The organism is Citrobacter europaeus (genome assembly GCF_037482245.1).
Taxonomy (GTDB): Bacteria; Pseudomonadota; Gammaproteobacteria; order Enterobacterales; family Enterobacteriaceae; genus Citrobacter; species Citrobacter europaeus.
The window spans coordinates 1,498,842-1,556,512 of the sequence record NZ_CP148084.1 but is presented as its reverse complement, the minus strand read 5'-3'; the positions used below and the strand labels follow the sequence as shown (position 1 = coordinate 1,556,512).

The 57,671-nt window shown below is 51.4% G+C and carries 50 protein-coding genes and 7 tRNA genes (2 of these 57 cut by a window edge); 26 read left to right on the top strand and 31 right to left on the bottom strand.

Going from position 1 to position 57,671, the window contains the following annotated elements; all coding sequences use genetic code 11:
* The 3 genes from fadJ to WHR59_RS07105 form a co-directional block, all read right to left on the bottom strand.
* Window positions 1-1,633, bottom strand: partial view of a fatty acid oxidation complex subunit alpha FadJ gene (fadJ, locus tag WHR59_RS07115; protein WP_338843760.1) — the 5' portion only. 515 nt of this gene lie to the left of the window's left edge; the window shows 1,633 of its 2,148 coding nt (coding positions 1-1,633); the start codon lies at window positions 1,631-1,633; the stop codon falls past the left edge of the window.
* On the bottom strand, window positions 1,633-2,943 hold the full coding sequence (gene fadI, locus WHR59_RS07110; protein WP_043017084.1) for an acetyl-CoA C-acyltransferase FadI: 1,311 nt from the start codon (window positions 2,941-2,943) through the stop codon (window positions 1,633-1,635). Before fadI ends, fadJ begins: the two co-directional genes overlap by 1 nt.
* 176 nt (window positions 2,944-3,119) lie before the next feature.
* Window positions 3,120-3,404, bottom strand: coding sequence for a YfcZ/YiiS family protein (locus WHR59_RS07105; RefSeq protein WP_003028186.1), 285 nt, complete (start codon window positions 3,402-3,404; stop codon window positions 3,120-3,122).
* Between the two features lie 371 nt (window positions 3,405-3,775).
* On the opposite strand from WHR59_RS07105, the gene fadL reads away from it, so the two are divergent.
* Window positions 3,776-5,056 (top strand): long-chain fatty acid transporter FadL, encoded by a 1,281-nt coding sequence (gene fadL / locus WHR59_RS07100; protein ID WP_043017085.1) that lies wholly within the window; start codon window positions 3,776-3,778, stop codon window positions 5,054-5,056.
* Between the two features lie 59 nt (window positions 5,057-5,115).
* Here the strand turns inward: fadL and mlaA are convergent, their stop codons facing one another.
* Window positions 5,116-5,871, bottom strand: coding sequence for a phospholipid-binding lipoprotein MlaA (gene mlaA, locus WHR59_RS07095; protein ID WP_043017086.1), 756 nt, complete (start codon window positions 5,869-5,871; stop codon window positions 5,116-5,118).
* Window positions 5,872-6,159: 288 nt separating this feature from the next.
* Here mlaA and WHR59_RS07090 point away from each other — a divergent pair, with 288 nt between their 5' ends.
* Both WHR59_RS07090 and WHR59_RS07085 read left to right on the top strand, forming a co-directional pair.
* Entirely contained in the window at window positions 6,160-7,101 is a 942-nt protein-coding gene (locus WHR59_RS07090; RefSeq protein WP_043017087.1) for a formate/nitrite transporter family protein, read from the top strand.
* Window positions 7,102-7,176: 75 nt separating this feature from the next.
* Window positions 7,177-7,248: transfer RNA gene (locus WHR59_RS07085), tRNA-Arg, on the top strand.
* 51 nt (window positions 7,249-7,299) lie between these two features.
* Here the strand turns inward: WHR59_RS07085 and WHR59_RS07080 are convergent.
* Both WHR59_RS07080 and WHR59_RS07075 read right to left on the bottom strand, forming a co-directional pair.
* The gene (locus WHR59_RS07080) at window positions 7,300-7,929 is read right to left on the bottom strand and encodes a DNA-binding protein (protein WP_075145864.1); all 630 of its coding nucleotides are present in this window, start codon (window positions 7,927-7,929) and stop codon (window positions 7,300-7,302) included.
* 173 nt (window positions 7,930-8,102) lie between these two features.
* The gene (locus tag WHR59_RS07075; RefSeq protein WP_047409736.1) at window positions 8,103-10,001 is read right to left on the bottom strand and encodes a methyl-accepting chemotaxis protein; all 1,899 of its coding nucleotides are present in this window, start codon (window positions 9,999-10,001) and stop codon (window positions 8,103-8,105) included.
* Between the two features lie 375 nt (window positions 10,002-10,376).
* Between WHR59_RS07075 and WHR59_RS07070 the strand changes: the two genes are divergently transcribed.
* Complete coding sequence (locus WHR59_RS07070) at window positions 10,377-10,916, top strand: DUF2058 domain-containing protein (protein ID WP_043017090.1); 540 nt, start codon at window positions 10,377-10,379, stop codon at window positions 10,914-10,916.
* A 104-nt stretch (window positions 10,917-11,020) separates the two neighbouring features.
* Here the strand turns inward: WHR59_RS07070 and pgtA are convergent, their stop codons facing one another.
* The 3 genes from pgtA to pgtC are packed head-to-tail and all read right to left on the bottom strand — an operon-like array spanning window position 11,021 to window position 15,463.
* Window positions 11,021-12,268: a two-component system response regulator PgtA gene (gene pgtA / locus WHR59_RS07065; RefSeq protein WP_047409734.1), complete on the bottom strand. Its 1,248-nt coding sequence runs from the start codon at window positions 12,266-12,268 to the stop codon at window positions 11,021-11,023.
* Window positions 12,258-14,252: a two-component system sensor histidine kinase PgtB gene (gene pgtB, locus WHR59_RS07060; protein ID WP_179947226.1), complete on the bottom strand. Its 1,995-nt coding sequence runs from the start codon at window positions 14,250-14,252 to the stop codon at window positions 12,258-12,260. Before pgtB ends, pgtA begins: the two co-directional genes overlap by 11 nt.
* An 11-nt stretch (window positions 14,253-14,263) precedes the next feature.
* Window positions 14,264-15,463 carry a phosphoglycerate transport regulator PgtC gene (gene pgtC, locus WHR59_RS07055; RefSeq protein ID WP_105179668.1) on the bottom strand — a complete coding sequence of 400 codons (1,200 nt, stop codon included), beginning with the start codon at window positions 15,461-15,463 and terminating at the stop codon, window positions 14,264-14,266.
* A gap of 416 nt (window positions 15,464-15,879) precedes the next feature.
* Between pgtC and pgtP the strand changes: the two genes are divergently transcribed.
* Window positions 15,880-17,271, top strand: a complete 1,392-nt coding sequence (gene pgtP / locus WHR59_RS07050; RefSeq protein ID WP_043017094.1) for a phosphoglycerate transporter PgtP — start codon at window positions 15,880-15,882, stop codon at window positions 17,269-17,271.
* Window positions 17,272-17,378: 107 nt separating this feature from the next.
* Here the strand turns inward: pgtP and WHR59_RS07045 are convergent, their stop codons facing one another.
* On the bottom strand, window positions 17,379-17,621 hold the full coding sequence (locus WHR59_RS07045) for a YfdY family protein (RefSeq protein ID WP_043017095.1): 243 nt from the start codon (window positions 17,619-17,621) through the stop codon (window positions 17,379-17,381).
* Window positions 17,622-18,060: 439 nt separating this feature from the next.
* Between WHR59_RS07045 and lpxP the strand changes: the two genes are divergently transcribed.
* Window positions 18,061-18,981 (top strand): kdo(2)-lipid IV(A) palmitoleoyltransferase, encoded by a 921-nt coding sequence (gene lpxP, locus WHR59_RS07040; RefSeq protein ID WP_043017096.1) that lies wholly within the window; start codon window positions 18,061-18,063, stop codon window positions 18,979-18,981.
* Window positions 18,982-19,022: 41 nt separating this feature from the next.
* Here the strand turns inward: lpxP and WHR59_RS07035 are convergent, their stop codons facing one another.
* A complete protein-coding gene (locus WHR59_RS07035) occupies window positions 19,023-19,637 on the bottom strand; it encodes a lysozyme inhibitor LprI family protein (RefSeq protein ID WP_181634447.1) in 615 nt (204 codons plus the stop codon).
* 343 nt (window positions 19,638-19,980) lie between these two features.
* Between WHR59_RS07035 and ypdK the strand changes: the two genes are divergently transcribed.
* Window positions 19,981-20,052, top strand: a complete 72-nt coding sequence (gene ypdK / locus WHR59_RS07030; RefSeq protein ID WP_010723117.1) for a membrane protein YpdK — start codon at window positions 19,981-19,983, stop codon at window positions 20,050-20,052.
* Window positions 20,053-20,117: 65 nt separating this feature from the next.
* On the opposite strand, the gene alaC is transcribed toward ypdK, so the two are convergent.
* Window positions 20,118-21,356, bottom strand: coding sequence for an alanine transaminase (gene alaC / locus WHR59_RS07025; RefSeq protein ID WP_181634446.1), 1,239 nt, complete (start codon window positions 21,354-21,356; stop codon window positions 20,118-20,120).
* 387 nt (window positions 21,357-21,743) lie between these two features.
* Here alaC and WHR59_RS07020 point away from each other — a divergent pair, with 387 nt between their 5' ends.
* From WHR59_RS07020 to WHR59_RS07010, 3 genes are read left to right on the top strand one after another with little or no spacing between them, the layout of a single operon-like run.
* The gene (locus WHR59_RS07020) at window positions 21,744-23,441 is read left to right on the top strand and encodes a sensor histidine kinase (protein ID WP_087051437.1); all 1,698 of its coding nucleotides are present in this window, start codon (window positions 21,744-21,746) and stop codon (window positions 23,439-23,441) included.
* Window positions 23,442-23,455: 14 nt separating this feature from the next.
* On the top strand, window positions 23,456-24,190 hold the full coding sequence (gene ypdB, locus WHR59_RS07015; RefSeq protein WP_043017099.1) for a two-component system response regulator YpdB: 735 nt from the start codon (window positions 23,456-23,458) through the stop codon (window positions 24,188-24,190).
* Between the two features lie 15 nt (window positions 24,191-24,205).
* A complete protein-coding gene (locus WHR59_RS07010) occupies window positions 24,206-25,069 on the top strand; it encodes an AraC family transcriptional regulator (protein WP_087052476.1) in 864 nt (287 codons plus the stop codon).
* A gap of 399 nt (window positions 25,070-25,468) precedes the next feature.
* Here WHR59_RS07010 and ptsP read toward each other — a convergent pair whose 3' ends face one another.
* The 6 genes from ptsP to glk form a co-directional block, all read right to left on the bottom strand.
* On the bottom strand, window positions 25,469-27,964 hold the full coding sequence (ptsP, locus tag WHR59_RS07005) for a phosphoenolpyruvate--protein phosphotransferase (protein WP_043017102.1): 2,496 nt from the start codon (window positions 27,962-27,964) through the stop codon (window positions 25,469-25,471).
* A gap of 23 nt (window positions 27,965-27,987) precedes the next feature.
* Window positions 27,988-29,028, bottom strand: a complete 1,041-nt coding sequence (gene ypdE / locus WHR59_RS07000) for an aminopeptidase (protein ID WP_338843758.1) — start codon at window positions 29,026-29,028, stop codon at window positions 27,988-27,990.
* The gene (gene ypdF, locus WHR59_RS06995) at window positions 29,028-30,113 is read right to left on the bottom strand and encodes an aminopeptidase (RefSeq protein WP_043017104.1); all 1,086 of its coding nucleotides are present in this window, start codon (window positions 30,111-30,113) and stop codon (window positions 29,028-29,030) included. The genes ypdE and ypdF overlap by 1 nt, the downstream gene beginning before the upstream one ends.
* Window positions 30,114-30,130: 17 nt before the next feature.
* Window positions 30,131-31,378 (bottom strand): PTS fructose transporter subunit IIC, encoded by a 1,248-nt coding sequence (locus WHR59_RS06990; RefSeq protein WP_043017105.1) that lies wholly within the window; start codon window positions 31,376-31,378, stop codon window positions 30,131-30,133.
* Between the two features lie 20 nt (window positions 31,379-31,398).
* Window positions 31,399-31,725 carry a PTS fructose transporter subunit IIB gene (locus WHR59_RS06985; protein ID WP_003028254.1) on the bottom strand — a complete coding sequence of 109 codons (327 nt, stop codon included), beginning with the start codon at window positions 31,723-31,725 and terminating at the stop codon, window positions 31,399-31,401.
* A gap of 218 nt (window positions 31,726-31,943) precedes the next feature.
* On the bottom strand, window positions 31,944-32,909 hold the full coding sequence (glk, locus tag WHR59_RS06980; RefSeq protein WP_043017106.1) for a glucokinase: 966 nt from the start codon (window positions 32,907-32,909) through the stop codon (window positions 31,944-31,946).
* Between the two features lie 204 nt (window positions 32,910-33,113).
* Here glk and WHR59_RS06975 point away from each other — a divergent pair, with 204 nt between their 5' ends.
* Window positions 33,114-34,349 (top strand): ion channel protein, encoded by a 1,236-nt coding sequence (locus tag WHR59_RS06975; protein WP_080626267.1) that lies wholly within the window; start codon window positions 33,114-33,116, stop codon window positions 34,347-34,349.
* Here WHR59_RS06975 and WHR59_RS06970 read toward each other — a convergent pair whose 3' ends face one another.
* Window positions 34,350-36,002, bottom strand: coding sequence for an alpha-keto acid decarboxylase family protein (locus tag WHR59_RS06970; protein WP_100194632.1), 1,653 nt, complete (start codon window positions 36,000-36,002; stop codon window positions 34,350-34,352). It abuts the gene before it with no gap.
* A 181-nt stretch (window positions 36,003-36,183) separates the two neighbouring features.
* Between WHR59_RS06970 and mgrA the strand changes: the two genes are divergently transcribed.
* The 6 genes from mgrA (at window position 36,184) to WHR59_RS06940 (ending at window position 42,752) form a co-directional block, all read left to right on the top strand.
* Window positions 36,184-37,173 (top strand): L-glyceraldehyde 3-phosphate reductase, encoded by a 990-nt coding sequence (mgrA, locus tag WHR59_RS06965; protein ID WP_181231213.1) that lies wholly within the window; start codon window positions 36,184-36,186, stop codon window positions 37,171-37,173.
* A 137-nt stretch (window positions 37,174-37,310) separates the two neighbouring features.
* Window positions 37,311-37,637, top strand: a complete 327-nt coding sequence (gene ypeC, locus WHR59_RS06960) for a DUF2502 domain-containing protein YpeC (RefSeq protein ID WP_003834889.1) — start codon at window positions 37,311-37,313, stop codon at window positions 37,635-37,637.
* Between the two features lie 294 nt (window positions 37,638-37,931).
* Entirely contained in the window at window positions 37,932-39,140 is a 1,209-nt protein-coding gene (locus WHR59_RS06955) for a PfkB family carbohydrate kinase (RefSeq protein ID WP_080626265.1), read from the top strand.
* Between the two features lie 43 nt (window positions 39,141-39,183).
* Window positions 39,184-40,146, top strand: coding sequence for a sugar ABC transporter substrate-binding protein (locus tag WHR59_RS06950; RefSeq protein ID WP_047409679.1), 963 nt, complete (start codon window positions 39,184-39,186; stop codon window positions 40,144-40,146).
* A gap of 73 nt (window positions 40,147-40,219) precedes the next feature.
* Window positions 40,220-41,746: a sugar ABC transporter ATP-binding protein gene (locus WHR59_RS06945; protein ID WP_047409676.1), complete on the top strand. Its 1,527-nt coding sequence runs from the start codon at window positions 40,220-40,222 to the stop codon at window positions 41,744-41,746.
* A 13-nt stretch (window positions 41,747-41,759) separates the two neighbouring features.
* A complete protein-coding gene (locus tag WHR59_RS06940; protein ID WP_087051275.1) occupies window positions 41,760-42,752 on the top strand; it encodes an ABC transporter permease in 993 nt (330 codons plus the stop codon).
* Window positions 42,753-42,804: 52 nt separating this feature from the next.
* On the opposite strand, the gene WHR59_RS06935 is transcribed toward WHR59_RS06940, so the two are convergent.
* Together WHR59_RS06935 and WHR59_RS24460 are read right to left on the bottom strand one after the other, a co-directional pair.
* Window positions 42,805-44,043, bottom strand: coding sequence for an Nramp family divalent metal transporter (locus tag WHR59_RS06935; protein WP_043017113.1), 1,239 nt, complete (start codon window positions 44,041-44,043; stop codon window positions 42,805-42,807).
* Window positions 44,040-44,114 (bottom strand): hypothetical protein, encoded by a 75-nt coding sequence (locus tag WHR59_RS24460; protein WP_418219455.1) that lies wholly within the window; start codon window positions 44,112-44,114, stop codon window positions 44,040-44,042. The genes WHR59_RS06935 and WHR59_RS24460 overlap by 4 nt, the downstream gene beginning before the upstream one ends.
* 273 nt (window positions 44,115-44,387) lie before the next feature.
* Between WHR59_RS24460 and nupC the strand changes: the two genes are divergently transcribed.
* On the top strand, window positions 44,388-45,590 hold the full coding sequence (gene nupC, locus WHR59_RS06930; protein ID WP_042306965.1) for a nucleoside permease NupC: 1,203 nt from the start codon (window positions 44,388-44,390) through the stop codon (window positions 45,588-45,590).
* A gap of 143 nt (window positions 45,591-45,733) precedes the next feature.
* Here nupC and WHR59_RS06925 read toward each other — a convergent pair.
* Both WHR59_RS06925 and WHR59_RS06920 read right to left on the bottom strand, forming a co-directional pair.
* A tRNA-Ala gene (locus WHR59_RS06925) sits at window positions 45,734-45,809 on the bottom strand.
* Window positions 45,810-45,851: 42 nt separating this feature from the next.
* Window positions 45,852-45,927: transfer RNA gene (locus tag WHR59_RS06920), tRNA-Ala, on the bottom strand.
* Between the two features lie 221 nt (window positions 45,928-46,148).
* On the opposite strand from WHR59_RS06920, the gene WHR59_RS06915 reads away from it, so the two are divergent.
* Window positions 46,149-46,511 carry a YfeC-like transcriptional regulator gene (locus WHR59_RS06915; protein WP_006683575.1) on the top strand — a complete coding sequence of 121 codons (363 nt, stop codon included), beginning with the start codon at window positions 46,149-46,151 and terminating at the stop codon, window positions 46,509-46,511.
* Window position 46,512: 1 nt separating this feature from the next.
* Window positions 46,513-46,905: a MerR family transcriptional regulator gene (locus tag WHR59_RS06910; RefSeq protein ID WP_043017115.1), complete on the top strand. Its 393-nt coding sequence runs from the start codon at window positions 46,513-46,515 to the stop codon at window positions 46,903-46,905.
* A gap of 56 nt (window positions 46,906-46,961) precedes the next feature.
* On the opposite strand, the gene gltX is transcribed toward WHR59_RS06910, so the two are convergent.
* Entirely contained in the window at window positions 46,962-48,377 is a 1,416-nt protein-coding gene (gene gltX / locus WHR59_RS06905) for a glutamate--tRNA ligase (RefSeq protein WP_043017116.1), read from the bottom strand.
* A 258-nt stretch (window positions 48,378-48,635) separates the two neighbouring features.
* Between gltX and WHR59_RS06900 the strand changes: the two genes are divergently transcribed.
* The 4 genes from WHR59_RS06900 (at window position 48,636) to WHR59_RS06885 (ending at window position 49,036) form a co-directional block, all read left to right on the top strand.
* Window positions 48,636-48,711: transfer RNA gene (locus WHR59_RS06900), tRNA-Val, on the top strand.
* Between the two features lie 46 nt (window positions 48,712-48,757).
* Window positions 48,758-48,833 (top strand) — tRNA-Val (locus tag WHR59_RS06895).
* 47 nt (window positions 48,834-48,880) lie between these two features.
* A tRNA-Val gene (locus tag WHR59_RS06890) sits at window positions 48,881-48,956 on the top strand.
* 4 nt (window positions 48,957-48,960) lie between these two features.
* A tRNA-Lys gene (locus tag WHR59_RS06885) sits at window positions 48,961-49,036 on the top strand.
* 149 nt (window positions 49,037-49,185) lie between these two features.
* Here the strand turns inward: WHR59_RS06885 and WHR59_RS06880 are convergent.
* The 3 genes from WHR59_RS06880 to xapA form a co-directional block, all read right to left on the bottom strand.
* Window positions 49,186-50,070, bottom strand: a complete 885-nt coding sequence (locus WHR59_RS06880; RefSeq protein WP_043017117.1) for a LysR family transcriptional regulator — start codon at window positions 50,068-50,070, stop codon at window positions 49,186-49,188.
* A gap of 98 nt (window positions 50,071-50,168) precedes the next feature.
* Window positions 50,169-51,425, bottom strand: a complete 1,257-nt coding sequence (locus WHR59_RS06875; protein ID WP_043017118.1) for a nucleoside permease — start codon at window positions 51,423-51,425, stop codon at window positions 50,169-50,171.
* 57 nt (window positions 51,426-51,482) lie between these two features.
* Window positions 51,483-52,316, bottom strand: a complete 834-nt coding sequence (xapA, locus tag WHR59_RS06870) for a xanthosine phosphorylase (protein WP_172863228.1) — start codon at window positions 52,314-52,316, stop codon at window positions 51,483-51,485.
* Window positions 52,317-52,607: 291 nt separating this feature from the next.
* Here xapA and WHR59_RS06865 point away from each other — a divergent pair, with 291 nt between their 5' ends.
* Window positions 52,608-52,949, top strand: coding sequence for a FlxA-like family protein (locus tag WHR59_RS06865; protein ID WP_100194636.1), 342 nt, complete (start codon window positions 52,608-52,610; stop codon window positions 52,947-52,949).
* On the opposite strand, the gene WHR59_RS06860 is transcribed toward WHR59_RS06865, so the two are convergent.
* Window positions 52,940-53,866, bottom strand: coding sequence for a LysR family transcriptional regulator (locus WHR59_RS06860; RefSeq protein ID WP_043017121.1), 927 nt, complete (start codon window positions 53,864-53,866; stop codon window positions 52,940-52,942). The two genes, WHR59_RS06865 and WHR59_RS06860, sit on opposite strands and share 10 nt — an antisense overlap.
* An 89-nt stretch (window positions 53,867-53,955) precedes the next feature.
* Between WHR59_RS06860 and WHR59_RS06855 the strand changes: the two genes are divergently transcribed.
* Complete coding sequence (locus tag WHR59_RS06855) at window positions 53,956-54,954, top strand: bile acid:sodium symporter family protein (protein WP_043017122.1); 999 nt, start codon at window positions 53,956-53,958, stop codon at window positions 54,952-54,954.
* On the opposite strand, the gene WHR59_RS06850 is transcribed toward WHR59_RS06855, so the two are convergent.
* The 3 genes from WHR59_RS06850 to zipA form a co-directional block, all read right to left on the bottom strand.
* Complete coding sequence (locus WHR59_RS06850) at window positions 54,951-55,169, bottom strand: DUF3820 family protein (RefSeq protein ID WP_003038102.1); 219 nt, start codon at window positions 55,167-55,169, stop codon at window positions 54,951-54,953. The two genes, WHR59_RS06855 and WHR59_RS06850, sit on opposite strands and share 4 nt — an antisense overlap.
* A gap of 1 nt (window position 55,170) precedes the next feature.
* Entirely contained in the window at window positions 55,171-57,186 is a 2,016-nt protein-coding gene (gene ligA / locus WHR59_RS06845; protein ID WP_087050901.1) for an NAD-dependent DNA ligase LigA, read from the bottom strand.
* 71 nt (window positions 57,187-57,257) lie between these two features.
* Window positions 57,258-57,671 carry the end of a cell division protein ZipA gene (gene zipA, locus WHR59_RS06840; RefSeq protein ID WP_338843755.1) on the bottom strand. It continues 600 nt past the right edge of the window, so the window shows 414 of its 1,014 coding nt (coding positions 601-1,014); the start codon falls outside the window, past its right edge; it ends in the stop codon at window positions 57,258-57,260.

Genomic DNA, 57,671 nt, shown 5'->3' with positions numbered 1-57,671 from the left:
TGCCCGTATCAATTCCGACCTCATCCAAAAGTTGGATTGGCCCGACCGGAAAACCAAACTTAACCAGCGCGGCGTCAATGGTTTCAACCCGCTCGCCTTCGGTTAGCATACGTATAGCTTCGTTGATGTAAGGCGCTAAAATGCGGTTAACATAAAATCCAGCCTTATCCCTGACCACTATCGGTGTTTTACCCTGTTTTTTCGCCAACTTAACGGTTGTCGCAATCGTCTGCTCAGAGGTCGTGGCATGCGGGATAACCTCGACCAGCGGCATCTTTTCCACCGGGCTAAAGAAGTGTAAACCAATGACTTGTTCAGGCCTGGCAGCGTTCGCTGCAATATCGCCAATCGGCAAAGAAGAGGTGTTTGAGGCAAAAATGGTATGAGATGCGCAATTCTGCTCAACTTCTGCCACCATCTGTTGTTTTAAGGCCAGATCTTCAAAAACGGCTTCAATAATCAGGTCGCGATGCGCAAAGCCACGGTAGTCGGTTGATCCCGAAATCAGCGCCAGCTGTTTATCACGCTCGCTGCCTTTGATATGACGGCGGCGAACCTTCGTTTCAAGCTGTTCCCAGCTGTACTTCAGCGCGTGGTTGATTCCCTTAGCGTTTATGTCTTTGATACGCACCGGTACGCCGCCTTTACAGGCCGTCACGTAAGCAATACCGCCGCCCATCAGACCACCGCCCAAAATGCCTACGCTGTTAAGCGGGCCGGGTTTCGCATCACTTCCCGGATCCTTTTTCACATCGGTGTTGGCAAAAAAGATGTGCCGCAGCGCCTGAGACTGAGATGTCATCGCCAGTTCACCAAACGCGCGGGCTTCTGCGTCGTAACCGCTGCTGCTACCTTGCGCCAGACCGGTTTCGATGACCTCAAGGATACGTTCTGTTGCAGGGTAGTTACCTTGCGTTTTTTGCGCCGTCTTTTTACTGGCCATGCGGAATAACAGCGCCCGCCCCAGCGGCCCCGCTAACACACGCTCTCGCACCGGCAGAGTTCGATGAGCGGAACTGTCCTTTTTAGCCAGTTCCACGGCGGCTTCCAGTAAAATGGTATGCGGTACAACTTCGTCCACTAAGCCAACTTTCAGCGCCTGTTTTGCGCGTAATTGTTTTCCGGAGAGGATCATATCCAGCGCGGTACTAACGCCAATCAGACGGGGCAGCCGCTGCGTACCGCCGGAGCCAGGCAGCAGACCAAGCTGCACTTCGGGCAAACCCAGTACGGTTTTAGCATCATCGGTACAAATACGGTTATGGCACGCCAGCGCCATTTCCAGGCCACCGCCGAGGCATGCGCCATGAATCGCGGCGATAACCGGGATCGGCAAGGCATTAATTTCCGCCATAATCTGTTGCCCCTGACGGGCCAGCGTTTCGGCTTCCTGTGCGCTGCGACAGCTACCGATCATGTTGATATCCGCCCCGGCGATGAAGTTATCGGGTTTAGCCGAAATGAACACTACGCCACGCAATGCTTTGTTATCGCGAATTTGTTTCAGAATGGCCCGCACCTGAGAAGCAAACTCCGCCTTCAGGGTATTCATTTTTTCTCCGGGTACATCAATGGTGACAACAGCAACGTTATCCAGACGTACGTTTAGCGTAAAAGCCGATGTCATTTCCATTATTCCGCCTCCAGAACCATTGCCGCACCCAAACCACCTGCCGCACAGGCTGTCACTAAACCAAAACCGCCGCCACGACGTCGTAACTCATGGAGGGTTTGGGTGATCATCCGCGCGCCGGTCGCCGCAAAAGGATGTCCATAGGCAATCGATCCGCCCAGCACGTTAAATTTGCTGTCATCAACCTCGCCAGTGGCATGCGCCCTGCCCAGCACGTCGCGGGCGAAACGTTCGCTGCCCAGCAGTTGAAGATTCGCCAGCGTTTGTGCGGCAAAGGCTTCATGCATATCGATCAGGGTTAAATCTGCCATCGTCAGACCCGCTCTTTCCAGAGCAAGCGGCGTTGACCACGCCGGTCCCAGCAGCATGTCCTGCCAGACATCAATGGCGGTAAAGGCAAAACTACGCAAGTATCCCAGCGGCACCAGTCCCAGCTCTTTCGCACGCGACTCCGTCATCATAATCACGGCGGCTGCGCCGTCAGTTAGCGGGGTACTGTTCGCCGCGGTCACTGTGCCATGCTTGCGGTCAAAGGCCGGACGCAATTTTGCGTAATCGGCCAGCGTAGAGTTGCCGCGAATATTGTTATCTTCTGCAAAAGGATCCTTAAACGGCGGTGCGTAGGTCGTCATCACCTCATCTGCCAGTTTTCCTTCAGCCCACGCCTGAGCGGCACGCTGATGAGAACGATGCGCCAGGGCATCCTGTTGTTCTCGCGTAATACCATAAGTTTTGGCCATTTGCTCGGCCGTATCCCCCATGCGTAAACCGGTAGAATACTCAGCGACGGCTGGCGGCACAGGCATCAGGTCACGTAAGCGCAGTCGGGAGAAAAGTTTAAGACGCTGACCGGTGGTCCGGGCCTTATTGACATCCACCAGCACCCGCGCCAGCTTTTTGCTGACGCCAATCGGCAGAACTGACGACGAGTCCGCACCGCCGGCAATTCCTGCGCGAATCGTCCCCGCCATCAGGCTTTCCGCGACATTCGCCACTGCCTGAAAGCTGGTGGCACAGGCCCGGCTTACGCTGTAGGCATCCGTGTGCACATTCATCCCGGTCCCCAGCACAATTTCACGAGCAATATTTGGGGCTTCAGGCATTTGCACCACCTGGCCAAAAACCAGTTGTTCAATCACATCTGCGGGTATTTCGCTGCGCGCCAACAGTTCGCCAACAACCATTTTCCCCAAATCTACGGCGGGAATGCCATGAAACGCGGTTGCCTGACGGGCAAATGGCGTACGCAATCCGCTTACGATGGCGATGCGATCGCCCTGGCGGGTAACCAGCGGTAAAGCCTGACTCATAACACTCCCCTGTAAAAAATAAAAATAAGTGGTCTGACCTGATCACAGTCTTAACCAATTTTTTACATTTAGCCAAGCGGAGAGAAAAGAAAGTGGGAGCTAAGACACAGTGAATAATCACTGACAGTTACGAAAAAGCCCTTGCTACCTGGCAGCAAGGGCATTTTTTGAAGGGATTAACGCAGGCCCAACTGGAAAATCAGCGTTTCAGCTTCACAGGCAAAAACAAAGTCGATATCCAGACGCACACCTTCAGACACTTCAGTAAAGGTCGAGGTGATTTGGCAAGGCTCAGATTCCACGCCACGCGCCTTTTCAGTCAGAGCAGCCAGCGTTTCTTCTGCCTCTGCGCGATTCGCGAACACACGGCTGTATGACGCGGTGCAATCGGAGTTGTCCATGATGGTGCCAACATCCATACAGCAGCAAACCGGGGTTTCATCAGCACTGCATTTACTCATTGTAGATTTCCTCTGTATTCGCACCTGAGGTGCCAGATAAACGATGGGGATATTTTACGCTCCCATTATTCGCCTCTCCAGTCGTTAATTGTATGAAATGAGATAAGTGACCGAAATCACACTTAAAAATGATCTAAAACAAAAATCACCCAAACAGGTGAGTGCGCATACCCGCAATTTTGCCAGCTGGATCGCGTTTCCGAGATCAGAATTGAAAATATTTATAAACATACTTGCAACATTTCAGCTGGTCCGACCTATACTCTCGGCACTGGTCTGATTTCTAAGTCGTACCTCAGACCCTACACTTCGCGCTCCTGTTACGGTATGTAACATTGTTTGTATAAAAATAAATCAATGAGGTTATGGTCATGAGCCAGAAAACCCTGTTTACAAAGTCTGCTCTCGCAGTCGCAGTGGCAATTATCTCCACACAGGCCTGGTCTGCAGGCTTTCAGTTAAACGAATTTTCTTCCTCTGGCCTTGGCCGGGCATATTCGGGTGAAGGCGCTATTGCAGATGATGCAGGTAACGCCAGTCGTAACCCGGCACTGATTATGATGTTCGACCGCCCTACTTTTTCTGCGGGTGCGGTGTATATCGATCCAGACGTTAATATTTCCGGTAGATCGCCATACACCGGACGCAGCACCGATGCGGACAACATCGCCCCTACGGCGTGGGTTCCCAATGCTCACTTCGTGATGCCTATTAACGACCAGTTTGGTTGGGGTGCTTCTGTCACGTCAAACTATGGCCTGGCAACCGAATTTAACGACAGCTACATCGTCGGCGAATACGGCGGTAAAACCGACCTTAAAACGGTCAACCTGAACCTGAGCGGAGCCTATCGACTGAATGATAGCTGGAGCTTTGGTGTTGGTTTTAATGCCGTTTACGCCGATGCAAAAATTGAACGTTATTCCGGCGAACAAACTGCTGCATTGCCGAAAGTGGACCAGAAAATTGCCAGCCTGAAGGGTGATGAATGGGGCTACGGGTGGAACGCCGGTATTTTGTATGAGCTGGATAAAAATAACCGTTATGGCTTAACGTACCGCTCTGAAGTCAAAATCGACTTTGATGGCGATTATAAAAGTGGTATCCGTACTCAGGCCAACGCGTTACCTGGCGCAGGCACGGCGTTCCCGTGGGGAACAACCAATGCCACAGTCCCAGGTTCTCTGACGCTTAACCTGCCGGAAATGTGGGAACTGTCGGGCTACAACCGTGTAGACCCGCAGTGGGCGATTCACTACAGCATCGCATACACCAGCTGGAGCCAGTTCCAGGAGCTGAAAGCAACCGGCACCAACGGACAGACGCTGTTCTATAAAGAAGAAGGCTTCAAGGATTCTTACCGCATCGCGCTGGGTACCACTTATTACATGGATAAAAGCTGGACCTTCCGCACCGGTATCGCCTATGACGATAGCCCGGTTCCTGCGAGCAAGCGTTCCATCTCCATTCCTGACCAGGACCGCCTGTGGCTGAGTGCGGGTACGACTTACGCATTCAATGATGATGCGTCCATCGACGTTGGCGTCTCTTATATGCACGGTCAGAAAGTGACCGTCAAAGAAGGCCCGTATACTTTCGACTCTGAAGGTAAAGCCTGGTTGTTCGGTACCAACTTCAACTACGCATTCTGATTTTCTTCAGATATAAAAAAGGTGGGCTTTTTAGCTCACCTTTTTATTTTCATCAGTCCTTACTCGGAATCGATCTCTTTCAAATCGTCCTGAATGTCTTTCGCGTTCGGGTTTTCTTCTGGTTTGAGTTTCCCACCGTTCGCAATAAAGTCATGACGCTGGAAGTAAGCCTCACGCACCATGATGTAAGGATCGGAGGACTGACGCAGCAGACCGTCGGAATCGAGCAGCTGCGCGCGGGTTTCAATCCCTTCAACCGTCCATTTGCCTATCGACAACGGCCATGTCAGCCAGGACAGTACCGGATACAGCGTATCCACCATGTCGCCGCCATCATCACGCAACGTGAAGCTGCCATAGAATGGAAGCTGCATATACGGTCCGTAACCAACGTCATAATGGCCTAACGTACTACCAAAACGGTGCGGTTCAACGCGCTGTAACTTCGGATTAGCCATACCCGCCACGTCAATAAGGCCGCCCATACCTAACAGAGTATTCAGGAAGAAACGGGTAAAGTGCACCATTCCCTGATAAGGGTCACCTTGCAGGAAGTAGTTAACCATGACGGCCGGCTCTTCAAGGTTGCCGGTAAAGTTACTTAAACCATTACGTGCCGGCTGCGGGACATAATCACGCCAGGCTACGGCTACCGGTCGAACAACGTATGGATCTAAAACATTAAAGTTGAAGTTGTACATGGTGCGGTTGAACCCTTCAAATGGATCCGAACGCCCCTGCTGTTCAGTACCGGAGCTCGCACACCCCACCAAAAGTGTGGTTCCCAGCGCAAGCGCCGACAGGCGAAGCTTCATAAGTGTCTCCCTGTGTATTATGGCTATCGCTGATTGCCATCCATGACGGAACGAGGACGTATCCGCCTGTTTAGATGTGAGCGATTGTAACAGCACGTCAAATGATGTCTATATACCCTGTCTTACTGATTTGATCATAGCCTGGTAATACGCACTCCGCGGCGGTTCTATTCTAGCTAACCCGATAAAAACAAACGTTACCATTTTTGCTATCTCAGACTTTCTCCCGCTGATTTTCGGACAAAAGCCGCTACGCTTTAGCAATACGTGCTAATTCGGGATTCGGCTATGAATGACATTGAGAAAGAAAAGATTGATCGGCACAGCGACGAGCTTCAGGTCGAAAGTGATGAAAAGTTAGAGGGTAAAAAGATTGAGGTCGACGAGGACAGGCTCCCCTCCCGCGCCATGGCGATCCATGAACATATCCGCCAGGATGGGGAGAAAGAGATGGAGCGCGACGCGATGGCGCTATTATGGTCAGCCATCGCTGCAGGGCTGTCGATGGGCGCCTCGCTACTGGCTAAAGGGATTTTTCACGTACAACTGGAAGGCGTACCAGGGGGATTTTTACTGGAGAACCTCGGTTATACCTTCGGCTTTATTATTGTCATTATGGCCCGCCAGCAACTCTTTACCGAAAATACCGTCACCGCCGTACTGCCGGTGATGCAAAACCCAACCCTCGGCAATTTTGGCTTGTTGATGCGCCTGTGGAGCGTGGTTCTGCTGGGTAATATTATTGGCACCGGGGTTGCAGCATGGGCGTTTGAGCATATGCCGATTTTTGATGAAGAGACCCGCGATGCTTTCGTCAAAATCGGTATGGACGTGATGAAAAACAGCCCAACAGAGATGTTTTCTAACGCGATTATTTCTGGCTGGTTAATTGCCACGATGGTGTGGATGTTTCCTGCTGCCGGGGCAGCAAAAATTGTGGTCATTATTCTGATGACCTGGCTGATTGCGTTAGGCGATACCACGCACATCGTGGTCGGTTCGGTGGAAATTCTCTATCTGGTCTTTAATGGCACGCTGCACTGGAGTGATTTTTTCTGGCCCTTCGCGCTACCAACGCTCGCCGGAAATATCTGTGGCGGAACATTTATCTTCGCGCTGATGAGCCATGCGCAGATCCGCAATGATATGAGTAACAAACGCAAGGAAGAAGCCAGGTTGCAAGCAAAGCGTGATGAGCAAAAGCAGAAAAACCAGAAAAAACAGGACTAAATGGTGACTGTTTGAGCAGTCGGGCGGCTTGAGACTTACCGTTGTGAGGAAAAAACGCTATACTCGTGCCGCTTCGTCCCCTTAGTTAAATGGATATAACGAGCCCCTCCTAAGGGCTAGTTGCAGGTTCGATTCCTGCAGGGGACACTCTGAAATTAATGCTTCCTGCTTAAATCCAATCATTTACCAGTCAGTTCATCACAGGGCCTGGCGATAAAACGGCACATTCCTCACTGTTGCAGTCAGATTGTCGGACACTATCGTCTGCTCTGTAGCTATCCGCATCCCCGATTTTCTCAGCCTCAGTACGTCAGCAGCTATACGTTGGCTGCCAAACCAGAAAAGCCCGTCCAGAGCCGTGACATCAAGACCAGATTCCAGAGCCAGCTTCAGTCGTTCACGCGGCGCTTTCACCGCTTTAGCAATCTGCTGATATGGCGCTTCGCTTGAACCTGCAGGGCCAATGCGTCGGATACGATGCGACAGACGGTATTGAAATTCATTCGGGATCCCGTCGAGATTCGCTTTCAGGCTGTAAACACAACCAAAGCGTTTGCCGTTAAAGATGACGTTTTTCTGACTAAGCTGCAGCTCTTCACGCACGCTGGCAATCAGCTGTGGAGTACGCAGTAATAACAAGCGGAAAGGCAGCTCAAAACTGGTCACATAGTCTACATTCAATAAAGCAATACGCAGACGTTCTTGCGGCCCCGCCTTCAATTCGCGACATTCAGTAATAACATCAGCCCACTGGCCCCTAAGGCGGGAACTCTCAGTCGCCTCAGTAAAACTGTATTTTTCAGTCTCATAATCAATACGTTCAGTCACACGGAATTCCCTTCTGGCCACATCTCGGTATCGGTTGCTCACTTTACCAGCGACAAGATTGCTATGTCAGGAATTTTTCTTAACCCGCCCAATATTTGCTTCATATCATCACACAAAGATGAAGACAACTGACCGATCCGACGCGTTTACCGGATCGGTACAGCGGCGTCATGTCAGACAACAAAACGATTGACCAGCCCCTTCATGGTGACCGACAGATTGTCCAGCCGCTGGCTGTCGCTCGCGGCCTGAGAAACCAGCGCCGCATTTTGCTGAGTAACCTGCTCCATCGGTCGCAGCGCCAGGTTTATTTGGGTTACCCCTTGCGACTGTTCCGTCGCCACACGCGCGATATCCGCAATATATTGCTTCATACTGGTGGTATTGTCCGCCGCCGCTTCCAGCGCGGTAGCAGACGCCGTGACACGCTCAACGCCCTCACTAATTTTGACCATATTCTGCGCAACCAGCTCGCGGATCTGGTTAGCTTCTTTGGCGCAACGTTGCGAAAGATTCCGCACTTCACTGGCCACAACCGCAAATCCCCGGCCCATCTCTCCCGCCCGCGCTGCTTCCACTGCCGCATTCAGCGCCAGCAAATTGGTCTGAAACGAGATATCATCAATTGAGGTGACAATATTCGATATTTTCTCACTGGAAGCGCGAATATCCCCCATACTCTGGTTCGCCGCACTGGCAACGTTGCTCGCCTGCCGAACTTCTTTTTCCAGCCTGATTGTCAGATGCTCCGCTTCACGGGCATTATCCGCCGTTTGCGTAATCGTCGTTGATAGCTGCTCCATACTGGCCACGGCTTGTACTATTGATGCTGCCTGTTCATCCGTGCGTTGGGCCAGATCCTGATTACCCGCCGTAATACTGCTGCTGGCATCGGACAAAACCACGGAGCCTTGTTTAATCTCCTGTACGATATGCTGAATACTTTCCAGCATGGTGTTATAGGCACGATTAAGTGAGGAAAGCTCATCTTTACCCGGCGTCGCCAGACGTTGAGTCAGATCGCCATTCATACCCGCAATCTTGCGCAGCGTGTCGCTGAATTGGCGATGCATATTGACTGCGATGGCTCCGGCAAAGGTCAATGATGCCAGTAGCGCTAACAAGCTGACGACCATATATATTTGCCAGTTTTTTCGTGCATCCTGTGCAAGTTTTTCCGCATTCGCCAACAGAAGATTCGCCGTCACATTTTCTATCTGCCGCATCACTTCAATACGCTGGGTTTGTACTTTAAACCAGACAGTTGGATCGACATCAAATCCACCGTTGGCGGCATGGCTAAACGCGGTTTCACGAAATGAGAGGGCTTTTGACGCTTCTGCAGATTGTAAGCGATTTTTCAACATGGCCGCCTGTTCCGGCGAGCTCAGGCGCAACGATTGTGCCAGCCAGACGTTCTGTTTACTGACGACATCACTGAGCTGATGTAACTGTCCTTCGGCGAAATGACCGGAGGAAAAAATATTTGATAACAGTGCTCGTTCAATACCTGCTTGTTCTTTCAAATTCAGCAGGTTGTAGTAGGCGGCGAATGCGTTTGCCATTTCGCCAGAATCCGTCAACTGTCCCAACTTGCCGACAAAACTCAGCACATCAGCAATGACGTTGGTGTAAAACTTCACCACATCTGCGGCTGGAAGCCCCAACTGCGTGACATTTTCCCGGATGGTGGCAAGCGAAAGAATGTTTTTCTTAAACGCAGCGACAGAGGTAGCAACATCCCCTTCCGGTAATGCAGTATCGGACAACGAGCGCACGAAAACCTCAATCTCGCGATCGGTCAAAGCCCGTTGTGCATTTAACTCATCTTTGAACGTTTTCCCTGCAGCGCCCAGAAATCCGACACTCATTCCCCGTTCTTTTTGCAGTTCATGCACCACATTTCCGGCACTGCGAGCGAGCGCTGTCAGCTGGGCAATATTCTCCATCTGCCGTTCTGTCTCAATGCGCGTCAATATTCCTGAACCTGCAAACCAACATAACGCCAGTAATAATGGTTGTAGCGCGATTATTAACTTCATTTTCATCGGCATTCGATAAACCCACCACATGCTACTCCCCTCCATTGTCCATATTTTCATTATGGTTATCGGCGTTAAGAGGCTGCACTTTAAATTTTATCAAGAAGCAAGTGGTTGTTTTATAGATTGAATATCTGCCAAAATAACTCTATTTGATTATAACCGACAATACAAACATCTGTAACACAAAGCCTCATTGAATCTTTATCTCATTTTTTCAATTTATTTAGCATATTATTAAAATTTGAGAAATTGGGTAACTATCAAAACGATTCATAAAAAAGAGTCAGCCCCATAACAGTTACAATTGCTGGAGGTAACTGTTGTCACACGGCCATTATCTGGCATCCCGCCGAACGTTGAGGTTATAATCCTTACAACGATTTTTTTGGATTAGAAGCGACAATGACAAAACTTACCCTACAAGAACAGATGCTTAAAGCAGGTCTGGTCAGCAGCAAAAAAATGGCGAAAGTGCAGAGAACGGCGAAGAAATCGCGCGTTCAGGCTCGTGAAGCCAGAGAAGCGGTTGAAGAAAATAAAAAAGCGCAGATCGAGCGTGATAAGCAACTCAGCGAACAACAAAAGCAGGCCGCGTTGTCTAAAGAGTATAAAGCGCAGATCAAGCAACTGATTGAAATGAATAAAATCACCATTACCCGTGGCGATATTGGTTACAACTTTACTGACAATAATCTGATCAAAAAAGTCTATGTTGATAAAGTGACCCAGTCTCAGTTGATCAAGGGCCGTCTGGCCATTGCCCGTCTGACGGCTGAAAGTGGTAGCGAGAGCGAATACGCCATCATTCCGGCAGTCGTCGCCGACAAGATTGCCCAGCGCGATGCAAGCTATATCGTGCTTAATTGCGAACTGAGCCAGGAAGCGAAGGATGAAGACGATCCGTATGCTGATTTTGTCATTCCTGATGATCTGATGTGGTAAGCGAAACATCCCAATAATCACCCGGAATTTCATCGCATATTTCGGTGAACGCTAACGCCGCCACCGAAATACTGTCAACGTCTCCTCCTCCCCGATCCTGGCCACTAAAACTTATAGTGTTCTTTGCTCAACCCGTATTTTCTCATGCGTAAATAGAGTTTTTTACGCGGGATTTGTAAATACTCCGCGACTTCATTAATACGTCCCTGATGGATATTTAGCGCTTCAGTAATGATCTGCCGCTCGTACTCTTCAACCCGACGGTCAAGCGGTGTCGGTTCGGGCAGATGCAGCTGCGGATTCGCTGTTTCAGCCAGTGGAAGCAGACCAACGGCAAAAAGCTCGGCGGCATTCGCCAGTTCACGGACATTGCTTAACCACACACGACGCCGCATGCCTTTCAGTAAATCTCCTTCAACCTCGGGCACGGGATGGTTCAGGCGCAGACAGGCTTTCTGCAGATAATGTCGAAACAGCGGCTCAATATCATCCGGGCGCTGTGACAGAGGCTGGCAGCCGATTTGCGTCATCGCAAAACAGTAGTAGAGTTCGGCCACAATCTGATTGGTTGCCGCCAGTTCCACCAGCGATGTAGCGCCAATACCTATCAGGCGAAACGGACGCCGTTCCTGGCTTTGCAGATGTACCAGATGGTGCTGTTGTTCACGCGTCAGGCACTCAATATGGCTCAGGACCAGCGTTCCCCCTTGCGCTTGAGTAATAAGGTCATTCAGTTGCCCCGCATTCTCTAACGTCAATTCCCCACGGATAAACGGCCCTTCGGTATTACGCCCAAGCTGGTGTAAATAACGAGCGCCAGTCATACGCCCCGTTCCCGGCTCGCCATAAAACCAGACGGCAATGTCCGTTTCAGCCAGGTGCTGGAGGCGCTGGCGATACTGATTGACCCAGTCACTGTAGCCAAGCAGTTCAACCTGGAGCTTTTGCTGGCAATAGTGGCGACGAGCAATCACGGATTTTCTTTGGCGCAGCGCATCTTCTACCAACGACAGCAGTTTGCCGGGATCGATCGGCTTTTGCAGAAAATCCCATGCGCCTTTCTTCACGGCCTCTACCGCCATAGGGACGTCGCCATGTCCGGTGATCAATAGGATCGGCAGCTGATTATCATCCTGATGAAACAACGTCATCAAATCAATTCCATTGCAGCCAGGCATGCACACGTCGCTCAGTACAATTCCCGGCCAGTCGGCCTGCAGCCAGTTTCGGGCGTCATAAGGGTTACTGCATGCGCAGACACGATACCCCTCTTGTTCAAGCAACAGGGTGTAAGCGTCGAGAACATCGGCATCATCATCAATCAGCAGAACAGAATATTCATCACTCAACATCGTTTACATCCGTCAGATTAAATTGCAAAACGACGCAGGCATTATGACCCGGCGTCGAGGCCAGGCGCAGTTCGCCGTCCATTTGCGTCATTAACGATACACAAATCGATAAGCCAATACCGAGACCCACATCCTTACTGGTGGTAAACGGTTTTAACAGTGATGGCAATAACGCCTCTGGCCAGCCGGGACCGTTATCACAGACAAAGACGCACAACTGGCTGCCCTCAGCCTGCCAGTGAACGTCTATGTGCGCGGCAGTCGGACATGCATCCAGTGCATTTGCCAGGACGTTTACCAACACCTGCTGAATACGCACTTCATCACCTGCCACCCACACGCTCCGGTCTGGAAGCGTCAGCGTGCCCTGCTGCGGCTTATGCCGCATAGCCAACAGTTCCCAGGCAGCGCTGAACGTTTGTCGTAGGTCGACCGGATGCAAAGGCGCGCCCGGTTCGGCCCGACGCGCAAACTGACGCAGTGAACGAATAATGGCATCGATGCGGGTAATCAGCCCCTCCGCTTTAGCCAACGTACTTCTGGCCTGAGCGGATTGGTCCTGCTCAATTGCCCTTCCCGCCGTAAACAAGTACATCGACAGCGCATTTAGCGGTTGGTTAATTTCATGCGCCAGCGTGGTCATCGTCTGACCAACCACCGCCAGCTTTGCCGTCTGGATCAGTTCATCCTGCATCGCCCGGAGATCGGACTCAATCTCCTTACGCTCCGTCACTTCTTGCTCCAACTGATTTTTTTGCGCACTCAACTGACCCAGAGTATGGCGCAGCAAGCCTGCAATACGCCCCAGCTCATCGCGCCCATAAACCGGGATAGTAGCATCCGTTCTGCCAAGACCAATTTGCACCACGGCCTGGTTGAGCGCGGTAAAACGCTTCACCAGCCGCGAACGAATGAAGTAGTGGTTAAGCCCCCAGGCAAGAAGTAGCGCGAGCAGCGTAGCCAGCAAAATAAGTCCGCCGCTGACGCGAACAATCTGTTCCAGCCGCTGGTTAAACATCTGCATTTGCTGATGGCTACTTCCCAACTGCGCTTCCAGCAGCGTTCGAAAGCGCCCGAGCGTTGCCTCTCGGGTATGGTTGGCATCAACCAGCGCTTTTTGCGCGGCGACATAATCGCGCATGGTATCGGGCATTTTATTTTTCATCATGCCGATTTCCAGCAGCTCGTCGATAGTTTGCCGCAGGGTTATCGTACTGGGCCAGTCATCGAGGGTACGGATATTTTCATCCGCCGTTTTTTTCAGGTTCTCCAGATAGCGGATGTGATTTTCCACCAACATGCCGTCGTCACTACCCGACTTCAGTTCATTGAGCCTGTCGCGTAAATCATCAACGATCTGATTTTCAATTCTTGCCAGGGTGTAGACCTGCTGCTGCTCGTTTTGCACCTCTCTGGCACGTTTGAGATACAGCGCAGCATCACCATTTTTGGCCTCGATTTGATCCAGCAACGTCCCCTGCTGCCAGGTAAAATCCTGCACCAGCGAATTCAGCTCGGTAGTAAAATCATCATGAAGCCAGTCTATGCGCGCGGAAAGTTCGCTCACTTTTTCACGTACAAGGAACAGGTTGTAGAGCACCCGATCCAGTTCCGCCATCAGCGCCCGGCTGTCTTGCAAAAGCACTGCCAGTTGCTGCTGCTCTGTCGGTTGCAAGCCCCGGCTCAGCACCTCAATCTTATCCAGATGGGAGATTATTTGATTGCGTAGCTGCAACCTTACCGTGGTGTTGGGGGCCAGCAGGAACTCATTCAGTTGATCCACAACCAGGTTGAGATTCCCTTCAATCAAAAAAGCGGAATGCACGCGCGGGAAGTAATCATCAAGCGAATAACGTATCTGCGAGCTTTGCTCATGCCAGGAGTACAAACTGACGCAGCTTACGCTCAGCGTCAGTAATGCGCCGGTAAGGAAAGCGCCCCGCAGGCTGCTGCTGATGCTGAGCTGACGCAGGCGTTGCAGTATCGATCCACCTTTCATTTTAACTCTTCCAGTTTGGAAATCGCCTGACGCTGATTTTTAAGAAACCACAACTGCCACTCCATCATCTGCTGTTCGGCCACGCTTTTATTATCAAATTGCGCAAGCCAGGCCTCATCTTCACTGTTCCTGGCATCTATCGGAACGCTGGTCAGCAGCGCTCTGATTTCGGGTAGTGGGCGTTTCAGGCGCGCTTCGGCACTGTAGAGCGCCCGCCATGCATCTTTCAGTTGCGCGAGTCGAAAACTGATCGCGGTATCAAACATCCGCTGTACCAGCTGTTGTCGCTTAAGGATCAGGCGATAATTAAGCGCTGGCTGGCTCATCAAAATTGCCTGCTGAGCCGCGCGTGGGTTATCAGGCGCGAGCTGAGTAACCGGATATTTTCCCGTGTTCGCATCGGCAAGGATCCGCTGCCCTTCAGGGCTTAACAGATAACGGATAAATCGACGCGCTTCATTGGGGTGCTGGCTGTTCTTAAGAACGGCAACATAAGTAGGCGAAACCGCCGAGCGAGGAAAATAGGTAAAAGCCAGGTGCGGATCGTTTAGCAACAGGTTGGCATAGTTATCAATGACCGGCCCCGCCACGCCCAGACCGCTCTTAATTTTGTCGGCCACACCAAAACTGCGAGATGAAATAGTGACCAGATTACCGGCACTGGCCAACAGCGTCGCCCAGCCCTCTTCCCATCCTTTTTGCTGCAGCAGCGACTCAACCATCAGGTGGTTGGTATCGGAACGCGACGGGCTACTCATTAACAACGCGTTCTGATATTTAGGTTGCGTTAAATCCCCCCAGTCAGCAGGAGGCGACAAATGACGCGCCGCCAGCGCAGAACGGTTAATTAGCAGACCAAAACCAGATATCGCAACGGCCACGGAGGTAGAACGAATCGAGTCAGGCACCAGCCGCTGGCTTTCCGGCAGTACATTATCGAAGGGCGCCAGCTTCTGATGCTCCTGAAGATGCTGCAACAGCATGGGCGACGAGGTCAGAATCAGATCGACGTTTTCCGCATTGGCAGTATCAAGCAGTTGTTCCAGTGAACTGCTGGTCCGGTTTAACGTGCGAATCATCACTGACCCTGGCTCCGTCTGCCAGCGCTGGATAATCCAGGCCGTTGCCCCTGGGGAAAAAGTAGTCGCCATCACCAGTTCTTTCCCCAAAGCCAGACTACTCACCGACAGCGACATAAAACAGAGCAAGATCGCCCAAAAGCGCCCCCGACCCAAAAGTCTGTTTGTGATCCCGTTCATAAATACCAACATGTGCAAAAAATAATATTGAGACAAAACTTACCCGTTTATCACCGCATGGGGAGAAGAATAAGGTTATTCGTACAATAACCAAACGGAAAGTGACGACATCAGTAAAGAATACCCGAAAATGCGGTCTGAATTTGTTAATATCCGCACACACCGAAGATAAAAATTCCCGTAAAAGAATAGATTTTAAAATCCTTTATTTAAAAAGAGTCAAAATCAGCTACGCAACACACAATTTGTGTCAATAGTGACTCATTTCATCAACTTGAGTTTCTCTGCCATCTATTTCACTCTTCACTGCGAAAAATCCTGATATTCACATCAATATAAATTTAGGTGATGATATGTTATCAATATTTAAGGCAGGGCCAGCGGCAAATAAAGTCCCGGCGGAGAAAGTCCAGGCTACTTATAGCCGATACCGCATGCAGGCATTACTCAGCGTATTTCTTGGCTATCTTGCGTACTATATTGTGCGCAATAACTTCACGCTCTCAACTCCATACCTGAAAGAGCATCTGGATCTCAGTGCTACGCAGATTGGCTTACTTAGCAGTTGCATGCTTATTGCCTATGGGATCAGTAAAGGCATAATGAGCAGTCTGGCAGATAAGGCCAGCCCAAAAGTCTTCATGGCATGCGGCCTGATCCTGTGTGCTATCGTCAACGTAGGCCTGGGGTTCAGTACCGGATTCTGGATTTTTGCCGCTCTGGTCGTTTTCAACGGTTTGTTCCAGGGGATGGGCGTCGGCCCTTCATTTATTACCATCGCTAACTGGTTTCCACGTAAAGAGCGTGGACGCGTTGGCGCATTCTGGAATATCTCACATAACGTTGGCGGAGGTATTGTCGCGCCGATTGTTGGTGCCGCCTTTGCCATTTTGGGGAGCGAACACTGGCAAAGCGCCAGCTATATTGTCCCAGCCGGCGTTGCCGTACTGTTTGCTTTTATTGTACTGCTGCTGGGGAAAGGCTCACCGCGTCAGGAAGGCTTACCGGCACTAGAGCAAATGATGCCGGAAGAAAAAGTCGTATTAAATACCCGACACGTTGTCGAAGCGCCAGAAAATATGAGCGCCTTCCAGATCTTCTGCACCTATGTCCTGCGCAATAAGAATGCCTGGTATGTTTCACTGGTAGACGTCTTTGTTTATATGGTGCGTTTTGGCATGATTAGCTGGCTGCCAATTTATTTATTAACCGAAAAACATTTCTCGAAAGAACAAATGAGCGTAGCGTTCCTGTTTTTCGAATGGGCGGCAATTCCATCCACATTACTGGCGGGTTGGCTCACTGATAAACTGTTTAAAGGCCGCCGCATGCCGCTGGCTATGATCTGTATGGCGCTGATTTTCGTCTGCCTGATCGGCTACTGGAAAAGTGAATCGTTAGTGATGGTCACTATTTTTGCCGCCATCGTGGGTTGCCTGATTTATGTTCCGCAGTTCCTCGCGTCCGTTCAGACGATGGAAATTGTCCCCAGTTTCGCGGTAGGTTCTGCGGTCGGGTTACGCGGATTCATGAGCTACATTTTTGGCGCATCCCTGGGAACCAGTCTGTTTGGCGTGATGGTCGACAAAATGGGATGGCATGGTGGATTCTATCTGTTGATGGGTGGGATTGTCTGCTGCATCCTGTTCTGCTACCTCTCTCATCGTGGCGCGCTGGAGCTCGAACAACAGCGAAAAAATGCTCAGCAAGAGGAAGCCTCACTCCAGTTGGCAGATGCCCGGTAATCGACGTAGGTTTCGCAAAAAAGTGCCAGCGATGCTGGCACTTCAATAACTCAGATAAATATAAGTCGCTCTGTGTGATAATGTATTGCTAATAGTAACATTCCTAATTATCGCTTACCGTAGCCCACCATAAAGCGAATAATCAAACCGCATGCAGGGGCAAGAAAAAGGAATAATCCGGTTACCATTTCGTTACCATTGGTCAACCGCATAGTAAAAACGTAAATTAATGCCGTAAGGATGGCCATACCGAGAAAAGCGCTGATTGACGCCGCTGCGCCCATAACCTGCCAAATATAGCAACTGACGCACAAAATGCTCAGTGCAAGAAAGATCCAGAAATAGAACATAGCGATACCTCCTGTCTGCCATAAACTTAACCTAAGTCCTTACACTCCCTTAACTTTATATTCTAAGATAGTTCCTATCTTCATGCAATTTAAGCAACATCTTAGTTACATATGTCATTCGCCTGCGTACTGTTAACTCTTCAACAGACTGTTATTTAATCTGCATAAAAACAACGAATTATATATAGGTTAATTTTTGTTCTTAATCGCCCTAAAAACATTTACGAATATTGAGTAATTATTTCTGGCTGACATTAATCTTCGGGTGTACATTGTGCGTCCGATCATTCATGCCCCCTCGTGGTTTTGTCCTGACTCAGTTTTACACTCTTTACAGGAACCAATGTCGTTCATGGCGGCCTAACGATCAGTGCAGAGTGTAAAGCGACTGACAAAGAATCTTCGCGATACATCTATTTCGTATCAACAACAGGTGCTTATGTTCCCCCAATGTAAATTTTCACGCGCGTTTTTGCATCCGCGCTACTGGCTCACATGGTTTGGTGTTGGTGTGCTCTGGTTACTGATACAACTTCCCTATCCCGTATTGTGTTTTCTTGGCACCCGTACAGGAACGCTTGCTCGTCCATTTTTGAAACGCCGTGAATCTATTGCACGTAAAAATCTCGAACTCTGTTTCCCGAATCTGTCGCAAGATGAAAGAGACAAGCTGGTCGATGAGAACTTTCGTTCACTCGGCATGGGACTGCTTGAAACAGGTATGGCCTGGTTCTGGCCGGACCGCCGGGTGCGTAAATGGTTTGACGTAGAAGGGCTCGACAACCTGAAACGCGCCCAATTGCAAAACCGTGGCGTGATGGTTGTAGGCGTACACTTTATGTCGCTCGAGTTAGGTGGTCGCGTAATGGGGCTTTGCCAACCGATGATGGCAACCTATCGCCCGCACAACAATAAGTTGATGGAGTGGATCCAAACCCGCGGTCGTATGCGCTCTAACAAGGCCATGATCGGCAGAAATAATCTGCGTGGTATTGTCGGTGCCCTGAAAAAAGGCGAGGCCGTATGGTTTGCCCCCGATCAGGACTATGGTCGCAAAGGGAGTTCATTCGCCCCGTTCTTCGCAGTCAAAAACGTTGCGACCACTAACGGCACTTACGTATTGTCACGGTTATCGGGCGCAGCAATGCTGACGGTAACCATGGTGAGAAAAGCAGATAACTCCGGTTACCGCCTGTTCATCACCCCGCAAATGGAAGGTTATCCGACAGATGAAAGCCAGGCTGCAGCGTATATGAACAAAATTATCGAAAAAGAGATCATGCGCGCACCCGAGCAGTATCTCTGGATCCACCGCCGCTTCAAAACTCGCCCGATGGGTGAAGCCTCGTTATATATCTAAAAAGAAAGGCCGTAAGGCCTTTCTTTTTTTCCGCAGTTGAATTACTTAACGCCCCACTTGTTCTGGAGTTCAGTCATTCGCTCATTATAGTTACGGGCAATACAGGCTGGCTTGTCCTGCTCTTTCCAGCACTCATTACGCCCTTTCACCCAGCCGCGCTGCTCTGCTTTGAGCGTCGGGTTATTACCCGATTTCACCAGCGCCTGCTTGTAGGCCCCATTTAGCGCCATATCCATAGCTGAGAGCGCAGGGCTCTGGCAGATAGCCTCTTCGATACTGCCTTTTGCTACCGCAGCGCAGGAAAAAGAAGGCCCGTTGCTGGTCGGTTTTTTTGCCCCGGAAAAGTCAATATTGTCTTCAGGCAGGCATACCCCATGCTTTCGATTCGGCCCGCTCCAGGAAATATCCGGATTCCCGTCATCTTTGCGGGAGATAGAAACGGTATTGTTACCGCTTCTTGCTTCCCAATAGTTTTCATTAAAAGCCTTCACCGTCGCCTTCGTGCCATCAATCCAGACATTGCCTTTACCATCACTATTCACACCACCAATACTTGCGCAACTGAAATTGAATGCCAACGGCGAGGCCGCCATCGACGTCAATGGCGCAAGAACGAGTGCTAACATCATTAATCTGGTCATTTTTAACCTTTTCATTATCTAATTCCGCGAAAAATTAACCGCATTAACATCATGGCGATATGAGAATTCTCCGAGTAAACATTACGTCGCTCAATAGCAATTTATTACCGGCAGAAATTAAACTGTCGCCGAATCACGACACTTGTAAGTTATTAAAATCAAATAAAAAAATGCCTCTTGTCTCGCCTCATTTTTAGGCGTACATTAGCGCCGTCTGGAGCATGAAAGCTCAGAATTCTGAGGTGATGCAGCCAAGCAAACAAGGGGAATTCTCCCTTTCGTTTACGCGTGCATCAGCTCTCTGTCAGGTAAGCATATGTTCATTTAGACGTACCTCAGGTACGCGGAGAGATGAAAAGTGAAATATTTCTTTATGGGCATTTCTTTTATGGTCATCGTTTGGGCCGGTACTTTCGCCCTGATGATCTAAATTAAAAGACGCAGCAAAAAAACAGGAGCCATCAGGCTCCTGTTTGCTTTTGGGGAATCGGGTTGTTAGTCGGTACTTTCAGTAGCCGATTTTGCACCGGCAGGCAGTAAGCCATCGGCGCGAAACATCGCTTTAATACCGCGAATCGCCTGGCGAGTACGGTCGCGGTTTTCAATTAGCGCAAAGCGCACGTGCGTATCGCCATAATCACCAAATCCAATCCCCGGAGAAACGCAGACCTTCGCTTCGTTCAGCAGCTTCTTGGCAAATTCAAGTGACCCCATCCCGGCGTAATGCTCTGGAATTTTCGCCCAAACGTACATCGAGGCTTTTGGCATCTCGACCATCCAACCGGCTTCATGCAGCCCTTTTACCAGTACGTCTCGACGGCGTTTATATTGCTCCGCAATATCCCGTACGCACTGCTGATCGCCTTCCAGCGCGGCGATAGCTGCAACCTGCAACGGCGTAAAGGTTCCGTAATCGTGATAGCTCTTAATTCGTGCCAGCGCGTTGACCAGCGTTTTATTACCCACCATAAAACCGATACGCCAGCCCGCCATGTTGTAGCTTTTCGACAGGGTGAAAAATTCAACCGCAACATCGCGAGCACCCGGTACCTGCATAATCGACGGCGCTTTCCAGCCATCGTAGACAATATCGGCATAGGCCAGGTCATGAACCACCAGCACGTCATAGCGTTTCGCCAGGGCCACGACTTTTTCGAAGAACTCCAGCTCGACGCACTGCGCAGTCGGGTTAGAAGGGAAACCTAAGATCATCATCTTCGGTTTAGGATAGCTTTCGCGAATCGCGCGCTCCAGCTCATTAAAGAAATCGACGCCGTCGACCAGCGGCACTGAACGTACCTGCGCGCCAGCAATCACCGCACCATAAATATGGATCGGATAGCTCGGGTTCGGTACAAGGACGGTATCACCGTGATCCAGCGTAGCCAGCATCAGGTGCGCCAGTCCTTCTTTAGAACCAATCGTCACAATCGCTTCGGATTCCGGATCGATCTCAACGTCATAGCGTTCCTGGTACCAGCGGGAAATCGCCCGACGCAGACGCGGAATGCCGCGCGAGGTGGAATAACCGTGAGTATCCGGGCGCTGCGCCACGGTACACAGTTTTTCAACAATATGAGGAGGCGTGGCCCCATCCGGGTTCCCCATGCTGAAATCGATAATATCTTCGCCGCGCCGACGCGCAGCCATCTTCAGCTCAGCAGTGATGTTAAAAACGTAAGGGGGAAGGCGATCAATACGCGTAAAGCGACGTTCAGGGCGGGAGTCAGCCATAATATCCTCAGATTAACGTTAGCGCCCGGACCGTCCGAGCGACGCTGCCACGATGGTGGCACGTTTAGAAAATAGCCTGAATAATTTCCTTCTGTCGAGAGGCAAAGCAAAATATTTTTAATTGACGAAAAAGAGGAACAACAAGAAAAAATAGGGAAATAACCTTTTTCACAGCCCGCTTAAAATTACCATCATTTAACATTTTGTTGTTAACTACATTACTTTGAACGCGGCACTGACAGGACAGGTATTGTAAATACAACAATCATGCAACAATCCCCTTTTAATATTAAGGTTTTTCCTCATTAGACCCAGGTTGCGGGGGTGCTGGTCATCCAGCCTCAGGTTACCTATCATAGAGGTTTAACCCTTGCGCAAGAGTCACCCGTGCACGAAATATTCAATATGCTGCTGGCGGTATTTGACCGGGCAGCGCTGATGCTGTTCTGTCTGTTTTTCCTGATTCGTATCCGCCTGTTTCGCGAACTGTTGCACAAGTCAGCCCACTCCCCAAAAGAGCTACTCGCCGTTACCGCGATTTTCTCAATGTTTGCCCTGTTCAGTACCTGGTCCGGCGTACCGGTTGAAGGCTCACTGGTTAACGTACGTATTATTGCGGTCATGTCAGGAGGAATTCTGTTCGGTCCGTGGGTCGGCATCATTACGGGCCTCATCGCGGGCACCCATCGCTACCTGATCGACATCGGCGGCGTAACCGCTGTGCCCTGCTTTATCACCAGCATTCTGGCAGGCTGTATTGCCGGGTGGATCAACCGTAAGATCCCCAAAGCGCAGCACTGGCGCGCAGGTATTTTAGGCGGAATGCTGTGCGAATCCCTGACCATGATCCTCGTCGTCGCATGGGCGCCCACCACTGAGCTGGGGCTGGATATTGTCTCGAAAATCGGCATCCCTATGATCCTGGGCAGCGTCTGCATTGGCTTTATCGTCATGCTGGTTCAAAGCGTGGAGGGTGAGAAAGAGGCCAGCGCCGCGAAGCAGGCCAAGCTGGCGCTGGATATCGCCAACAAAACCCTGCCGCTTTTCCGTCAGGTTAACAGCGAGTCGCTCCGCCAGGTGTGCGAAATTATTCGCCATGACATACATGCAGACGCCGTCGCGATTACCAACACCCAGCACGTACTGGCGTACGTTGGCGTGGGTGAACTTAACTACCGCGATAACGATGACTTCGTCAGCCCGACCACCCAGCAGGCGATCAATTACGGAAAAATCATCATTAAAAACAATGATGAAGCGCACCGTACGCCCGAAATACACTCCATGTTGGTGATCCCGCTCTGGGAGAAAGGCGTTGTCACCGGTACGCTAAAAATCTACTACTGCCATGCCCACCAGATAACCTCCTCACTGCAGGAAATGGCGATTGGTCTGTCGCAAATTATCTCGACGCAGCTTGAAGTTTCCAGGGCTGAGCAGCTTCGTGAAATGGCAAATAAGGCAGAACTGCGCGCGCTGCAAAGTAAAATAAATCCCCATTTCCTGTTTAACGCCCTGAATGCGATTTCGTCGTCGGTGCGGCTTAATCCGGACACCGCACGCCAGCTCATTTTTAATTTGTCGCGCTATCTTCGCTATAATATTGAATTAAAAGACGATGAGCAGATAGATATCAAAAAGGAGCTGTATCAAATCAAGGATTACATCGCCATCGAGCAGGCCCGTTTTGGCGACAAGCTGACGGTTATTTATGATATCGACGAAGAGGTAAGCTGTTATATTCCCAGCCTGCTGATTCAGCCGCTGGTAGAGAACGCGATTGTCCATGGGATTCAACCCTGCAAAGGAAAAGGCGTGGTCACTATCAGCGTGGCAGAATGCGGTAACCGGGTAAGGATTGCCGTGCGGGATACGGGCCACGGCATCGATCCAAAAGTCATTGAACGGGTCGAATCCAATGAAATGCCGGGTAACAAAATTGGCCTATTGAATGTGCATCATCGCGTTAAGCTGCTCTACGGCGAGGGCTTACATATCCGCCGTCTGGAGCCAGGCACTGAGATTGCCTTTTACGTGCCTAATCAGCACTCGCCCGCAGCCGCACCGGCCACATTGTTGCTTTAACCAGGAGCGAAGTCGTGAAAGTCATCATTGTTGAAGATGAATTCCTGGCCCAACAGGAACTTAGCTGGCTGATAAAAGAGCACAGCCAGATGGAAATTGTCGGCACATTCGACGACGGCCTGGACGTGCTGAAATATCTCCAGCACAACCGCGTTGACGCCATTTTTCTGGATATCAATATTCCCTCGCTGGATGGCGTGCTGTTGGCGCAAAACATCAGCCAGTTTGCGCACAAGCCTTTTATTGTCTTTATTACCGCGTGGAAAGAGCACGCCGTTGAAGCCTTTGAACTGGAGGCCTTCGACTACATCCTGAAGCCGTATCAGGAATCGCGGATCGTCGGCATGCTGCAAAAGCTGGAAGCCGCCTGGCAACAACAGCAAACGGGAACTTCGCCCATCAGTCCGGTAGCACGCGAAAACGACACGATCAATCTGATCAAAGATGAGCGAATCATCGTGACCCCGATCAACGACATCTACTACGCAGAAGCCCATGAAAAGATGACGTTTGTCTACACCCGACGCGAATCGTACGTGATGCCGATGAACATCACCGAATTTTGCAGCAAATTGCCGGCTTCGCATTTCTTCCGCTGCCACCGCTCGTTCTGCGTGAATCTGAATAAAATTCGCGAGATCGAACCCTGGTTTAACAACACCTACATTTTGCGCTTAAAAGATCTGGAATTTGAAATCCCGGTTAGTCGGAGTAAAGTGAAAGAGTTCAGACAGTTAATGCACTTATAGCGCAGAGAAAGAGCGATGAAAGAACCAGGCCTACCCGCAGACCAACAGTTTTTCGCCGATCTGTTCAGCGGCCTGGTATTAAACCCGCAGCATCTGGGGCGCGTGTGGTTCGCGACCCAACCCACCACATTACCAACCGGAAGTTTATGTATTGACCTTCCGCGCCTCGATATCGTGCTGCGTGGCGAATACAGCAACCTCCTGGAAAAACAGCAGCACAGCCTACCAGAAGGCGACATGCTGTTTATCCCGACGAAAGCGGCAAATCTGCCCGGCAGCGACAAGCCCGTGATGCTGTTGAGCCTGGTGTTTTCTCCGGCCTGGCTGGGACTCTCTTTTTACGATAACCGAACCGCATCGCTGTTACGTCCGCTCCGCCGTATTGAGTTACCCCATCCGCAGCGCGGCGAAGGCGAGGCAATGCTGACCGCATTAACCCATTTAAGCCGCACTCCTCAGGCCCAGGATATCATTCAGCCGCTGGTGCTTAGCCTGCTGCATCTGTGTCGTAGCGTGGTGAATAGCCGCCCTGACACAGAGCGTCCTCGCGCTGAATTTCTCTATCACAGTATGTGTAATTGGGTACAAGATAACTATGCCCAACCGCTGACCCGGGAAAGCGTGGCGCAGTTTTTTAATATCACGCCCAATCACCTGTCAAAAGTGTTTGCCCAGCACGGTACCATGGGGTTTGTCGAGTATCTGCGGTGGGTCAGAATGGCGAAGGCGCGCATCATCTTACAGAAATACCATCTGTCGATTAGCGAAGTCGCACAGCGGTGTGGATATCAGGACAGCGATTATTTCTGCCGCCTGTTCCGACGTCAGTTTGGCCTGACGCCGGGAGAGTACGGCGCGCGCTTTCAGTCAGCGCGTTAAGTGAGACAACACCAACGGTGTTAGTCATATCCGTTTGCCTCGTTGTAAAATAGCGGCCTTTAGCCCAATCCTACTGGCTTACTCAATAAAGTGAATATGCGATGAAAAACAGACGTGCACTCTCCCTGATGTGTTTTCAGATGCTGGAATCAGGTGCGGATCGTCAAACCGTGAAAAGAGCCCTTACCTCCCGCCGAGTTAAAGGTCGTCAGGCGGTGGTTCTGCTCTGCAAGCAAGAGATGAAACTGTTAAGAGCCGGGAAACTACCGGGGCACAACGCGCCGCATTGATGATTTCGCTTTCCAGTAGCCTTTATCCCGCCTGCACCCACAGCGCCACAGCGCCACAGCGCCACAGCGCCACAGCGCCACAGGCAGGATAGCGCTCTTTCAGTGAAGCTTAAAATGTCAGTTCCGCCTCCAGCAGCGCCAGAATGCTCTCGGCATTTTCAGCGGCGAACAACGACTGGCGGAACTGCTTGTTAACGAGCTTACGTGCCAGCTGCGAGAAGACCTTCACGTGGTTAATGCCTTCGTCGGCACCCAGCGTCAGCATGATCACCAGCTCTACTTCGCCCATCTCAGACTGCCAGTCAACGGGCTGTGCAAGCCGGGCAATGCTGATGCTGGAATGGCGGATCCACTGGGATTTCGTGTGTGGGATAGCCACTCCAAAACCAACGGCGGTAGTGACTATCTCTTCGCGCTGCCAGACATCCTCTTCCAGCTCAAACGGATGTTCAGTTCGCCCGTTAACGCCAAGGTTGCCGCACAGAAACTGAATCACCTGCTCTTTGTTGCTCAGAGATTCACCAACAAAGATATTCTCCAGCGCCAGCAGCGGACGTACATCTTTCTGCGGTGCAAACTGGTTGAGCAGATCTTCAATCTCCTGAGCGCTACGGCACTCGCAGGCCTGCAAAGCGAGTTCGCGGCATGCCTGACCGTCCAACTGACGAAGCTGGCTTTTTACCGCCGGAATACGAGGACTGCTCATACTCAGTTCATCGAGCCCTAAACCCAACAGCAACGGTAAATAACGCCCTTCGCCACCCAGTTCGCCGCAAATGCCGACCCATTTTCCGCGCTCGTGCGCCACGCGAACAATTTGCTGCAGCATACGCAGGAACGACGGCGTAATCGGGTTGTACAGCGGCGAAACGCGCGGATTATTACGATCGACGGCATACAGGTACTGGGTCATGTCGTTTGAACCAATACTGAAGAAATCCACCTCATCGCAGAAATGGTCGATGATGTAACACACCGACGGCACTTCAACCATAATCCCCAATGAAATCGTCGGGGCATGGCGTAAACCGTCCGCTTTCAGCGCCGCCAGCGCTTTTTGCAGTTCACTTTTTACCCATAAAATCTGGTCGAGGCTGTGCACCATCGGGATCATCAGTTGTGCGTTACCGAAGGTCGCCGCCCGTAAAATAGCGCGCAGTTGGGTGCGAAACAGTCCGGCAAACTCTGGATAAATCCGCACCGCGCGGTAGCCCAGGAACGGATTCTCTTCCTGCGGAATATTGAGATAGCGGATATTCTTATCACCACCAATATCCATGGTACGAAAGATAACCGGCTTATCACCCGCAACCAATAAGACCTGCTGGTAGGCTTCAAACTGTTCCTGCTCGTCGGGGGCGCTGTCGCGGTCCATAAACAGCATTTCAGTACGAAACAGCCCAATTCCTTCCGCGCCGTTGGCAAACGCTCCCGGCGCTTCCAGCGCGGTACCGATATTCGCCGCAACGTCAATACGCTGATTATCTTTGGTCAGCGCGGGCTGGGCGGCATCAAGCGCCTGTCGACGCTGGCATTCATCGGCCAGCTTCTGCGCAATCGCGTAATAACCGCGAACCGCTTCGTCTGGGTTGATGGCCAGCACCCCACAGCGGGCATCCAGTACCGCATATTGCCCGGTATAGCGGCTAATGGCCTCCAGCGGCAAGCCGCTAAGCACCGGAATCGCGGACGCGCGAGCGAGGATCAGGGTATGCGAGGTGCGCCCCGTTTTTTCCAGGATCATGCCAGACAGATGCTGCAAATCGAGGCTTAAAAACTGGCTGGGCGTCAGATCTTCAGCGACCAGAATCGTCGGTTTTTCCAGTACCAGCGCATTGCGCGGGCGTCTTTCAGGCCAGGTGATGTGCAACAACTGTTCGCTGATATCACGGATGTCGCTGACGCGTTCGCGCAGATAATCGCTACCGGAGGCCGATAGCCTGGCGCATATCTGCTCCATATTGACGATAATCGCCGCCCCCAGCCCCAGATGCTGACCCTGTATTAAACGGCGAATATTCCCGGCAAACTCATCATCCTGAATCAGAGACAGATGTGCGCTGAGAATGGTTTTACTCTCGCCGTCGCGCTCGCGCAACTGTTGATTGAGCTGCTCGGCAAGCGTCGCCAGGCTGTGCTCCAGCCGGGCGTTATCTTCCGCACTCGCCGCTATCGTGCGATAACTTTCCAGATTATCGCTTTGCCAAAGCGTGAGCAAACCGGTCCCCACGCCTCCTGCCAGCACGGTACCGTACAGCAGGTCCGGGTTGAGGCGAATCAGCGAACGCGGCAATGGATGTGCCGCCAGTTCCGCCGGCGTCGGCTGAACGCTGTCGCTGTCAATAAACCGGTGCTGGAGATACTCCTCCAGTGTTCGCCGGGCTTGTTCTTCATCGCGACCGGTAATGGTCAGGCTACAACTGTCGTTAAACAGCGTCCCGGTGCCAATCAGCGCCAGCGAGCTTTTCGCATCCGCCCTCGCGTTCTGGCGATGATTAATAAATATCACCTCACTTTGCCACTGGCTGCACTGCTCTTTCAGCTCCCACGCCGGACGCGCATGCAGGCCATTGGGTAACGGGCAAAGAAATTGAATCGTTAACATAACAACTCCTGATTAGCGCGAAATCAGCACCTGAAATCCGTCAGATGAGCCACGGTTTCGCACGTTAGATGTGAAATAAGAGCTGACAACAACTGCTGTGTCTGGATGATGTCACGACAGTCGGCAATCGATGCCGCGCAGTGTCCATGCCGTGTGGCAGGCCCTATGACAACCGTTGGGATCCCCGTGCCGCTGACGTGCACCGCACCGCCGTCGGTGCCGCCGTTACTGAACATGTCGAGCTGCAGGGTAATACCCGCATCAGCGGCCACGTTTTCAACCCACGTCGTCAGCTTCGGCGGCGCAATCAGTGATTTATCGCTCAACACCAGCATCGGGCCTTTACCGAGCTGTCGGTGGTTGGCCGCACTGTAATCAAAGTTTTTGGCCCAGCAGGCCGTATCCAGCACAAACGCCACATCCGGTGCGACCGCGCGTGCTGCGGTTTGTCCTCCGCGCAATCCCACTTCTTCACTGGAACTGGCCACCAGCCACACCTCGCAAGGGAGAATGGCGTCATACCATTCACGCAGCAGCGCCATCAGCAAATAACATCCAAGTCGGTCATCAAAGGCTTTTCCCATGACTCGCTGGTGCGGCAAAACCTGAAAGGTTGTGTCAAAGGTGACACGATCGCCCGGGCGCACACCGGCCTGCAGTACCTCTTCATAGGACCGCGCGCCAATGTCCACCCGCAGCGCACTGACTTCATTACCGCTGCGCTGTCCGTCAAGCAGACCAGGGATCTTGCTCTCTTCGCGGGTGGTGATCCGCACCGGCTGCAATTGCCTGGCCGCCATACGCACATTTCCCACCGGCAATACATCGATCGCCCCTTCGCTGGAAATACTGCGCACAATAAATCCTACTTCATCCATATGCGCGCAGATCATCACCTTCGGACCGGTTGATTCATTGAGCCGGATCAGCACCGATCCCAGTCCATCGAAGCGCACCTCTTTATTGAGACGATCCGCCTCTTCAAGCAGGATCTGACGCACTTCCTGTTCAGAAGAGGCGATCGCGTCCGCCTCGCTCAGCGCCTTCAGTAGCGATAAATCCATTACGCCTCCCCCGTGTGTAACAATGTTTTCGCCATGGTATAGAGCACCTCGCCGCCGTCTGGCGTAACCAGCACCACATCCTCAATACGCACTCCGCCCTGGCCCGGCAGATAAATACCCGGCTCAACGGTGAGCAACATGCCAGCCGCCAGAGGTGTTGTATCTGTGGGGGAAAAACGTGGGTCTTCATGCACCTCAATACCGATAGCGTGTCCGGTATTGTGACCAAACGCATCGCCATAGCCCGCCTGCATAATGACCCGCCTGGCTGCGGCGTCTACCTCATTGCAACGCGCGCCTGGTCGAATTGCCGCCACCGCGGCACGTTGCGCAGCCAGGACAATCTGATACACGGCAAACAGCGCGCTTTCTTCCGCTGGCTGGTTGGCGTCGGGGATGCGAAAGGTTCGCGTCATATCAGAACAATAGCCCTGATACTGTGCGCCAAAATCCAGCGTAATGAACTCACCTGCCTCGACACGCTTGTCGCTGGCTTTACCGTGCGGCAGAGCGCCGCGCCAGCCGCTGGCGACAATGGTGTCAAAAGAGGCTTTATCTGCGCCGAGCGTACGCATATACCACTCCAGTTCGGCGGCAATTTCGCGCTCACTAAGACCGGGTTGAATAAAGCGGCGTATATGTTCCGCGCTCAGGTCAGCTACCCGGCAGGCTTCGCGGATGCAGGCTATCTCCTGCGCGGTTTTCACCTGTCGAAGCACGTCCGGCACAGCGCTCACCAGTCGGGCATGCAGTTTGCCCGACCAGACCTGCGCGGTATCCCAGCTTACCTGCTCACCTTCGAATCCCACCGTCTGCAGCTTTTCGAGCGCAATAATGTGATTCACCTGCGAATACAGCGTCTGCGTTCCATCGAGTCGATGGATTTGGTAGCCCTGAGTGCGCGTGGCGACATCGGTGTAGTAACGGCCGTCGACCAGGATATGCGCGCTTTCATGGCTGATAAACACAAACCCTGAACTGCTGGAGATCCCCATATGCGGCTGTTTATTCTGCCGCGATGACAGCAGCATCGCGTCGAGATGTTGCTCCGTCAGCCAGTCGCGCAGCGAGACAAGTAAGCTCATGGTTACAATCCTTTTAATCAGAGGCTTTCAATCAGCAACTTGCCTTTGCGGTACATAAGATGGCGCAGGAACACCACCATCAGGGCCGTAATCACCGCGCCTAACAGGATCCCCGCCATATAGACGCCGAGATTAGTGACCAACGGCCATGCCCAGATAGCCGATTCCGGGAACCACTGCACCGCCCCCAGCCAGACGGCAGCCGTCGACCCGACAATGGCGCCAACCATATAGGAAGGAATTGCCGTGATGGGGCTTTCCAGCGCAAACGGGATCGCTCCTTCGCTGATACCCATAAACGCGAGGAACATTGCCGTTTTCCCCTGCGGGTAGAGCTGTGCGCTGAACAAGCGTTTGCCGGTTAAGCGACGGTCAATAAGTGTGGCCAGCCCAAGGCCAATCGGGGGAATGACAATAGCAATAGAGCGCGCGGTTACCGGCAAAACGTGATCGGTGGTAAAGCTGAAGGCGACAAATCCTGCGGCTTTATTAATCGGACCGCCGAGGTCAATCGCCGTTGCCGCGGAAATCCCCATCGCGTACATCAGCGTGCCTTTCTCTCCGGCTGCCGTCAGCAGTGTACGAATTCCGCCGTTAATCCAACCGCCAAACGGCGTAATCACGTAATACATCGCCAACATGACGAATATCGCGGAAAGAATGGGCAGTAAAAAAGTGGTTTTGAACGCCAGCAGGAAATCCGGCAACTGGATTTTTTGATTCATCCACTTCACCAGATACCCGGCGACAATCGAGATAATCAGCGCGCCAATAAAGGTTGACGGAACGGGAGCACTGGTAGCCCATTGCAGCGTTGCGGGGTCAAAATTCAGTATCTGCGTGGGCTGAGTGGACATCAACCCACCGATAAACCCCGCCGGAAACGCCAGCTTGCCGCCGATAGAGTTGGCGACAAATGCGGCAAACATCGGGATAGCAAATCCAAACAGCACGCCGCCAAAAGATTGCGACAGCCAGGCAAACTTCAGTAATGAGAGATTAAAACCGGTGAATTTTCCGCTGTTCAGCGCATCCATGATGCCGGTGTCAGCAGGAATATCGAGCCAGCTATAGGCGATCAGTTGCGAGAAGGCGAGAATGACCCCGCCCATAATTAACGTCGGCACCATGCGCGAAATACCCGACATCACATGTTGCGGAAGTTCGCCCCAGAAGCTATTGCGGGAGGCCGGTGGATTTTTTATTACCGCTGCCGCACCAGATGCGCCAGGCACAACGGTTGCACTGCGTTTTTTAATGGCCATAAGTAATTCCCTGTCGATGATTATTGTTGTTCAGCGGCAACCATCTCTTCGATCTCTTTAATGATGCCGGCCGCATTTTTTATCGCGTCCTGTAACGTAATTTCGTAGACGTCACGCGACTCAAAACGCTCGTTATCCTCCGGGGTAACGGCAACAGAGTGGATGATTAACGTTGCCTCTGCGATATCCTGCGCCGTCAGTCGATTTTGAATTCCGTCCGCGCCCTGGGTTTCAATTTTTACTTCATAACCCGCTTCAACTGCGGCTTCTTCCAGCGCCTGAGCCGCCATGAAGGTGTGGGCCAGACCCATTGGGCACGCGCAAACGGCAATCAGTTTTTTGCTCATAATCATTTCCTCTTAATAGTTGACGAGTGAAATTATGGTCCGGGGAAAGTAACGACCGTTATCAGACAAATAATGCTTTTACTGGACAAATGATTCCGTCACTCGGAAATGTGACGAAGGTCGGAAAGGCGGTTAGCAGGCATAAAAAAACCGCGTCAGGAGCGCGGTTTTGTGGGAATGCAGGCCGGATGACCGCTAAATGCCATCCGGCATTGGTCTTACAAAATATGGCCCAGCGTCTGGCGCAGATGGGCACCAGAACCAAGCAGGCCCGGGTTATCATGCACGATCAGATACACAGGAATATCCTGTACATAGGCTTTAAAACGCCCTTTATCTTCAAAACCACCGCGGAAGCCGGAAGCTTTAAAGAATTCGAGGAAGCGCGGTACGATGCCGCCTGCGATGTACACACCGCCAAACGTGCCCAGCGTCAACGCCAGATCGCCGCCAAAACGCCCCATGATGACGCAAAACAGCGACAGCGCCCGACGACAGTCGATACAGGAATCAGCCAGCGCACGGGCGGTGATATCCTTTGGCTGCAGATTTTCCGGCAGGCGCCCGTCTGACTTGACGATGGCGCGATACAGGTTCACCAGCCCCGGGCCGGACAGCACGCGCTCTGCAGAAACGTGACCAATTTCCGCGCGCAGAACCTCAAGGATAATCCCCTCTTCTTCGCTGTTAGGCGCAAAATCCACGTGGCCGCCTTCACCTGGGAGGCTTACCCAGCGTTTATCCACGTGCACCAGATGCGCCACACCGAGCCCGGTTCCTGCGCCATACACAGCAATAGGTTTGCCTTCCACAGGTTCCGCGCCGCCAAACTGGATCAAATGCTCTTTTTTCAGCATCGGGATCGCCATCGACACAGCGGTGAAATCATTAATGATTTCCAGATGGCTGAAGCCCAGATTTTTTTTCATCTCAGCAATAGAGAATGCCCAGGTATGGTTAGTCATTGCCACCCAGTCGCCGGTGATCGGGCAGGCAATGGCAATGCAGCCATCTTCAACGCTGACGCTATGCTCATCCAGGTACACGCGCACCACTGCCTCGAGGCTTGGGTAATCCAGCCCGGAATAGGTTTTTGCCTGCGAAATCTCGCCGCTGGCAATGTCGCACAGAGCAAGACGCGCGTTGGTGCCGCCAACATCACCTACTAAAGCATATTTTGTCATTCTTCCACTGCTCCGCTAAAGTCAGAATAAATCTTTGCCACACTGTAAATTCATGGGGGCATAACAACAACGGCCTGAAGGCTGATGCCCGTGGAAAATCGATCCAGATCACATAATTACTTTATCGTTTCAGCACCATTTGCAGCGATGCGGTTACGCAGGCTGTGCAAACTATGTCTATGACTCTGTTTTAAGGAATAGAAAATGCTCCATCCGCGCGCCAGAACGATGCTCTTGCTATCAACTCCAGCGCTAATCATTGGCATAGCGTCCAGCCTGGTGTTGATCGTTGTGATGAAAGTGGCTTCCGTTTTACAGCAATTTTTGTGGGAGCGCCTACCCGTTAGCATTGGTATTGCCCAGGACTCTGCGCTGTGGATTATCGGTATGCTGACGCTCACGGGGATCATGGTCGGGTTAGTTATTCGCTACAGCCAGGGCCACGCGGGACCGGATCCTGCCTGTGAACCGTTAATTGGTATGCCGGTGCCAACATCAGCAATACCGGGCCTGCTGGTAGCGCTCATCCTTGGCCTCGCGGGAGGCGTCAGTCTGGGTCCGGAACACCCGATTATGACCGTGAACATCGCACTGGCTGTGGCACTCGGCAGCCGCATGTTTCCGCGCATTGCGAAGCTGGACTGGACTATCCTTGCCTCTGCCGGCACCATCGGCGCGCTATTTGGCACCCCCGTTGCCGCCGCACTGGTATTTTCGCAAACGCTGAATAGCTCGAACGAAGTGCCCTTGTGGGATCGCCTGTTTGCACCGTTAATGGCCGCCGCCGCGGGTTCACTGACCACCAGCCTGTTTTTTCACCCCCATTTTTCATTACCCATTGCACACTACACGCAGATGCACTTGATCGATATCCTCAGCGGTGCGGTCGTTGCCGCCATCGCCATTGCCGCCGGGATGGTGGCCGTCTGGTGTCTGCCGCGTTTACACCGTTTAATGCATCGATTAAAACACCCGGTTCTGATCCTTGGCGTTGGCGGCTTTATCCTCGGTATTCTGGGCGTTATTGGTGGACCGCTCACCTTGTTTAAAGGGCTGGACGAAATGCAGCAAATGGCGTTCAGCCAGACGCTGGGGACATCGGATTATTTCATGCTCGCCGTGATCAAACTGGCGGCATTGGTGGTTGCAGCTGCGAGCGGTTTTCGCGGCGGGCGAATTTTCCCGGCAGTGTTCGTTGGCGTCGCGCTTGGCCTGATGCTGCACGCCCACGTTGAAGCGGTGCCAGCGGCCATCACGGTCTCCTGCGCGATCCTTGGACTGGTGCTGGTCGTTACCCGTGACGCCTGGCTGAGCCTGTTTATGGCAGCAGTGGTGGTGCCAGACTCCACCCTGCTGCCGCTACTGTGCATCGTCATGCTACCCGCCTGGCTACTGCTGGCGGGCAAACCGATGATGGTCGCCGAGCGCCCGGATAAATAACTATCCTCCGTTACGCGTTTCCAGCGCACGGGTTACCGTGCGCAATAACTCAGGAAGATCGGCTTTCGGTAGCACTACCTCAATTAACGACAATCGTTGCGGACGGGCCAACCGTGCCAGCACTTCTTCCAGCTGTACCGCCTGCTTTACCCGCCAGCATTCGGCCTGACATTCACGACTAAACGCCTGCGGCACCTGCGTCCAGCTCCAGGCGGCGATATCGTTATAACGCTGATTTGCCCCATGTATGGCCCGCTCCACGGTATAGCCATCATTATTGAGCAGCAGAATAACGGGAGACTGGCCGTCCCTGAGCATAGAGCCCAGCTCCTGAATGGTGAGCTGCGCCGCGCCATCACCAATAATCAGGATCACCCGGCGTTCGGGGCAGGCAGTTTGCGCACCGAATGCAGCCGGGAGCGCGTAGCCGATAGACCCCCACAGCGGCTGAACCAGCACTTCCGCTCCGCCGGGTAGCGTGAGCGCAGCCGCGCCAAAGGCAGCGGTTCCCTGGTCGACGAGGATAATGTCATTGGGCGCGAGAAACTGCTGCACCGTATGCCAGAAATTTTCCTGCGTCAGAGGCCCCTTCTCAACCTGAATACGTCCTGTTGGCGGGCGTTCTGGCGGTAGTGAAAAAGACATTTCCAGACACAGTTCCCGCAAGGTAGTGACTGCCTGCTCCATTGGGATGTTAAACCATCTGGTTCCAATCCGTGAGGCATGTGGCTGCACCTCAATCGTGCGTTCCTGCGGTAGTTGTTGCGTAAAACCGGCGGTCAGGGTGTCGACAAATTGTGTGCCGACACACATTATCGTGTCGGCATCTTCTATCGCCTGACGCACATAGTCGCTGCTGGCTCCAGCGCTGTAAGTGCCAACAAACGCCGGATGACGCTCATCGAACAGCCCTTTGCCCATCAACAGCGTGGCGTGAGCCATCGGCGTTTCCGCCATCCATCGTTGCAAAACTGGCTGCAGGCCAAAGCGCAACGCAAGAAAGTCTGCCAGGAGCGCTACGCGCGGGCTATCCAGCAATCGCTCGCGGGCATGATAGCGAAACGCTTCTGCCACACTGCTTTCCGGCTCGCTCAGAGGAACAATCAGAATGTCATCCGGCGGCGTAGCGGGCTGTTTTGCCACATCCGCAGGTAACATCAGATAGCCCGGCCTGCGTTCGATAAGCATTGTTCGCAGCACACGGTCAATCTCATAACAGGCGTTTTGTTCATCCAGCACCGCGCTGGCCGTCGTCACCGCCTGCTGCATACGATAAAAATGCAGAAAATCACCGTCCCCAAGGGTGTGATGCATTAACTCCCCACGACGTTGCGCTCCGCGACAGGGCGCGCCAACAATATGCAAAACTGGAACATATTCCGCATAGCTTCCAGCGATACCGTTAATTGCGCTTAACTCCCCAACGCCAAACGTAGTGAGCAGCGCCCCCACCCCGGATACCCGGGCATAGCCATCCGCAGCATAAGCCGCATTCAACTCGTTCGCACACCCGACCCAACGTACGCTGGGATGTTCAATCACATGGTCAAGAAACTGCAAATTATAATCGCCAGGCACACCAAAGAGATGGCCGACGCCACAGCCTGCCAGCCTGTCCAGCAGATAATCAGCAACGGAATACGGGGTTTGCATGACAGCTATCCTTCTGACGGTAACCTCATGTTGAGTATCGAAGAACTGTGATGACTGTCCAGGAAAGTCGCAGTGAAGGGGTGGAAAGCAAGATGTACAGTTTTCACCCGAAAATTTCATTGTTACCCACCTTGTGTAAACGTATACACTCAGAGATACACGTTATCCGACAGGAGGCTACATGGCTTATCAGGCTGATGAAAATCGTTATCAAACAATGGAGTATCGCCGTTGCGGTCAGAGCGGTCTTAAACTGCCGATTATCTCTCTGGGCTTGTGGCACAATTTTGGTGATACCACGCAGGTCGAGAACAGTCGGGCGTTGTTACAGCGCGCGTTCGATTTAGGGATCAGTCATTTTGATTTGGCGAATAACTATGGTCCGCCGCCAGGTTCAGCGGAACGGAATTTTGGTCGCATCCTGCAGGAAGATTTTTTACCGTGGCGGGATGAGCTTATTATCTCCACCAAAGCGGGTTACACCATGTGGGAAGGCCCTTACGGGGACTGGGGCTCACGCAAATACCTGATTGCCAGCCTCGACCAAAGCCTGAAGCGTCTGGGACTGGAGTATGTCGATATCTTCTACCACCATCGCCCCGACCCTGAAACCCCGCTCAAAGAAACTATGCGCGCGTTGGATCATATCGTCCGTCAGGGCAAAGCGCTGTACGTCGGACTGTCTAACTATCCGGCCGATCTTGCAAAGCAAGCGATTGAAATACTCGATGATTTAGGTACGCCCTGCCTCATCCACCAGCCCAAATATTCTATGTTTGAACGTTGGGTCGAAGAGGGATTGCTGTCGCTATTAAAAGAAAAAGGCGTCGGCAGTATCGCCTTTTCACCACTGGCTGGCGGGCAGTTAACCGACCGCTATCTGAACGGTATTCCTGCGGATTCTCGCGCGGCAAGCACCAGCCGTTTTCTGAACCCAGACCAGTTAACCCCACAAAAACTGGAAAAGGTGCGGGCGCTGAACGCGATGGCAGAGCGACGCGGACAAAAGCTTTCTCAAATGGCGCTCGCGTGGGTGCTCCGGGATGACAACGTCACGTCGGTGCTGATTGGCGCCAGTAAACCGGCGCAAATTGAAGATGCCGTTGGGATGCTGGCAAACCGTCACTTTACGCCTGCAGAGTGCGCGGAGATTGATGCCATCCTGAGTTGATTGAAATAAAGACACATTTATTAACAAAAAGTGCTCTCACTTGCGATTTAAGAGTTGTGGCGATGAAACGGGGCTTTACTGCCCCGTAATATTACCTTAACAGGCCGGCTACGGCTCGATCGTGAAGGAGAGAAAACATGTTCAGGTCACTGATTCTGGCGGCAGTCTTATTGGCTTTTACACCGCTGGCCGCGAACGCCGGCGAAATCACCCTGCTGCCATCCATAAAATTACAAATTGGCGATCGCGATAATTACGGTAACTACTGGGATGGCGGCCGCTGGCGCGACCGGGATTACTGGCACCATAACTATGAGTGGCGCAAAAATCGCTGGTGGCGTCATGACAACGGCTACCATCGTGGCTGGGACAAACGCAAAGCTTATGAGCGCGGTTATCGTGAAGGCTGGAACGATCGCGATGACCATCGCGGTCGTGGGCGCGGCCACAAGCATCATCATTAATGTAACAAAAAGCCAGTATGTAATCCCCTTCCTACAAGGGAGCAATCCCATACTTTGTTGGCAGGTTTAAAAAAAGGGTCCATGTCTTTACAGGGACCCTTTTGCGTCATTCTTACCCAAAAGCCAGTCTTCGCTCACTCGCAGCAAAGCCGCCCAGATTTTCTCAACTTTCCTCATCATTTCACTAATTCGCAAAATCGGAAAAAAAAATTCCGATTTATGGTGCTTTTTTTGAGCTTTACGCCATAAATATTAACATAAATTTAATACTATAAAAGTTGGGGGTGGGCGCTAATGAAAAAACAAGAACGACATAAAGCCATTCGCGTTAAGCTGGTAACGGATAAAAAAGTTTATGTTAGCGAATTAGCAAAGGAATTATCGGTAACAACTCGAACTATTCGTAATGATCTAAACGAGTTATGCCAAAATACTCTATTCTCATTATTTCATGGTGGCGCACAATTAAAAAACACACCTGATGATGAATCCTTATTTGAACAATCGTTTACAAAAACGATATTGAATGGATTTAAAAGCGACAAAGATATTGCGCCTGCGGCAACCCGTTCTACACAAAACAACTATATTGATGAAAGCATTTACATCCTCGGTTCGTTTAACGTTGATATTGTCTCTGAAACAACAACACTACCCCAGGTAGGGCAAACAATACGCGCATCGGCAACCCATTTTTATGCCGGGGGGAAAGGTACAAATCAGGCCGTGGCTGCGGCAAAAATCAATAACAATGTTCACTTAACGGTAAAGTTAGGTGCCGATGAGTTTTCCAAAAAAGCTAAGCGATATTTAACAAACACTGAAATCTCATCATTTTCTTTTTTTGAAAATGAAATGTCATCAACTGGGATTGCTATCGTATGGGTTTCTGGTGCCACCGGAGACAACATGATCAGCATCGATCTTGGGGCCAATGAAACATTTACCCAAGAGGATATTTTGTTGGATATTGATACCATTCGCAATTGCAAGGTATTTTTAACTCAATTAGAAAACAATTTCCCTATAACCCGTTATGCTGTAATGCAGGCAAAACTTGGAAAATCTCTCGTTGTGTTAAACCCAGCGCCGTATGTTTCAGAAATAAAAGAAATATTACATCTAATAGATATTATTACCCCAAATAAAATTGAAGCAGAAGCACTGTCTGGCATCACCATTGTCGATATTTATTCGGCAAAAAATGCTGCCAAAAACATTCATGTTCAAGGCGCAAAATGCGTCATTATCACGTTAGGTAGCGAAGGTTGTCTGATCTTTGATGGCAAAGTTTTTACCCATATACCTGCCTATAAATCAGCTGTCGTCGATACCAGTGGAGCAGGTGATGCCTTTACCGGAGCACTGGCTGCATGTATTGCAAATGGCAAAGGACTCATCCATGCAGCGCAGTATGCTTCTGCGTTTGCCTCGTTGAAAGTTGAACGTAAAGGTGCATCAAACATGCCCAGTAACTCGCTCGTTTATCACCGAATGCAGTAACTATTTAGAGCATCATACCCCCCTACACCTATAGGATAATTAGATGAAAAATAAATTGTTTTATCATGTTATCGGTGCAACTGTCGGATTAACGCTTTCCGCCGCCTTCGCCGTGCCTGCTTTTGCCGCTGATACCCAGACGCATAAACCTAAAGTCGCGCTGGTCATGAAATCGCTAGCAAACGAGTTTTTCCTGACAATGGAGACAGGAGCAAAGGATTATCAGAAAAAAAATGCAGACAAATTTGACTTGATTTCTAACGGAATCAAGAACGAAACGGATACGGCAAATCAAATCCAGATTGTAGAGCAAATGATCGTCTCTAAAGCCGATGCTATCATTATTGCACCATCAGATTCAAAAGCACTCCTGCCGGTAATTAAGAAAGCGATTGATGCAGGAATAATTGTTATTAACATTGATAATAAATTTGATGATGGCGTACTCAAAGATAAAAAATTAAACATTCCTTTTGTTGGTCCAGATAACCAAAAAGGTGCTAAAGATATTGGTGATTATTTAGCGAAACACCTCAAACCGGGCGACCAGGTTGGTATTATCGAAGGTATTCCAACCTCCAGCAATTCTCAGCAACGAACTCTGGGTTTCCAGAATGCAATGGCGCAGGGTGGAATGAAGGTGGTCTCCGTTCAATCCGGTCAATGGGAAATTAACAACGCTAATGCGGTAGCCGCTGCAATGTTAAGCGAATATCCCGATATCAAAGCGTTGCTAGCAGATAACGATAATATGGCATTAGGTGCCGTTTCTGCGATTCGTTCAGCCGGAAAAAAAGGACAGGTTATGGTGGTTGGCTATGACAATATCGAAGCGATTAAACCTATGCTGAATGATGGTCGCGTCTTAGCAACAGCCGATCAATTTGCGTCCCAGCAGGCGGTATTCGGCATTGATGCCGCACTCGACGCGCTAAAAAATGGCAAAAAGCAGAGTGAGTTGTCCAGCAACGTTGAAACGCCAATAAAACTTATTGTTAAACAATAAGCTAATAACAGTACGCCGCTGTGATATTGCAACGACTCAGGTATCACAGCGGCTTACCGGATAGGGTCAGAATATGAAAAGTGGACAAGAGATCCTCGCAATACAGGGAATAGGTAAAACCTATAGTGAACCTGTCCTGGTGGATGTAACGCTAGCATTATATCCAGGAAAAGTATTAGCGTTGACGGGGGAAAACGGTGCTGGAAAAAGTACCTTATCCAAAATCATTGGGGGACTCACCAGCGCAACCGCCGGACAGATGATTTATCAGGGACAACCTTACGCACCAACAAGCAGGAAAGATGCGGAAAAATTGGGTATTCGCATGGTTATGCAGGAACTCAATTTACTGCCTACGCTGTCGGTGGCAGAGAATCTGTTTCTCGAACAACTCCCTCACCGATTTGGCTGGATTGATCGTAAAAAGTTAGAGCAAATGGCTCGCCCCGTCATGGCAATGGTCGGACTACAATCAATCGCCCCGAATACTCTGGTGGGTGAATTAGGCATCGGCCATCAACAAATGATTGAAATTGCGAGGAACTTAATTGGTGAAAGCCGGGTGCTTATTCTGGATGAACCGACAGCCATGCTCAGTAGCCGCGAAGTTGAATTATTGTTTAAACAAATAGCGTTATTCAAAGCCCGCGGGGTTTCAATAATTTACATCTCTCACCGGCTGGATGAGTTAGCCATAATTGCAGATGATATTGCTGTTCTGCGAGATGGTCATTTAGTTTGCGTAGACGAGATCAAGCATTTTACCAGCGATCAGATTGTTTCCCTGATGGTCGGACGTGATTTGGAAAGTTCATTTGATTTAAGTGGACGTCGGGCTGGCCGCCCCATAATGAAGGTGGAAAATTTCAAGCGTGGGAAAATCATTCGGGATACTTCGTTTACGTTGCACAGTGGTGAAGTGTTAGGTATTAGCGGTCTGGTTGGCTCTGGTCGAACCGAACTTCTGCGCGCTATTTTTGGCGCAGATAAAATTGACAGCGGTACATTACAGACTGGCGATCCATTAAAACCTATAGCGATTCGCTCTCCAGCAGACGCCATACGGCACGGTATTGCGTTAGTCACAGAAGACCGTAAAGGTGAAGGTCTTTTATTACCTCAATCGGTCGCAGCCAATATTTCGCTGGGCAACAGCGACAAAATAAGTCATCTGTCGGTTGTTAACTCTTTAAGCGAAACGACGTTAGCGAACAAACACATTAAAAGTTTAGGTGTCCGTACGACCAACACTTTACAGGCGGTGGAGAGTTTATCGGGTGGCAACCAGCAAAAAGTGCTGATTAGCCGTTGGCTGGAACGAGATTGCGACGTTGTATTATTTGATGAACCCACTCGCGGTATCGATGTCGGCGCAAAACAAGATATTTACCAATTAATGAATACGCTGACGGCAAAGGGGAAAGGCGTGGTTGTCGTTTCCAGTGACCTTCGCGAACTGATGCTCGTTTGTGATCGTATTGCGGTAATTTCCGATGGAAAGTTAGTGAACACATTTTCGCGGGATGACTGGAGCCAGGATCGAATTTTAGCAGCAGCATTTTCTGCATATCAGCACGTAGAAAAGACTTCCACCGAATAGCCGGGGATAAAAAATGAAGAATAACTTAGCGACAAAACAAACGGCAGCAGAGAAGGGAAACGCCCAGACGTCATGGACAGGGTTAAGTAGCTACATCGGGCTACTCGGAGCATTATTAGCGATGATCGTGCTCTTTTCATGCCTCAGTACGCATTTCCTGAGCATGAATACTTTTAGTACTATTGCGAATCAAATCCCTGACTTAATCGTTATGTCGGTGGGGATGACATTTATATTAATTATTGCCGGTATCGACCTTTCCGTGGGGTCGCTACTGGCTCTTGCCGCCGCAGTAGTAAGCGTTACTTATTTAAATTTCCAGTGGTCGCCATGGCTAGCTGCCCTCTCTGGTATAGCGCTCGCAACACTGGTTGGGGCGTTAACAGGCTTGATTACTGTAGCCTGGCGTATTCCGGCATTTATCGTCTCTCTCGGGGTGCTGGAAATGGCTCGTGGAGCAGCATACCAGTTGACTGATTCGCGAACGGCTTATATCGGTTCGATTTATGACTACCTGGCCGACCCCATTTTCTTCGGCGTCTCCCCGTCTTTTATTATTGCTATTGTAGTCATTATTGTCGGGCATCTGGTATTAACCCGAACCGTATTTGGCCGCCATTTAATTGGTATTGGTACCAATGAAGAAGCAGTTCGATTATCAGGCATTAATCCTGGACCTTATAAGATCGCTGTATTTGCGCTTATGGGGGGATTATCCGGTCTGGCTTCACTGTTTCAGGTGGCACGTCTTGAGGCCGCTGACCCGAATAGTGGTGTTGGCATGGAGCTACAGGTTATTGCTGCTGTCGTGATTGGTGGCACAAGCTTGATGGGAGGACGAGGTTCAATTATCTGCACTTTTCTTGGCGCCTTAATTATTTCCGTTCTGGCTGCAGGGCTGGCGCAAGTTGGGGCAAGCGAGCCTACAAAACGCTTTATCACAGGAGCGGTTATTATCGTTGCAGTGGTACTGGATACCTACCGTAGCCACCTGAATAAAAAATAAATGCCATGGTTACCCGGTACATCCGGGTAACCATAAGCAAAAGCAAACCCTACTACAAACCGAGCGCGGTTCCCACCAGTAGCCAGATATTGAGTGCCACCACCAACACAACAATCACCCAGCCCAGTTGTTTTACCCAGCGGGTATTTACCAAATCGCCCATCAGTTGACTGTTGCTGGTGAAGATCAGCAGCGGCACCAGTGCCAGCGCAATACCGAAACTAAGCAATACCTGGCTCATCACCAGAATGCGGGTCGGATCCAATCCCATCAAAATCACAATAAATGATGGCATCATGGTAACGGTGCGGCGTACCCATAGCGGAATGTGAAAGCGGATAAATCCTTGCATCACCACCTGCCCCGCCAGCGTACCGACCACGGTAGAAGAGAGCCCCGCAGCCACCAGGCTTAAACCAAACACCGTCGCCGCAGCGTGACTCAACAGCGGTTCAAGGGTCAGATACGCCTGATCGAGATCGGCAATACCGGTATGCCCGCTAAAATGAAATGCTGCGGCAGCCGTCGCCATCATCGCCAGATTGACAAATCCGGCAATCGTCATGGCGATAGCCACATCCCATTTCGTGGCCGCATAGCGCTGTTGACGCGTTCCGCCGTGCAGATGTTGGGTTAAGGAAGAGTGCAGATAAATGACGTGCGGCATGATAGTCGCGCCGAGCACCCCGGCTGCCAGGAACACCGCCTCAGAATTAGGCAGGCTTGGGATCACCATTCCCTTACTAAGCTGCGCGAAGTTCGGTTGCGAAAAAACCAGCTCCACAATGTAAGCCGCAGCCACAAACAGCAGCAGGCCGCCGATGACTTTTTCCAGCGGCTTTTGCCCGCGACGCTGCAGCATCAGAATTAAGAACGTCGCAATCCCGGTGAGCACGGCCCCTTGTAATAAGGAAACGCCGAGGATCAGCTTGAAGCCAATCGCGGCGCCTATAAATTCAGCAAGGTCCGTCGCCATGGCGATAATTTCGGCTTGCACCCAGTAGAACCACACCACCGGGCGAGGATAATGATCGCGAATTTGCTCCGCCAGGTTTTTACCCGTAGCAATACCCAGTTTTGCCGACAGCACCTGGATCAGCATCGCCATCAGGTTTGCCCAGACCACTACCCACAGCAGTTTGTAGCCAAAGCTGGCCCCGGCCTGGATATTGGTGGCAAAGTTACCCGGATCGATATAGCCGATCGCCGCGATGAACGCAGGTCCCATTAATGCGAGCTTCAACTTGCGCGCTGCCCGTCCACTGCTACTCTCAACGCGATCGTTAGTCATTTTAGTGCCTCAGAAACATAGCCTTTGCTATGTTTCAAGCTACGCCTGTTGAGAATGATTATCAAATTCATTTTAATGGGTGAAGTTGATTTCTCTGATAGCGTTTGTCTATGGATCGATAAGGATTCTGGAAAAACCGGTGAAATGTTTAATTATTGTTATGAGATTAGCACAATGACATAACTTTTCACTTCCATACTAAACATAACAGAAGTGTATCACCGATCACTAATTTTGAATCTCGTCACAGGTCCTTATTATAGTGTGTGTTTGATCTCGTTTTCTTTATGGTTGTTACATAGAATGTGCACGAAAACTAAACCTGCCTCATATTTGGAGCAAATATGGACCGTGTTCTTCATTTTGTCCTGGCCCTTGCCGTGGTTGCGGTACTCGCACTGCTGGTAAGCAGTGACCGTAAAAAAATCCGCATTCGTTATGTTATTCAGTTGCTTGTTATTGAAGTGTTACTGGCATGGTTCTTCCTGAACTCTGATGTTGGTCTGGGCTTCGTGAGAGGCTTCTCCGAGATGTTTGAGAAACTTCTCGGATTCGCTAATGAAGGAACAAACTTTGTCTTCGGCAGCATGAACGATAAAGGCCTGGCATTCTTCTTCCTGAAAGTGCTTTGCCCGATCGTCTTCATTTCCGCGCTGATCGGTATTTTGCAGCATATCCGTGTTCTGCCGGTTGTCATCCGCGCAATTGGTTTCCTGTTATCCAAAGTGAACGGTATGGGCAAGCTGGAATCCTTCAACGCCGTCAGCTCGCTGATCCTGGGTCAGTCCGAGAACTTTATCGCCTATAAAGATATTCTCGGCAAAATGTCTCGCAACCGTATGTACACCATGGCTGCAACGGCGATGTCAACCGTTTCCATGTCTATCGTCGGCGCGTACATGACCATGCTGGAGCCGAAGTACGTTGTTGCAGCGCTGGTTCTGAACATGTTCAGCACCTTTATCGTACTGTCGCTTATCAACCCGTACACCGTTGATGCCAGCGAAGAAAATATCCAGATGTCTAACCTGCACGAAGGCCAGAGCTTCTTCGAAATGCTGGGTGAATACATCCTGGCGGGTTTCAAAGTGGCAATTATCGTTGCGGCGATGCTGATTGGTTTCATCGCGCTGATCGCTGCCCTGAACGCCCTGTTCGCGACCGTGACCGGTTGGTTTGGCTACAGCATCTCCTTCCAGGGCATCCTGGGTTACATCTTCTACCCGGTTGCATGGGTAATGGGTGTGCCGTCCAGCGAAGCGCTGCAGGTGGGCAGTATCATGGCAACTAAACTGGTTTCCAACGAATTCGTTGCGATGATGGACCTGCAGAAAATCGCCTCCACGCTGTCTCCGCGCGCAGAAGGCATCATCTCTGTATTCCTGGTCTCCTTCGCTAACTTCTCTTCTATTGGTATTATCGCCGGTGCGATTAAAGGCCTGAACGAAGAGCAAGGTAACGTGGTTTCCCGCTTTGGTCTGAAGCTGGTGTATGGCTCTACGCTGGTGAGCGTACTGTCTGCATCTATCGCAGCACTGGTGCTGTAAGCGTAAGACAACGTCGTAGTGAAAAGGCCGGGGATTCCCCGGCTTTTTTATGCCTGCTATTTAGCAATCCAAAGAGATACAGGCACAGACTGTGCAAGATACAGAAACAAAAAACCCCCGCTTTTCAGCGAGGGTTTCAATTTTGGTGGAGCTAAGCGGGATCGAACCGCTGACCTCTTGCATGCCATGCAAGCGCTCTCCCAGCTGAGCTATAGCCCCACGATGCTTTTACGTATGTACCAAATTTATTGGGATTAAATTTGGTGGAGCTAAGCGGGATCGAACCGCTGACCTCTTGCATGCCATGCAAGCGCTCTCCCAGCTGAGCTATAGCCCCACAACGTAAAGCTTGTCGAGTTGACGGGCGGCATCATATGAATTCCCTTCGCGTGTGTCAACGGCAAAATTAACTCAAAGAATTCAATCGCTGAAAAAGCAGTCAAATGAAGAACATTGCGTAACAACTCGCATTCAGTAGTTAAACGCGTCACGGTTTCTACTAAAATGGTGCTATAAAATGAGCCACTAATTAACCCCACGACTATTCAGGGAATCGTTATGTTCAAGGAACGGATGACGCCAGAAGAACTTGCTAATCTGACCGGATACAGCCGACAGACCATCAATAAATGGGTGCGCAAGGAGGGTTGGGCTACATCACCAAAACCTGGCGTACAGGGCGGTAAAGCCCGACTGGTTCACGTCACCGAACAAGTTCGTGAATACATTCGCAGCGCTGAGCGTTCAGCCGAAGGTTTGTCAGATAACTTATCGTTATCCGGCGATACTTCTATTGAGGCACTGCTGATTAGACTCGCCAAAGAGATGACGCCGTCAGAACAGAAAATGTTTACGTCTCTGATCCTGCGTGAAGGCATTACGGGTTTATTACAACGCTTAGGGATCCGCGAAAACAAATAATATGAAAAAATTACGCAGCAAAATGACGACCGAAGAACTGGCGGAATGTCTCGGGGTTGCCAAACAAACCGTCAATCGTTGGATCAGGGAACAAAACTGGACCACCGAAAAATTTCCCGGCGTTAAAGGTGGTCGTGCAAGGCTGATTCATATCGACTCCAGCGTCCGCACGTTTCTGCTCAATATTCCGGCTTTTCGCAAAGTCCCTGAGGTTTATCAGGCTGAAGAATCGCTGGCAGAATACACCCCCGTGGTGCGCAGCCACGCCTGTCGCCAGATAATTAGCTCTTTGGACAACATGTCCCCTACGGAACAAGAAAAGTTGTGGCAGTTTATCTCGCGCGAAGGTATTCGTAATTTTCTTGCCCGGTTGGATATTGATGAGTCTGAATAACAGGCAAAAAAAACGGCAGGATGCACTCCTGCCGTTGTTTCATCGGTCTATCGGTCTTACTGCTGGCTTTCACGCTCAGCAATAAATGCCAGCGCTTTATTAATACGCTCAATGCTGCGGGATTTACCAATCGCATGCACCGTGACGTCTAATCCCGGAGACTGACCTGCCCCGGTAACGGCTACGCGCAGCGGCATCCCAACTTTACCCATACCCACTTCCAGCTCATCAGCAGTTGCCTGAATCGCGTGGTGCACGTTTTCTGCCGTCCACTCGCTAATCGCAGCCAGCTTGTCGCGAACCACTTCCAGCGGCTGACGCGCTACCGGACGCAGGTGTTTCTTCGCCGCGTCAGCATCGAACTCAGCAAAGTCTTCGTAGAAATAGCGGCAGCTCTGCGCCATTTCTTTCAGCGTTTTGCAACGCTCGCCCAGCAGTTTAACCAGCTCTGACAGCTGCGGACCAACGCGGGTATCGATATTTTCCTGCTCAATGTGCCATTGCAGATGCGTTGCCACATATTCCGGCGCCAGCGCATTAATGTAGTGATGGTTCAACCACTGCAATTTTTCGGTGTTGAACGCACTGGCAGATTTGCTCACTGCACCAAGGGAGAACAGTTTGATCATCTCTTCACGAGTGAAGATTTCCTGATCGCCGCTGGACCAGCCCAGACGCACCAGATAGTTCAGCAGCGCTTCCGGCAGGTAACCGTCGTCGCGATACTGCATAACGCTGACCGCACCGTGACGTTTGGAGAGTTTTTTACCATCGTCGCCGTTGATCATCGACACGTGCGCATAAACCGGTACCGGCGCATTCAGCGCTTTCAGGATGTTGATCTGACGTGGAGTATTGTTGATATGGTCTTCACCACGAATGACGTGAGTGATTTCCATATCCCAGTCGTCAACCACAACGCAGAAGTTGTAGGTCGGGGAACCGTCGGTACGGCGGATGATCAGATCGTCCAGCTCCTGGTTGCTGAATTCGATCGGCCCACGGATCTGGTCGTCAAAAATAACGGAACCTTCCTGCGGGTTGGCAAAACGCACCACGCAAGGTTCATCAGCAGCGTGATGTTCGTGGCCGTGGCGGCAGCGGCCGTCGTAACGCGGTTTTTCACCGTTCGCCATTTGCTCTTCGCGCAGCGCGTCCAGACGCTCTTTGGAGCAGTAGCATTTATATGCAGTACCTGCTTCCAGCATCTCATCAATCACAGCGTTGTAGCGATCAAAACGTTTGGTCTGGAAGTACGGGCCTTCATCCCATTCCAGATTCAGCCAGTTCATGCCATCCATAATGGCTTCAATAGCTTCCGGCGTGGAGCGTTCGAGATCGGTGTCTTCAATACGCAGCACAAACTCACCGCCATGGTTACGTGCAAAAAGCCAGGAATAAAGAGCAGTACGCGCACCGCCGACGTGCAGGTAACCTGTCGGACTTGGCGCGAAGCGAGTTTTGATTTTCATGAAATGGCCTTACGTTTATAAAGATGCCGACAACCGGCAAATCCAGGGAAGATTATCAGGCTCGTATTCTATCACTGTGGTCTGATTCCTCAATGTTGATCGGGTTGGAACATCACGCTTTGCCATTTTCGTATACAAATCATGCCGCATGGATTGTTTTGCGATCGTTTTGTTTAAATTTACGACGAACGAACAATTTCTTTAGAAAATGCGTTGACTCATTTTCAACTCTCCCTATAATGCGACTCCACACAGCGGGGGTGATTAGCTCAGCTGGGAGAGCACCTCCCTTACAAGGAGGGGGTCGGCGGTTCGAACCCGTCATCACCCACCAACTACTTTATGTAGTCTCCGCCGTGTAGAGTAAGAAATTGAGAAGTGGGTGATTAGCTCAGCTGGGAGAGCACCTCCCTTACAAGGAGGGGGTCGGCGGTTCGATCCCGTCATCACCCACCACTTTCTCGCCAGCTGGATTTCTTACGATAAAATTGAAGTACCGAAGTGGGTGATTAGCTCAGCTGGGAGAGCACCTCCCTTACAAGGAGGGGGTCGGCGGTTCGATCCCGTCATCACCCACCACTTCGGGGCGTTAGCTCAGTTGGTAGAGCAGTTGACTTTTAATCAATTGGTCGCAGGTTCGAATCCTGCACGCCCCACCAATGTAAAAAGGCGCCCTAAAGGCGCCTTTTTGCTATCTGCGATTTATAAGATTCCAACCTGCTTGCCTGATGCGCTGCGCTTATCAGGCCTACAGACAATACCGCACGCGTAGGCCGGATAAGACGTTAGTCGCCATCCGGCACAGTCATCATACCGTCAATGCTGCCACCAGTTTCTCCAGCGCGGGCGTCGCCTGCTGTTGGTCATACACAATATACAAATCCGCCGGAATACGTTCCTCTAATGGTCGGAATACCACACCCGGCCAGCTCATCTGCGCATAACTGTCAGCAATCAACGTAATACCAATCCCCATGCTGATCATCGCCAGCACCGTTTGCGGCTCCCTCACCTCACGAATAATCATCGGTGAAAATCCAGCGCTCAGGCATACGCGCTGCAAAAATGCCCAGTCGGTATGAATGGAGGGCATCGTGACAAAATATTCATTTCTCAACGCCTCCAGAGGAACGAATTCACTGGCGGTAAGAGGATGTTCTTCAGGCATGGCAACCAGAAAAGAGGACTCATGCAAACGCAAACTGGTAAACCCGGGGGAAAGCTCCGTAGCCATCCGCCAAATTCCCGCATCCAGTTCACGGCGTTCCAGCATCGTCATCTGCATCGCGGGCATGTTCTCGCGAAAAAGCACCTCCACGTTGGGATTATCTTTCAGAAAACGCCGCATTACCGGGCGCATTTTTCCCCACATCGCAGTACCGATGACCCCGAGTTCAATTCGCCCTGCCTCACCGCGACCAATCTGCTCCACTCTCGCCAGCGCCTGATTGGCGCTGGATAACAGTCGGCGCGACTCTTCCATCAATATCTTTCCAGCGTGGGTTAACGCTACGCTGCGGGAATGACGGATAAATAGCAAAGTCCCGAGCTGCTGTTCCAGCTCTTTAACATGGGTACTGAGCGGCGGTTGCGACATATTCAGGCGAGCAGCAGCGCGTCCAAAATGCAGTTCTTCTGCAACAGCAAGAAAATAACGCAGTAACTTCAGATCGATGCGGTGCGTGCGTTCCATGGATAATGCGCTCCTGAAATAAGGGTAATGCGCAAAGTTACCATATTGGCTCGCAGAAAATGAAACGACGGGTATCGGAACCCGCCGCTAATGGGACGTTAATGTGCCGGTGATTTCTGTACCCGTCGTTCAGGCTCATGATTGTATTTAAAGAACAATGCAAAGATAACTGCCAGGGCCAGCGCATAGGCGGCAAAGACCAGCCAGATTGTCTGCCAATCTTTAACACCATCAACAGAAAAATAGTCCACCGCTATACCGCTCAGGATTGAACCCACCCATGCGCCAACGCCGTTTACCATCGTCATAAACAGCCCCTGCGCACTGGCGCGAATAGTTGAGCTAACCTCCTGCTCAACAAATACCGACCCTGAAATATTGAAGAAATCAAACGCACAGCCGTAGACAATCATCGACATCAGCAGCAGCACAAAACCAAACGGTGACGGATCGCCAAAGGCAAAAAAGCCAAAGCGCAGCGTCCATGCCAGCATGCTCATCAGCATCACCGTCTTAATGCCAAAGCGTTTGAGGAAGAACGGGATTGTGAGAATAAAGCCTACCTCAGCCATTTGCGAAACCGAAAGCAAAATGGAGGGGTACTTCACCACAAAACTGTCGGCGAATTCTGGGTTACGGGCAAAATCATGCAGGAACGGATTACCAAAGACATTGGTAATTTGCAGCACCGCCCCCAGCATCATCGCAAACAAAAAGAAGATTGCCATCTGCGGTTTTTTAAACAGGACAAAGGCGTCCAGCCCCAGTTTGCTGGCAAGCGTGGCGGACTCTTTTTTCTCGGCAACCGGAATTTTGGGTAATGTAAGAGCGTATAACGCCAGCAGCAATGAAGCACCTGACGCGATATACAGCTGCGCGCTACTCAACTCCAATCCCATCAGGCTGACCGTCCACATCGCCACAATAAAACCTATCGTGCCGAACACACGAATTGGCGGGAACGCAATGACCGGATCCTGACCCGATTGCGCCAGGCACGAGTATGAAACGCTGTTCGATAACGCTATTGTCGGCATATACGCCATCGCGTTAACCAACATCACCCAGAACATTGTCTGGGGATCGGTAACGGTTGTGGCGTATAGCAACACGCCAGCACACACCAGATGGCAGAGCATGTAAGCGCGCTCGGCACGTAGCCATTTATCGGCAATGATACCCATAATGCCCGGCATGATAATCGCCGCCAGCCCTTTTGAACTGTAAACCATACCGACGTTGGCACCGGTAAAATCCAGGGTGTTAATCATGTAAGAACCCAGGGTTACCAGCCAGCTTCCCCAGATGAAATATTGCAAAAACGACATGAGCTTTAAGCGAGATGCGATACCCATTTTTCCGTTCCTTGCCAAAAAAGTAAGACCCCGCAAGCGGGGTCATTTTTTAATTATTCAGGCCAGTTTGCGCAAGAAGCCGCAGATCAGATTGATGAAATTCTGCCGGGACAGTTCCGCTGCCGCCAGCGTCTGTGCGTGAGATAATTTCACATCACCCAGACCTTCCGCCAAATTCGTGATGGCTGCCACCGCAACGACTTTCAGACCGCAGTGGCGCGCAGAGATAACTTCCGGCACCACCGACATCCCCACCACGTCACCACCGATAATTTGCATCATGCGGATTTCTGCCGCGGTTTCAAAGTTCGGTCCCGGATAAGAGACAAAAACCCCTTCACTCAGTGGGAACCCTTCCTCAGCGGCAACGGTTTGCAGGACCGCGCGGTAGTCAGCATCATAGGCATTCGCCAGTGAAAAGAATCGCTCACCAAAACGCTCATCGTTTGGCCCTACCATCGGCGTACCCGGCATCGTATTGATGTGATCGCTAAGCGCAACGAGACGACCTGGTCCGACTTCGGGACGCAAAGAACCTGCGGCATTCGTGCAAAACAGCAGCTCACAGCCCAGCAGCTTCAGCGTACGAATGGCATCCGTCATCACCGTCATGCCCCGCCCTTCATAGAAATGTCCACGTCCTTTCATACAGGCCACCGGTACGCCTGCCAGATTTCCCAGCACCAGTTCACCGGCATGACCGTGTACGGTACTCACCGGGAAACCCGGTAGTTTCTCGTAAGAGATGGCCACCGCATCCTCAATTTGATCCGCCAGCGCGCCCAGACCAGAACCAAGGATAAAAGCTACACGCGGCGTGAAATCAGGTTTGTAACCACGAATAATATCGGCGCTGTACCATGGGTTTTGCGAGAAAAGAGAGTGGCTCATAAGATGTCCTTAACACTGAGTAATCGAAAATGACGTAGCGTACAGCACAGTTATAGCGAGACTACGCAATCGATTACCAATACCGTTTATCCCGACAACCGATAGTAAATCGGTATCGATGAGGTGCGCTAAATCAGCCTGAAATCACATTATTTTCGAGCCAGAAATGGCACAGGAAAACAGATACATTAAGGTTTGGGATTTTTATGATTAAACTCCACTCGGCCGTATTATTGCTGAAGTTCTGTTCGCTGATGCCGATACTCATGTTTTATGGCACGAGGGATCCGTATGACAACTATCAACGTTTCCACCCCAACTGTTCAAAGCAGTAGCGGCGGTGGAAAAGCATCAGCCGGGAATGATATCTCCGCACAGATTGCACAAATCACCCATAAGATAACCAAGCTAACCCAGCAGCTCAAAGATATCCCCAATAGCAGTGGCAGTGTTGAGCAGAAGCGCGAGCAGCAGGAGCTTATTCAGACTCAAATCAAGATGTTACAAGCACAGCTGGCTCAATTGTTGCGCCAGCAGGCCGAGGAGTCACAGCAAAAGCAAAGCGCCGAACAAAGAAAAGCTAGCGGCGTCAACAATGCTACCGATCCACATCGGGTCGATATTTATATCTGATACAAAGGATCGCTAGCACGACCGGCGGTTAATTCACTGGCCTGCATCCGCACCACGTCCCATAACGCCTGAGCCGCGGTCGATAAAGAACGGTTTTTACGTCGCGCCAGCATCAGTTGCCGTTCAACCACCGGCGTCAGACGCTTCACCTGCAGATGACTGCCCTGCGGTAAAGGGAGCGCCAGCGCGGGGAGTACGCTAATACCAATTCCCGCCTCAACCATCGGGAACAGCGTGGCCGGGTGACCAATCTCCTGAACAATATTGGCATCAATGGAAAAGTGGGCCAGCGCCGCATCGATCAGCGGCCGACTGCCGGAAGCATAATCCTGTAGCACCAGACGCTCATGGTAGAGATCCTGCCAGTTTACCCATTCCCGCTGGGCTAAAGGATGGTCCTGCCGACACAGCAACAAGAAAGGTTCGGACAGCACGGCTTCACACTGCAAATCAGTCACGGCGCCGGGATCAATCACAATGCCAAAATCGACTTCTCCCTGGCGAATACTTTCCAGTACCCATTGCTGTGGCCGGTCGTGCAGCACAAAATCGATCGCCGGATAAAGCTGATTGCTCTGGGCAATACACTGGGGAATAAGGTGCGCCGAGATAGTCTGACTGGCAGCCACTCTGACCGTCCCGGTTAACTGCGTCCCTACCTGGCCTGCTTCACGCAAGGTGCTGTGCAGTTCGTCCAGAATGCGTTCCAGACGCGCCGCCAGCTGATGGCCAGCTTCCGTCAGCACCACTTCCCGCGTCGTTCTGTCCAACAGGCGCACACCCGTCTGCGCTTCAAGCTCTTTAACGCTATGGCTGACCGCCGACTGGCTTAAGCCAATGATATCCCCCGCCCGGCTAAAACTTTTGGCCTGAGCGACGGTAACAAAGATACGCAGCTGACGCAGAGAGTAATTCATCTATTCGATTCATATATGGATGCAATAAATCAATTTTATTTCTCAAACGGAAAAACGCAAAATGTTACTACCGAATTTCAGGAGCTTTTATGAAACTTTTTCGTATCCTTGATCCGTTCACGATAACGCTGATTACGGTTGTTTTGCTGGCGTCCTTTTTCCCGGCCGAGGGTGGCTTTGTGCCTTTCTTTGAAGGCTTAACCACCGCCGCCATTGCCCTGCTGTTTTTTATGCACGGGGCGAAGCTCTCTCGTGAGGCCATTATTGCTGGCGGTAGCCACTGGCGTTTGCATCTGTGGGTAATGTGCAGCACGTTTGTTGTCTTCCCGGTTCTGGGCGTTCTTTTCGCCTGGTGGGCGCCGGTCAACGTTGACCCAATGCTGTACACCGGTTTCCTGTACCTGTGTATTTTGCCCGCCACGGTGCAGTCAGCCATCGCCTTTACGTCGCTGGCAGGCGGTAACGTTGCCGCCGCCGTATGTTCTGCTTCTGCTTCCAGCCTGCTGGGTATTTTTCTTTCGCCGCTGCTGGTCGGGCTAGTGATGAATATGCACGGCGCAGAAGGCAGTCTGGAGCAGGTAGGAAAAATCATGCTGCAGCTGTTGCTGCCGTTTGTACTGGGTCACCTTTCGCGTCCGTGGATTGGAAACTGGGTATCACGACATAAAAAATGGATCGCGAAAACGGATCAATCCTCTATTTTGCTGGTGGTGTACTCCGCCTTCAGTGAAGCCGTGGTTAACGGGATCTGGCATAAAGTGGGGGTGGGTTCATTGCTGTTTATCGTGGTGGTCAGCATCATCCTGCTGGCCGTCGTGATTGGTATAAACGTCTTTGTTGCGCGTAAATGCGGCTTCAACAAAGCCGATGAAATCACCATTGTGTTCTGCGGTTCGAAAAAGAGCCTGGCGAACGGGATCCCAATGGCAAATATTCTGTTCCCGACGTCGGTGATTGGGATGATGGTGCTGCCGTTGATGATCTTCCACCAGATACAGCTGATGGCGTGCGCCGTGCTGGCGCGTCGCTACAAGCAGCAGACGGATGCATTACAGGCGCAGCAGAAAAGCCGCGCCGCGAAGGCTTAAAGCGGGCGTTTCAGGGGCTGCACCAGTTGCGTCAGCCCCTCAGTTTTAATCAGCAGCGTGATTTGCATCAGTTCGCCGAGCTTGCCCGGCGGGAACTCATCCTTTCGGGCAAACCACAGCAGATACTCTTCTGGTACATCAATCAGCCGACGACCTTTATACTTGCCAAAGGGCATCACGGTATTGGCGATTTCAACCAGCTGCTCTTTTTCCATCTCAGGCACCCAGCAAGCGGATCATTTCAGCTTCATCGATCACGGCAATCCCAAGCTCCTGCGCTTTCGCCAGTTTCGAGCCCGCCGCTTCACCGGCAATCACCAGATCGGTTTTCTTCGATACGCTGCCCGCCACTTTTGCGCCCAGCTCGGTGAGTCGCGCTTTGGCGTCATCGCGTGACATCAGGCTCAGACTCCCGGTCAGCACCACTGTTTTACCCGCGAAGGGACTGTCGATTTCTTCAGCGTTAATGACCACCGGCGCTGGCCAGTTAATCCCCTGCGCCAGCAGTTGCACGATCACCTCGCGGTTGCTCTCTTCGGCAAAGAAATTAAATACGTGGGTCGCTACCACAATGCCGACATCCGGCACTTTTTGCAGCTCTTCAATAGAGGCTGCTTCCAGCGCCTCGAGGGTGCCGAAATGCGCCGCCAGACCTGCCGCCGTGGCTTCGCCGACTTCGCGAATTCCCAGCGCGTAGAGGAAACGGGCAAACGTCGTTGCCTTCGCTTTTTCCAACGCATTCACCACGTTTTGTGCCGATTTCGGCCCCATACGATCAAGACCAGTCAGTTTACCTGCGGTCAGGGTGAAGAGATCCGCTGGCGTATGGACATACTCTTTTTCGACCAGTTGATCGATTATTTTGTCGCCCATACCGTCAACGTCGAGCGCGCGGCGGGAAACAAAGTGTTTCAGCGACTCCTTCCGCTGAGCCCCACAGATTAAACCACCGGTGCAGCGAGTGACCGCTTCGCCTTCGACACGTTCAACGTCAGAGTGACAAACCGGACAATGCTCTGGGAACACAATTTCGCGAGTATCTTCCGGGCGTTCGGAAAGCACGACGTTCACCACCTGCGGGATAACATCACCCGCGCGGCGAATGACGACTTTATCGCCGATACGCAAACCTAACCGCTCGATTTCGTCAGCGTTGTGCAGCGTTGCGTTACTGACGAGCACCCCGGCAACCTGGACCGGCTCAAGGCGGGCAACGGGCGTAATCGCCCCGGTACGTCCGACCTGAAACTCAACATCACGCACAAAGGTCATCTGCTCCTGCGCCGGGAACTTAAAGGCCACCGCCCAACGCGGTGCGCGGGCAACAAAGCCCAGTTGTTCCTGCAACGCCATAGAATTGACTTTGACAACCACGCCGTCGATATCAAATCCCAGCGTTGGTCGGTCTTCTTCAACTTTATGATAGTAAGCGAGTACTTCCTCCGGAGAGTCGCAAAGCATGACTCTGTCGCTTACCGGCAATCCCCACTCTTTAAATTGCAGCAGGCGGCCCAGGTGAGTATCAGGCAGTACGCCGCCTTCCAGCACACCCACGCCATAGCAGAAGAAAGTAAGCGGTCGCTTCGCTGTGATACGCGGATCAAGCTGACGCAATGACCCAGCCGCCGCGTTACGCGGGTTAGCAAAAACTTTGTTACCCGTGCGACGGGCCTCTGCGTTAATTTTTTCAAATCCGGCCTGCGGCAGGAACACTTCACCGCGCACTTCCAGACGCGTCGGAATGTTATCGCCACGCAGTTTTAACGGGATCGCGCGAATGGTGCGCACGTTAGAAGTAATGTCCTCACCCGTGGTGCCATCACCACGCGTTGCGGCACTAACCAGCACACCGTTTTCATACAGGATACTGACCGCCAGCCCGTCCAGCTTCAGCTCACAGCACCAGGTCAGTTTATCGGTACTCTTCAGCCTGTCCTGAACGCGCTTGTTGAAGGCCAGAAAACTCTCTTCATCAAATACGTTATCCAGCGACAGCATTGGCACTTCATGGCGAATCTGGCTAAACGCCGTTAACGGAGCGGCGCCAACGCGCTGGGTTGGCGAGTCGGGGGTAATAAGGTCCGGATGCTGTGCTTCCAGCTCGCGCAGTTCACGCAGCAGGCGATCGTACTCCGCATCAGGAATTTCCGGCGCGTCCATCACATGGTAGAGATACTCATGATGGCGAAGCGTGGTTCGCAGTTCTGTCAGTTGTTGTTCGATTGATTCCATATCGCACCATCAATGATAAAAAACCCCCGACAGGCGGGGGTTTAGCAAGGAGATGTCACGCCAGAGGAAAATCAGGCGTGAGATTCTTTAACTTCGCGGATGCGGTCCTGATACTCGCGCAGTTTCTGCGGCGTCATCATGCGACGTTGATCGTCGAGCACCACACCGCCCACTTCATCGGCAATGTGCTGTGCGGACTGCAGCATCAGCTTAAAGTTTTGCAGCTCGTCCCCGTAGGACGGAACCTGCATAAAAATGGTCACGCCAGGAGTGCTGAAGTCGCCCGTCATTTCTGGGTCAAACGTTCCCGGGTTAACCATATTGGCAAGGCTAAACAGCGACGGACCGCTGCCATCCGGGCTCAAATGGCGATGGAAAATATTCATATCACCAAATTTGAAACCGGCCTGCTGAATGCTGTTGAGCAGCACTTCACCGTTGAGCTCGCTACCGTGATGCGCAGCAACGTTCATAATGATGACCGC

Coding starts and splice junctions, on each gene's coding strand:
- fadI (WP_043017084.1), bottom strand. CDS start 2,943: ATGAGTCAGGCTTTACCGCTGGTTACCCGCCAGGGCGATCGCATCGCC.
- WHR59_RS07105 (WP_003028186.1), bottom strand. CDS start 3,404: ATGAGTAAATGCAGTGCTGATGAAACCCCGGTTTGCTGCTGTATGGAT.
- fadL (WP_043017085.1), top strand. CDS start 3,776: ATGAGCCAGAAAACCCTGTTTACAAAGTCTGCTCTCGCAGTCGCAGTG.
- mlaA (WP_043017086.1), bottom strand. CDS start 5,871: ATGAAGCTTCGCCTGTCGGCGCTTGCGCTGGGAACCACACTTTTGGTG.
- WHR59_RS07090 (WP_043017087.1), top strand. CDS start 6,160: ATGAATGACATTGAGAAAGAAAAGATTGATCGGCACAGCGACGAGCTT.
- WHR59_RS07075 (WP_047409736.1), bottom strand. CDS start 10,001: ATGTGGTGGGTTTATCGAATGCCGATGAAAATGAAGTTAATAATCGCG.
- WHR59_RS07070 (WP_043017090.1), top strand. CDS start 10,377: ATGACAAAACTTACCCTACAAGAACAGATGCTTAAAGCAGGTCTGGTC.
- pgtA (WP_047409734.1), bottom strand. CDS start 12,268: ATGTTGAGTGATGAATATTCTGTTCTGCTGATTGATGATGATGCCGAT.
- pgtC (WP_105179668.1), bottom strand. CDS start 15,463: ATGTCGCTGTCGGTGAGTAGTCTGGCTTTGGGGAAAGAACTGGTGATG.
- pgtP (WP_043017094.1), top strand. CDS start 15,880: ATGTTATCAATATTTAAGGCAGGGCCAGCGGCAAATAAAGTCCCGGCG.
- WHR59_RS07045 (WP_043017095.1), bottom strand. CDS start 17,621: ATGTTCTATTTCTGGATCTTTCTTGCACTGAGCATTTTGTGCGTCAGT.
- lpxP (WP_043017096.1), top strand. CDS start 18,061: ATGTTCCCCCAATGTAAATTTTCACGCGCGTTTTTGCATCCGCGCTAC.
- WHR59_RS07035 (WP_181634447.1), bottom strand. CDS start 19,637: ATGAAAAGGTTAAAAATGACCAGATTAATGATGTTAGCACTCGTTCTT.
- alaC (WP_181634446.1), bottom strand. CDS start 21,356: ATGGCTGACTCCCGCCCTGAACGTCGCTTTACGCGTATTGATCGCCTT.
- WHR59_RS07010 (WP_087052476.1), top strand. CDS start 24,206: ATGAAAGAACCAGGCCTACCCGCAGACCAACAGTTTTTCGCCGATCTG.
- ptsP (WP_043017102.1), bottom strand. CDS start 27,964: ATGTTAACGATTCAATTTCTTTGCCCGTTACCCAATGGCCTGCATGCG.
- ypdE (WP_338843758.1), bottom strand. CDS start 29,028: ATGGATTTATCGCTACTGAAGGCGCTGAGCGAGGCGGACGCGATCGCC.
- ypdF (WP_043017104.1), bottom strand. CDS start 30,113: ATGAGCTTACTTGTCTCGCTGCGCGACTGGCTGACGGAGCAACATCTC.
- WHR59_RS06990 (WP_043017105.1), bottom strand. CDS start 31,378: ATGGCCATTAAAAAACGCAGTGCAACCGTTGTGCCTGGCGCATCTGGT.
- WHR59_RS06985 (WP_003028254.1), bottom strand. CDS start 31,725: ATGAGCAAAAAACTGATTGCCGTTTGCGCGTGCCCAATGGGTCTGGCC.
- glk (WP_043017106.1), bottom strand. CDS start 32,909: ATGACAAAATATGCTTTAGTAGGTGATGTTGGCGGCACCAACGCGCGT.
- WHR59_RS06975 (WP_080626267.1), top strand. CDS start 33,114: ATGCTCCATCCGCGCGCCAGAACGATGCTCTTGCTATCAACTCCAGCG.
- WHR59_RS06970 (WP_100194632.1), bottom strand. CDS start 36,002: ATGCAAACCCCGTATTCCGTTGCTGATTATCTGCTGGACAGGCTGGCA.
- mgrA (WP_181231213.1), top strand. CDS start 36,184: ATGGCTTATCAGGCTGATGAAAATCGTTATCAAACAATGGAGTATCGC.
- ypeC (WP_003834889.1), top strand. CDS start 37,311: ATGTTCAGGTCACTGATTCTGGCGGCAGTCTTATTGGCTTTTACACCG.
- WHR59_RS06955 (WP_080626265.1), top strand. CDS start 37,932: ATGAAAAAACAAGAACGACATAAAGCCATTCGCGTTAAGCTGGTAACG.
- WHR59_RS06950 (WP_047409679.1), top strand. CDS start 39,184: ATGAAAAATAAATTGTTTTATCATGTTATCGGTGCAACTGTCGGATTA.
- WHR59_RS06945 (WP_047409676.1), top strand. CDS start 40,220: ATGAAAAGTGGACAAGAGATCCTCGCAATACAGGGAATAGGTAAAACC.
- WHR59_RS06940 (WP_087051275.1), top strand. CDS start 41,760: ATGAAGAATAACTTAGCGACAAAACAAACGGCAGCAGAGAAGGGAAAC.
- WHR59_RS06935 (WP_043017113.1), bottom strand. CDS start 44,043: ATGACTAACGATCGCGTTGAGAGTAGCAGTGGACGGGCAGCGCGCAAG.
- nupC (WP_042306965.1), top strand. CDS start 44,388: ATGGACCGTGTTCTTCATTTTGTCCTGGCCCTTGCCGTGGTTGCGGTA.
- WHR59_RS06915 (WP_006683575.1), top strand. CDS start 46,149: ATGTTCAAGGAACGGATGACGCCAGAAGAACTTGCTAATCTGACCGGA.
- WHR59_RS06910 (WP_043017115.1), top strand. CDS start 46,513: ATGAAAAAATTACGCAGCAAAATGACGACCGAAGAACTGGCGGAATGT.
- gltX (WP_043017116.1), bottom strand. CDS start 48,377: ATGAAAATCAAAACTCGCTTCGCGCCAAGTCCGACAGGTTACCTGCAC.
- WHR59_RS06880 (WP_043017117.1), bottom strand. CDS start 50,070: ATGGAACGCACGCACCGCATCGATCTGAAGTTACTGCGTTATTTTCTT.
- WHR59_RS06875 (WP_043017118.1), bottom strand. CDS start 51,425: ATGGGTATCGCATCTCGCTTAAAGCTCATGTCGTTTTTGCAATATTTC.
- xapA (WP_172863228.1), bottom strand. CDS start 52,316: ATGAGCCACTCTCTTTTCTCGCAAAACCCATGGTACAGCGCCGATATT.
- WHR59_RS06865 (WP_100194636.1), top strand. CDS start 52,608: ATGACAACTATCAACGTTTCCACCCCAACTGTTCAAAGCAGTAGCGGC.
- WHR59_RS06860 (WP_043017121.1), bottom strand. CDS start 53,866: ATGAATTACTCTCTGCGTCAGCTGCGTATCTTTGTTACCGTCGCTCAG.
- WHR59_RS06855 (WP_043017122.1), top strand. CDS start 53,956: ATGAAACTTTTTCGTATCCTTGATCCGTTCACGATAACGCTGATTACG.
- WHR59_RS06850 (WP_003038102.1), bottom strand. CDS start 55,169: ATGGAAAAAGAGCAGCTGGTTGAAATCGCCAATACCGTGATGCCCTTT.
- ligA (WP_087050901.1), bottom strand. CDS start 57,186: ATGGAATCAATCGAACAACAACTGACAGAACTGCGAACCACGCTTCGC.